At 38.7% G+C, this 57,671-nt stretch carries 47 protein-coding genes (2 of these 47 only partly in view); 23 read left to right on the top strand and 24 right to left on the bottom strand.

Annotated features, from left to right (window positions below):
• Together DFQ12_RS11165 and DFQ12_RS11160 are read right to left on the bottom strand one after the other, a co-directional pair.
• On the bottom strand, positions 1-515 hold the 5' portion of the coding sequence (locus DFQ12_RS11165; protein ID WP_120258994.1) for a GNAT family N-acetyltransferase. The gene continues 25 nt to the left of window position 1, outside the view; only the first 515 of its 540 coding nucleotides appear in the window; the start codon lies at positions 513-515; the stop codon falls past the left edge of the window.
• An 18-nt stretch (positions 516-533) separates the two neighbouring features.
• Positions 534-1,145 carry an FMN-binding negative transcriptional regulator gene (locus DFQ12_RS11160; RefSeq protein ID WP_120258993.1) on the bottom strand — a complete coding sequence of 204 codons (612 nt, stop codon included), beginning with the start codon at positions 1,143-1,145 and terminating at the stop codon, positions 534-536.
• A 153-nt stretch (positions 1,146-1,298) separates the two neighbouring features.
• Here DFQ12_RS11160 and DFQ12_RS11155 point away from each other — a divergent pair, with 153 nt between their 5' ends.
• Positions 1,299-1,799 carry a GNAT family N-acetyltransferase gene (locus tag DFQ12_RS11155; protein WP_120258992.1) on the top strand — a complete coding sequence of 167 codons (501 nt, stop codon included), beginning with the start codon at positions 1,299-1,301 and terminating at the stop codon, positions 1,797-1,799.
• A 37-nt stretch (positions 1,800-1,836) separates the two neighbouring features.
• Here the strand turns inward: DFQ12_RS11155 and DFQ12_RS11150 are convergent, their stop codons facing one another.
• Positions 1,837-2,718, bottom strand: coding sequence for a DMT family transporter (locus DFQ12_RS11150; RefSeq protein ID WP_120258991.1), 882 nt, complete (start codon positions 2,716-2,718; stop codon positions 1,837-1,839).
• Positions 2,719-2,817: 99 nt separating this feature from the next.
• On the opposite strand from DFQ12_RS11150, the gene DFQ12_RS11145 reads away from it, so the two are divergent.
• Positions 2,818-4,272 (top strand): aminotransferase-like domain-containing protein, encoded by a 1,455-nt coding sequence (locus DFQ12_RS11145; protein WP_120258990.1) that lies wholly within the window; start codon positions 2,818-2,820, stop codon positions 4,270-4,272.
• A 2-nt stretch (positions 4,273-4,274) separates the two neighbouring features.
• Here DFQ12_RS11145 and DFQ12_RS11140 read toward each other — a convergent pair whose 3' ends face one another.
• Positions 4,275-6,077, bottom strand: a complete 1,803-nt coding sequence (locus tag DFQ12_RS11140) for a mechanosensitive ion channel family protein (protein ID WP_120258989.1) — start codon at positions 6,075-6,077, stop codon at positions 4,275-4,277.
• 351 nt (positions 6,078-6,428) lie between these two features.
• Between DFQ12_RS11140 and DFQ12_RS11135 the strand changes: the two genes are divergently transcribed.
• The 3 genes from DFQ12_RS11135 to DFQ12_RS11120 all read left to right on the top strand — a co-directional run bounded on the left by DFQ12_RS11135 (position 6,429) and on the right by DFQ12_RS11120 (position 13,738).
• A complete protein-coding gene (locus DFQ12_RS11135) occupies positions 6,429-8,894 on the top strand; it encodes a glutaminase family protein (RefSeq protein ID WP_120259315.1) in 2,466 nt (821 codons plus the stop codon).
• 394 nt (positions 8,895-9,288) lie between these two features.
• Complete coding sequence (locus tag DFQ12_RS11125) at positions 9,289-12,399, top strand: DUF6493 family protein (RefSeq protein WP_120258987.1); 3,111 nt, start codon at positions 9,289-9,291, stop codon at positions 12,397-12,399.
• Between the two features lies 1 nt (position 12,400).
• Entirely contained in the window at positions 12,401-13,738 is a 1,338-nt protein-coding gene (locus tag DFQ12_RS11120; protein ID WP_120258986.1) for an SWIM zinc finger family protein, read from the top strand.
• Between the two features lie 228 nt (positions 13,739-13,966).
• Here DFQ12_RS11120 and DFQ12_RS11115 read toward each other — a convergent pair whose 3' ends face one another.
• The 7 genes from DFQ12_RS11115 to DFQ12_RS11080 form a co-directional block, all read right to left on the bottom strand.
• Positions 13,967-14,593: a DUF1062 domain-containing protein gene (locus tag DFQ12_RS11115; protein ID WP_120258985.1), complete on the bottom strand. Its 627-nt coding sequence runs from the start codon at positions 14,591-14,593 to the stop codon at positions 13,967-13,969.
• 289 nt (positions 14,594-14,882) lie between these two features.
• Complete coding sequence (locus DFQ12_RS11110) at positions 14,883-17,330, bottom strand: ABC transporter permease (RefSeq protein ID WP_120258984.1); 2,448 nt, start codon at positions 17,328-17,330, stop codon at positions 14,883-14,885.
• Between the two features lie 157 nt (positions 17,331-17,487).
• Positions 17,488-18,126: a hypothetical protein gene (locus DFQ12_RS11105; RefSeq protein WP_120258983.1), complete on the bottom strand. Its 639-nt coding sequence runs from the start codon at positions 18,124-18,126 to the stop codon at positions 17,488-17,490.
• Between the two features lie 51 nt (positions 18,127-18,177).
• Positions 18,178-18,426 (bottom strand): hypothetical protein, encoded by a 249-nt coding sequence (locus tag DFQ12_RS11100; protein ID WP_120258982.1) that lies wholly within the window; start codon positions 18,424-18,426, stop codon positions 18,178-18,180.
• The gene (locus tag DFQ12_RS11095; RefSeq protein ID WP_120258981.1) at positions 18,423-19,391 is read right to left on the bottom strand and encodes a preprotein translocase subunit SecD; all 969 of its coding nucleotides are present in this window, start codon (positions 19,389-19,391) and stop codon (positions 18,423-18,425) included. Before DFQ12_RS11095 ends, DFQ12_RS11100 begins: the two co-directional genes overlap by 4 nt.
• A 681-nt stretch (positions 19,392-20,072) precedes the next feature.
• Positions 20,073-21,992: a histidine kinase gene (locus tag DFQ12_RS11085; protein ID WP_120258979.1), complete on the bottom strand. Its 1,920-nt coding sequence runs from the start codon at positions 21,990-21,992 to the stop codon at positions 20,073-20,075.
• Positions 21,989-22,732 (bottom strand): LytR/AlgR family response regulator transcription factor, encoded by a 744-nt coding sequence (locus DFQ12_RS11080; RefSeq protein WP_120258978.1) that lies wholly within the window; start codon positions 22,730-22,732, stop codon positions 21,989-21,991. The genes DFQ12_RS11085 and DFQ12_RS11080 overlap by 4 nt, the downstream gene beginning before the upstream one ends.
• A 215-nt stretch (positions 22,733-22,947) precedes the next feature.
• Here DFQ12_RS11080 and DFQ12_RS11075 point away from each other — a divergent pair, with 215 nt between their 5' ends.
• The 3 genes from DFQ12_RS11075 to DFQ12_RS11065 all read left to right on the top strand — a co-directional run bounded on the left by DFQ12_RS11075 (position 22,948) and on the right by DFQ12_RS11065 (position 25,235).
• Positions 22,948-23,655 (top strand): hypothetical protein, encoded by a 708-nt coding sequence (locus DFQ12_RS11075; protein ID WP_120258977.1) that lies wholly within the window; start codon positions 22,948-22,950, stop codon positions 23,653-23,655.
• Between the two features lie 10 nt (positions 23,656-23,665).
• Positions 23,666-24,511 carry a DUF6882 domain-containing protein gene (locus DFQ12_RS11070; RefSeq protein ID WP_120258976.1) on the top strand — a complete coding sequence of 282 codons (846 nt, stop codon included), beginning with the start codon at positions 23,666-23,668 and terminating at the stop codon, positions 24,509-24,511.
• Between the two features lie 271 nt (positions 24,512-24,782).
• Positions 24,783-25,235 (top strand): hypothetical protein, encoded by a 453-nt coding sequence (locus DFQ12_RS11065; protein ID WP_147420388.1) that lies wholly within the window; start codon positions 24,783-24,785, stop codon positions 25,233-25,235.
• A gap of 11 nt (positions 25,236-25,246) precedes the next feature.
• Here the strand turns inward: DFQ12_RS11065 and DFQ12_RS11060 are convergent, their stop codons facing one another.
• Positions 25,247-25,630, bottom strand: a complete 384-nt coding sequence (locus DFQ12_RS11060; RefSeq protein WP_120258974.1) for a hypothetical protein — start codon at positions 25,628-25,630, stop codon at positions 25,247-25,249.
• 178 nt (positions 25,631-25,808) lie between these two features.
• Between DFQ12_RS11060 and DFQ12_RS11055 the strand changes: the two genes are divergently transcribed.
• The 3 genes from DFQ12_RS11055 to DFQ12_RS11045 all read left to right on the top strand — a co-directional run bounded on the left by DFQ12_RS11055 (position 25,809) and on the right by DFQ12_RS11045 (position 29,437).
• The gene (locus DFQ12_RS11055) at positions 25,809-26,231 is read left to right on the top strand and encodes a hypothetical protein (RefSeq protein WP_147420387.1); all 423 of its coding nucleotides are present in this window, start codon (positions 25,809-25,811) and stop codon (positions 26,229-26,231) included.
• Between the two features lie 118 nt (positions 26,232-26,349).
• Positions 26,350-26,754, top strand: a complete 405-nt coding sequence (locus DFQ12_RS11050) for a VOC family protein (protein WP_120258972.1) — start codon at positions 26,350-26,352, stop codon at positions 26,752-26,754.
• A 241-nt stretch (positions 26,755-26,995) separates the two neighbouring features.
• On the top strand, positions 26,996-29,437 hold the full coding sequence (locus DFQ12_RS11045; protein WP_120258971.1) for a TonB-dependent receptor: 2,442 nt from the start codon (positions 26,996-26,998) through the stop codon (positions 29,435-29,437).
• A gap of 70 nt (positions 29,438-29,507) precedes the next feature.
• Here the strand turns inward: DFQ12_RS11045 and DFQ12_RS11040 are convergent, their stop codons facing one another.
• Both DFQ12_RS11040 and DFQ12_RS11035 read right to left on the bottom strand, forming a co-directional pair.
• On the bottom strand, positions 29,508-30,125 hold the full coding sequence (locus DFQ12_RS11040; protein ID WP_120258970.1) for an HPP family protein: 618 nt from the start codon (positions 30,123-30,125) through the stop codon (positions 29,508-29,510).
• 209 nt (positions 30,126-30,334) lie between these two features.
• Complete coding sequence (locus DFQ12_RS11035) at positions 30,335-30,904, bottom strand: GNAT family N-acetyltransferase (RefSeq protein WP_120258969.1); 570 nt, start codon at positions 30,902-30,904, stop codon at positions 30,335-30,337.
• A gap of 264 nt (positions 30,905-31,168) precedes the next feature.
• Here DFQ12_RS11035 and DFQ12_RS11030 point away from each other — a divergent pair, with 264 nt between their 5' ends.
• Positions 31,169-32,698, top strand: a complete 1,530-nt coding sequence (locus tag DFQ12_RS11030) for a DUF2931 family protein (RefSeq protein ID WP_120258968.1) — start codon at positions 31,169-31,171, stop codon at positions 32,696-32,698.
• Between the two features lie 22 nt (positions 32,699-32,720).
• Here DFQ12_RS11030 and DFQ12_RS11025 read toward each other — a convergent pair whose 3' ends face one another.
• Positions 32,721-33,188 (bottom strand): GNAT family N-acetyltransferase, encoded by a 468-nt coding sequence (locus tag DFQ12_RS11025; protein WP_244211716.1) that lies wholly within the window; start codon positions 33,186-33,188, stop codon positions 32,721-32,723.
• Between the two features lie 344 nt (positions 33,189-33,532).
• Between DFQ12_RS11025 and DFQ12_RS11020 the strand changes: the two genes are divergently transcribed.
• Positions 33,533-35,257 (top strand): tetratricopeptide repeat protein, encoded by a 1,725-nt coding sequence (locus tag DFQ12_RS11020; protein WP_147420386.1) that lies wholly within the window; start codon positions 33,533-33,535, stop codon positions 35,255-35,257.
• 169 nt (positions 35,258-35,426) lie between these two features.
• On the opposite strand, the gene DFQ12_RS11015 is transcribed toward DFQ12_RS11020, so the two are convergent.
• Positions 35,427-36,110: a YceI family protein gene (locus DFQ12_RS11015; protein WP_120258966.1), complete on the bottom strand. Its 684-nt coding sequence runs from the start codon at positions 36,108-36,110 to the stop codon at positions 35,427-35,429.
• A 210-nt stretch (positions 36,111-36,320) separates the two neighbouring features.
• Here DFQ12_RS11015 and DFQ12_RS11010 point away from each other — a divergent pair, with 210 nt between their 5' ends.
• Positions 36,321-36,704 (top strand): winged helix-turn-helix transcriptional regulator, encoded by a 384-nt coding sequence (locus DFQ12_RS11010; protein ID WP_120258965.1) that lies wholly within the window; start codon positions 36,321-36,323, stop codon positions 36,702-36,704.
• 87 nt (positions 36,705-36,791) lie between these two features.
• Here the strand turns inward: DFQ12_RS11010 and DFQ12_RS11005 are convergent, their stop codons facing one another.
• Positions 36,792-37,304, bottom strand: coding sequence for a GNAT family N-acetyltransferase (locus tag DFQ12_RS11005; protein ID WP_120258964.1), 513 nt, complete (start codon positions 37,302-37,304; stop codon positions 36,792-36,794).
• Positions 37,305-37,330: 26 nt separating this feature from the next.
• Positions 37,331-37,888, bottom strand: coding sequence for a hypothetical protein (locus tag DFQ12_RS11000; protein ID WP_120258963.1), 558 nt, complete (start codon positions 37,886-37,888; stop codon positions 37,331-37,333).
• A gap of 361 nt (positions 37,889-38,249) precedes the next feature.
• On the opposite strand from DFQ12_RS11000, the gene DFQ12_RS10995 reads away from it, so the two are divergent.
• Positions 38,250-38,918, top strand: a complete 669-nt coding sequence (locus DFQ12_RS10995) for a class I SAM-dependent methyltransferase (protein WP_120258962.1) — start codon at positions 38,250-38,252, stop codon at positions 38,916-38,918.
• A 132-nt stretch (positions 38,919-39,050) separates the two neighbouring features.
• Here DFQ12_RS10995 and DFQ12_RS10990 read toward each other — a convergent pair whose 3' ends face one another.
• The 5 genes from DFQ12_RS10990 to DFQ12_RS10970 all read right to left on the bottom strand — a co-directional run bounded on the left by DFQ12_RS10990 (position 39,051) and on the right by DFQ12_RS10970 (position 45,362).
• Positions 39,051-41,339, bottom strand: coding sequence for a family 20 glycosylhydrolase (locus DFQ12_RS10990; protein ID WP_120258961.1), 2,289 nt, complete (start codon positions 41,337-41,339; stop codon positions 39,051-39,053).
• 264 nt (positions 41,340-41,603) lie between these two features.
• A complete protein-coding gene (locus tag DFQ12_RS10985) occupies positions 41,604-42,155 on the bottom strand; it encodes a putative glycolipid-binding domain-containing protein (RefSeq protein WP_120258960.1) in 552 nt (183 codons plus the stop codon).
• A 20-nt stretch (positions 42,156-42,175) separates the two neighbouring features.
• Positions 42,176-43,711 (bottom strand): ArnT family glycosyltransferase, encoded by a 1,536-nt coding sequence (locus DFQ12_RS10980; protein WP_120258959.1) that lies wholly within the window; start codon positions 43,709-43,711, stop codon positions 42,176-42,178.
• Between the two features lie 31 nt (positions 43,712-43,742).
• Entirely contained in the window at positions 43,743-44,360 is a 618-nt protein-coding gene (locus tag DFQ12_RS10975) for a zinc ribbon domain-containing protein (protein WP_120258958.1), read from the bottom strand.
• A gap of 504 nt (positions 44,361-44,864) precedes the next feature.
• On the bottom strand, positions 44,865-45,362 hold the full coding sequence (locus DFQ12_RS10970) for a DinB family protein (RefSeq protein WP_120258957.1): 498 nt from the start codon (positions 45,360-45,362) through the stop codon (positions 44,865-44,867).
• Positions 45,363-45,991: 629 nt separating this feature from the next.
• On the opposite strand from DFQ12_RS10970, the gene DFQ12_RS10965 reads away from it, so the two are divergent.
• The 6 genes from DFQ12_RS10965 (at position 45,992) to DFQ12_RS10940 (ending at position 54,740) form a co-directional block, all read left to right on the top strand.
• Positions 45,992-46,441 (top strand): protein-disulfide reductase DsbD N-terminal domain-containing protein, encoded by a 450-nt coding sequence (locus DFQ12_RS10965; RefSeq protein ID WP_120258956.1) that lies wholly within the window; start codon positions 45,992-45,994, stop codon positions 46,439-46,441.
• Between the two features lie 539 nt (positions 46,442-46,980).
• A complete protein-coding gene (locus DFQ12_RS10960; protein WP_120258955.1) occupies positions 46,981-50,073 on the top strand; it encodes a SusC/RagA family TonB-linked outer membrane protein in 3,093 nt (1,030 codons plus the stop codon).
• Between the two features lie 9 nt (positions 50,074-50,082).
• Positions 50,083-51,456, top strand: a complete 1,374-nt coding sequence (locus DFQ12_RS10955) for a RagB/SusD family nutrient uptake outer membrane protein (RefSeq protein WP_120258954.1) — start codon at positions 50,083-50,085, stop codon at positions 51,454-51,456.
• 4 nt (positions 51,457-51,460) lie between these two features.
• A complete protein-coding gene (locus DFQ12_RS10950) occupies positions 51,461-52,039 on the top strand; it encodes a fasciclin domain-containing protein (protein WP_244211715.1) in 579 nt (192 codons plus the stop codon).
• A gap of 185 nt (positions 52,040-52,224) precedes the next feature.
• Positions 52,225-53,586, top strand: a complete 1,362-nt coding sequence (locus tag DFQ12_RS10945; protein WP_120258952.1) for a Gfo/Idh/MocA family protein — start codon at positions 52,225-52,227, stop codon at positions 53,584-53,586.
• 191 nt (positions 53,587-53,777) lie between these two features.
• On the top strand, positions 53,778-54,740 hold the full coding sequence (locus tag DFQ12_RS10940) for a hypothetical protein (protein WP_120258951.1): 963 nt from the start codon (positions 53,778-53,780) through the stop codon (positions 54,738-54,740).
• Positions 54,741-54,899: 159 nt separating this feature from the next.
• Here the strand turns inward: DFQ12_RS10940 and DFQ12_RS10935 are convergent, their stop codons facing one another.
• Positions 54,900-55,373, bottom strand: coding sequence for a hypothetical protein (locus DFQ12_RS10935; protein ID WP_120258950.1), 474 nt, complete (start codon positions 55,371-55,373; stop codon positions 54,900-54,902).
• A gap of 508 nt (positions 55,374-55,881) precedes the next feature.
• Here DFQ12_RS10935 and DFQ12_RS10930 point away from each other — a divergent pair.
• Together DFQ12_RS10930 and DFQ12_RS10925 are read left to right on the top strand one after the other, a co-directional pair.
• Positions 55,882-56,481: an RNA polymerase sigma factor gene (locus DFQ12_RS10930; protein WP_167457240.1), complete on the top strand. Its 600-nt coding sequence runs from the start codon at positions 55,882-55,884 to the stop codon at positions 56,479-56,481.
• A 185-nt stretch (positions 56,482-56,666) separates the two neighbouring features.
• Positions 56,667-57,671, top strand: the 5' portion of a protein-coding gene (locus tag DFQ12_RS10925) for a FecR family protein (protein ID WP_147420385.1). 171 nt of this gene lie beyond the right edge of the window; only the first 1,005 of its 1,176 coding nucleotides appear in the window; its start codon is at positions 56,667-56,669; its stop codon lies off the right edge, out of view.

Here is a 57,671-nt window from a genome sequence, read left to right as displayed (position 1 = left end):
ATCATAATATCGGTTTGTTCATCATCACCTAATCTGAAAATATGTTTATCGAAGGCGACAAAACCATTTTTGTTATAGAAACTAATCGCACGATGATTTTCCTCCCATACACCCAGCCAGATAAACCTAACATTTTTTAACCTAGCGATATCCAATGCTTTTTCATAAAGAAGCTGCCCTACTTTTTTTCCATGAAATTCTTGTAATACATAGATACGTTCTATTTCCAGTGCATGCTCATCTTGTAATTCTGTTTGCGCTTGTTCACTGTTTATTTTGAGGTAGCCAATGATCCTATTACCGAGTTGTGCAAAATAAAACTCCGACCCTCGATTGCTCAATTCAGCCAATAATGTTTCATTCGAGAATTTTTCCGCCATGTATTTCGTCATATTTTCTGCTGTATTGGTTTCGGAAAATGCCTCGATAAAGGTCTGCTGACTTATACTTTGCAATAGATCAATATCGGTCATTTTCACTTTGAGGATTTTTATGTTTATTGAATTTTTGTCCATGTGACCGTGTATAATAAATTAAGACTGTAAGTTTCTGATAGATTTAGCGATGCTCTTTTCGATCGGATTGTCTCCTTTTTCTAAATATGTCGCAATACGTTCCCTTTCGATAACAGTCTTGTTCTGACTGATCTTTTTTTGTCCCTGTAAATCCGTTACTTCCAATTCGAAGGCGACGATGCCGCGCATCATGCCCTTTTTAAAACGATCCGAAAGCTCTCGCCATTGGTTTAAATAAGCACTGTCATAGGTTTTGATCATCTGTTCAAGCACTTCTGTTTTTTCGTCCTCATTATTTATAATCCGTGCTGTTCCGTAGGCATGTACAGCGATATAGTCCCAGGTGGGGACGCTTTCCTCTTTGTCATAATGCATAGGGGATATGTAGGCATGTGGTTCAGAGAAAATAACCAATGAAGTGTTTTCTACGATAGAGTTGGCTTGCTCATTTGCAACAGCAAAATGCGAACTTAAAAATAGCTTATCTGCATGTTCCTTGATCTGAAAGGGAAGTTGTGTTGCTATAGGGATATTGTCTTTTATGGATACAATTGTTGCAAAACTATATTGTTTCATAAATGCGATCTGTTCGGTATAGTCTTTAAATTGAAAATGTTTGGGTACGTACATACAATGGGTATTTTTTTGATCATATCAAAAATAGAGCTAAAGTGATGGGAATAAATGGTCCAAATTCAATAAAGCGGATAGTCCAGTGACAATTTTCATGGGTTTAATCGAGATTGTTGGTTATATTTATCTTTGGTGATAGTAAAAGAAGAAATGAAGAAAGAAAATTACGTATTGCAGCGCTTGGCTCCAGCACAATGGGAAGATTACAAGAAGGTTAGGCTGGAAGCGTTACATACAGATCCCGGGGTATTTGGAAGTAATTATCAACGAGAGGCGGCTTACAGCCAGCGGGATTGGGTGGCACTACTTGAGAATCAAAATTGTGCGATGTTTGGACTATATGATCAAGAGGATATCATTGGATTAACGGGCGTGGTCGTGGACCGTGATGACGCTTCAAATGCTATTCTGATTGCTTCTTTTGTTCGTGAACCTCATCGCGGAAAAGGACTGTCAAGATTATTTTATCAGGCACGTATTGCATGGGCCCGCGAAAAAGGATGTACACAGATCACCGTATCGCATCGCGCGGGGAATGAATCGTCAAAGGCAGCAAATCAAGCCTTTAATTTTACCTATACGCATTCCCGTGAGGTTGAATGGCCTGATGGTACTGTCGCAGCTGAACTGATGTATGTGTTGGTTTTATAATTGTTAGCGGACAAGGTCTGTTGCGCTTCATGTCTTTTTATTTGGCAAATTTTTTAGCGCCACCCACACAGAGTATGACACCAATGGTAACGAATAACATCCCGATATTTACTTCTTCGTGAAGTAGGCTAGCGGCTAAGATTAGACCAAAGAAGGGTTGAAGGAGCTGTAGCTGTCCAATAGAGGCTATACCGCCTTGAGCTAATCCTTTATACCAAAAGATAAAACCGATAAACATGCTAAAGAGGGAAACGTAAGCAAGACTTGTCCAGGCTCCGATGCTTACATGGGCTACCGTGGTTGGAAGAAAAATATAAGTCAAGGGCAGCACTACTGGTAATGAAAATACCAATGCCCAGGAAATTACCTGCCAGCCCCCCAATGTCTTTGAAAGCTTGCCCCCTTCGGCATAGCCCAGTCCACAAAGGATTACAGATAATAGCATGAGTATATCGCCAATAGGAGAGGAAGATATACCTTGCTTAAGGGCATATCCAACTACCAAAAGACTGCCCAATATCGAAAAGATCCAAAATACCGGACGAGGGCGCTCGCCGCCACGAATGATACCAAAAACAGCAGTTGATACGGGAAGTATACCTACAAAAACAATGGAATGCGCGGAAGTCACATAACGTAGGGCCAAGGCACTCAATAAGGGAAAACCAATGACTACGCCCAACGCCACAATACCAAGGGATAAAAACTGTGTCTTTTGAGGGAATTTTTCCTTGTTGATCAATAATACGATAAGGGCGAGTATATCTGCGATAGTAGCGCGGGCTACAGTCACAAAGAATGGATCTAAATCTAGGACTGCAATCCGTGTTGCAGGCAATGATCCACTAAATATAATGACGCCAAGTAAACCGTTTAGCCAGCCATTTGATGATTCCGTTGCTTCTGTATTGATGCTCATTGTTAGATTATCTAAATTTTGATACAAATCTCGCGAATAGTTAAGATTGAGTACAGTTACAGTTTTTGTTTAATTGATGGATACAGTTATATTTACAGGATGGGAAAAGACTTTCTATACAGTGTTTTGGCTCAAAATATAGCGAGTAAAATAAAAAATGGTGTTCTCAGACCCAATGAACGGTTACCATCGGTGCGCGTGTTGAGTAAAGAACATGGTATCAGTATGAATACAGCTAAGCGGGTATTCCTCGCGTTGGAAGCGCAATCACTAATTTATTCGATACCGCAGTCGGGATATTTTGTTAACGCATTGAATCAACATAAGTTACAACTTCCGGAAACAGGTCAAATACAGCTGATAGCGGATAGTGTTGAGCCCAATGAGCTGATCAGTAGCGTCTACGCGAATATGGGCCGTAAAGACCTAACCTTGTTTTCCATCGGTGTTCCTTCAGGAGATTTACTGCCTTTGGCTAAATTAAAAAAGGAAATCGTACTTGCAACCCGGGAATTAGATGCCGGCGGCGCTGAATATGAACCTTTACAGGGGAATCTGAAATTGCGTAGGATGGTAGCGGCCCGTTCCCTGGGCTGGGATGGTCGATTGACAGCGGATGATGTCATCACAACAAATGGTTGTATGCATGCTTTGTCACTCTGTCTGATGGCATTGACCAAGCCGGGAGATACCATTGCATTGGAGAGTCCCTGCTACCCCGGTATTTTGCAATTGGTTCTGAGTTTGGGATTAAAGGTTATTGAATTGACCTGCGATCCAATGTCGGGGATTGATATCCATTCGCTTGAACGCTTATTGCCCGAGATCAATGTTTGTCTACTTGTGCCCAATTTCAATACCCCATTAGGCTATTGTATGCCCGATAAAAATAAAATGGAAGTGGTCAGGTTACTTGCTAAGCACGCTGTTCCACTGATTGAGGATGATACTTATGGCGATATCTATTTTGGGAGTGAACGACCCAAATGTTGTAAAACCTTTGACGAAGAGGGCAATGTGTTATGGTGTGGCTCGGTATCAAAAACATTGGCCCCCGGTTACCGGGTGGGCTGGGTCGCTGCAGGGAAATACAAGGATCAGATTCTCCGCTTGAAATTAATCCATGCCTTGTCGTCCACAACATTAATTCACGAGGCAGTGGGTAATTTCTTAATGACCGGAAGATATGATCATCATCTCTATGATCTTCGGAAAACATTGCAAGAAAACTATCAACGATTTGCCAATGTAATCGCGGAATCTTTTCCGGAAGGGACGCGGCTCAGTAGACCCCAAGGAGGGTTAGCACTTTGGGTCGAGTTGCCAAAAAGCATAGACACGACAAAGCTTTACAACTACGGATTAAAAAAGAAAATGAGTATTGCTCCGGGGAGAATGTTCACTCTGCAAAATCAATTTCAAAATTGTATGCGCCTCTGCTTAGGACTACCCTGGACGGATGAACTACGTTTTGCACTGGTACAGTTGGGAAATCTAGCCAAAATGATGCTACATGCCAATAAAACTGATCCAGAAATAGATCACAGACCTTAATACTATTTATCTGTGTTTTTAGGCTGGTATTGTGGTACATGATCCAATTTTGCAAATAGGTGCGGGCCATTCATTTCAATACCTGCAGCTAGGAAGTCATTGAGAATATGTTGATAAATCTCGGATTTGGCCAGCTCAATTTCCCCAGATTTGGAAATATAAACATTCAGCTCGTAGAGGACATAAAAGTCATCTAGTTTTTTTTGTAATACAAATGGTGCCGGAAGTTGATTGACACGTGCTATACGTGTGGGAATATTTAAGAGCAATTCGTGTATACGTTGCCAAGGTTCTTCATAGCCCACTGTGAGTTCAACCTGAAAACATATTCCTTCTTCTGAAAAGGTAGAATAGTTAACCGTATTGCCCGATAGGATGGATGAATTTGGAATGGTGATTTCCTCATTTTTAATTGTCCTTAGCCGGGTTACCAAGGGCGATTTTTCAATGACAACACCTGTCTTATCCGCAATTGTGATCCGGTCACCAATGCGGAAAGGGCGCATATAGGTAATGACAAGACCCGCAATAATATTGGAAATAGCGGAGGATGATCCCAAAGAGAATAGTACTCCGATAAAAACAGATATTCCTTTGAAGATGTCCGAATTGGCCCCCGGAAGATAAGGGAATACAAGTACCAATGTAAAGGCGTGTAATAGAAACCGGACAATGGTAAATGTAGGCATAGCAAACTCCCGGTGAAAGCCATTGACCTCCAATTTACCTTTATCAATCTCGTTAAAAATATATTTCACAAACCGTACCGCATAACGCATGACAAATAGAATGACAAAAACGGTGATCAGATTTGGAATATAATCCCAAATGGCGAAGACCGCTTTTTTCAGGGGTTTGGTAAAAAGTCCGATCAGATTGGAGGCCCAGCTTTGCGTAAAGGGAAAGACGCTGAAAACAATGGGAAGCATGATGAAAGCGATCAATACAATCAGTCCCCAACGTGCAATATTGATTGTGTTAATGAAAATACGGGTTTTCTGAACGGAGGTAAGGAACACATAATTTTTGATTTTAACATCTTTGATCCGCTCTGTACGTTCGGCCAATAGACGATTCGTGCCATATCTTTTTAGTCTATTGATAAAATACACCAAAATCGAAAAGACCACAAGGATAAGGAGGACAAGTCCTGTACGGATCAGCACTTTGGTAATGCTATTGTCCGCTCTTTCCTTACTGATGGCCTGTTGGATACGCTTGAGGTATTGTGTGGCAATCTCTTCTTTGTTTTTCCCTTCCAGTAGGGCGTCAAGTTCTGTGATGGAAGTAATGACCAGATCTTTGTAAACAATATCGGCGCTGATTTCGTTGTTTTCAATTTTGAAAGAATCTACTTTTACAAAATCATCTTCATAGAGATTCTCAATTCTGTTGACCACATTGTAGGCGCGATCTTTGGCCAGGGATGAACCTAATTTGTTATAGATATAAAAAAGGGTGTCATTAAATGGTGCGACGGCATAACGCTTGGTGTTTTTTTTGATCGAGTCAACTTTGATTTTTAACTGTTGCTTGCGCAGGTTGTTTTCTTCGTCAAAATTATTGAGCTGCTGTTTTAGATTTTCTTTCTTGGGACTATTCTGACTTTTGAGACTGGCGATTTCATGCTGTAGTTTCTGACGTTCGAGTGAATCGTTGATCTGTTGTTGTCGGATATCATTTAATAAGGTGCTTAAACCAAGTTCTTTTTTATTGATTGAATCGTTTTCCTGTGCATAAAGCCCAACGATTGTTGAACAAAAACATAGTATAATTGTAAAGAAAAAAAAGTAAAATCTTCTCATATTCTCCAAGGTAAAATTGATTCCAATCTATCAGCCTGACCAATCTGATCCTGATCGGATAGCCAAAGATAATAATGTTTTTTGTTGAACCCAGTTATCGGATGTTCTAATCTTTTTTCGATTATCTTTTTTATCCGCTAATCTGTGGGGGGACTTGCTGCAATATGATATAAATTGCATATAAAATGATACGAAGAGGCTGCTGAATGTCAGTTATTCCAACGTTATTTGTTGTGAAGCTTATATTTTTCTTTAGGCATTTTTAATGATTCTTTTTTATGCCTGAAAACAGCTAGGTCGCTAATTTTATCAAAATATATGATTAAACCTTTTAAAAAACCTATTTTTAAGATGAACAAACTCGGAAAAGTGAGTATTTGTTGCTTGTTAGCTTGTATATCGAGCTTTTTTGATGCACAGGCGCAACAAAGAAAAGCTCCAGCTTACCCATTGATTACCCACAATCCAAACTTTAGTATCTGGTCAATGACGGATCAGTTGAATGCATCAACCACCAAACATTGGACCGAAGCAGATCATTCGCTCTTGGGACTGATTAATGTCGACGGCAATATTTATCGTTTTCTTGGTAAGGAGGAACCCAATTATAAAACGATTCTTCCCACTGCGGAAGATCAGTCTTTTACTGTACAATATACCGAGTCTAAACCCGAAGGGGATTGGCAGTCCTCTTCTTATAAAGCCAGTGGCTGGAAATCAGGTGCTGCTCCTCTGGGAGATGATCAAAAACATGTCAAGACTTTGTGGAAATCGGATGATATCTGGGTACGTCGTGCCTTTAATGTGACCGACCCGCAAGGCATCAACGAACTCTTCTTAAAATTAAACCATGATGATAATGTTGTGGTGTTTTTAAATGGGAAAAAGGTTTATGAAAAGGCGGGGTGGACAAACAGCTTCCAGTATTTGCCGATAAATAAGTCGGACCTAAAGGCGGGTCAAAATCAGATCGCTATTCATCTGCGCAATACTGCCGGAGGCCGTTTTCTTGACTTTGGACTAGTAGATAGGCTCAAAGAGGGGGGACCTAAAATACAAACTGCCGTACAGAAAGATGTGGAGATAACAGCCACACGTACCATATATAATTTCCAGGCAGGCAAAGTCGATCTGAAGCTCACATTTACATCGCCGCTATTGATGGATGATCTTAATCTATTGGCTCGTCCTGTATCTTATATTACCTATCAGGTAAAAGCAAATGATGGAAAACAACATGCTGTAAAAGTCTTTTTAAGTGCGGCATCCAACATTGCGGTTTATAAACCATCACAGGAGGTCGTTGCTGAAAAATATGAGACTGACAAATTAGCTATTTTGAAAACAGGAACAGTCGAACAACCTATGTTGCAAAAAGGAGCCGATGATATGCGTATTGACTGGGGCTATTTTTATGTTGCCGCACCCAAAAAAGATCAGTCGCAGCAGTTTGTAAGTCCAATGGCAACGGCTGTGGATGACTTTAGAAAAGGAAATACAAAGTCGACAAGTACAAAGGGAACAGCATTGTCCTTGAATACAATCATTCCTTTTGGGACGGTGGGCAATAAGGAAGTCGAACGTTTTGTTGAACTTGGCTATGATGAGATTTATGCTATCCAATATTTCAAAAAAGATCTGCGGCCTTGGTGGAATAATTCTGGTAAAGAAACCATTGAAAATCAGCTTACCTTAGCGGCCAATGAATATCGCTCAGTAATGGATAGATGTGTTGCTTTCGATAAACAGGTTTACACAGATGCGTTAAAGTCTGGCGGAAAGGAATATGCCCATTTAACAACACTGGCTTATCGCCAGAGTATTGCTGCGCACACCTTGGTGAAAAGTCCACAGGACGAATTGCTCTGGTTATCCAAAGAGAACAACAGTGGTGGTTTTATTAATACGGTCGATGTCACTTATCCATCGGCACCTCTATACCTGATCTATAATCCGGAATTGTTGAAAGGCATGTTGACGGGTATCTTTTACTTTAGTGAAAGTGGCAAATATCCTCACCCTTGGGCAGCACATGATCTAGGTACATATCCATTGGCCAATGGACAGACTTATGGCGAGCCAATGCCGGTCGAAGAGTCTGGAAATATGATTATTTTGACCGCTGCGATTTCAAAAGTACAGGGGGATGTAAGCTATGCACGCAAGCACTGGAAGACGCTCACCACTTGGGTAGACTATCTTGTAAAGGATGGTTTCGACCCTAAAACGCAATTATGTACAGATGATTTTGCGGGCCATCTCGCCCGTAATGTAAACTTATCGGTAAAGGCTATTGTGGGGATTGCCTGTTATGCGCAAATGGCTGAAGCGATCGGCGAAACTGAGACGGCGAAGAAATATCGTGCCATTGCGGAGGAGATGGTGCCAAAATGGATGGAAATGGCAGATGCCGGAGACCATTACGCGCTGACATTTGACGATAAAAATACCTGGAGCCAAAAATATAATCTGATTTGGGACAAGGTGCTGGGACTAAATCTGTTTCCACAGAAAGTCTATAACACGGAGATCAAGTATTACCTGACCAAACAAAGTAGATTTGGAATTCCATTGGATAGCCGAAAAGCATATACCAAAAACGACTGGATTTTGTGGACTGCTACATTTGCACCAACACGGGATGAATTCGAAGCTTTGGTGCATCCGGTTTACAACCATGCGATCCAAACAGAATCTCGTGTTCCACTAAATGATTTTTACGACGCGAATACAGGGATACGTGAGAATTTTAAGGCACGTAGTGTTGTAGGTGGTTTTTATATGAAGATGCTATCGGATAAACTTCAGCAAAAATAAGCAGCGAAAATATCCATACTTTAAACGAAGTACAAAAAATGGATTGATTCCAAAATCATTGGACGGATAAACAAAATTACCTTTTTTTATAGCAGAGCCCGGTATCCCGCCGGGCTCTTTTCTGTTTGGCTTTTTTTTTAATCTGGTATTTGCGTTCTCCACCAAGCTCCTATCAACTATTCAACTTTTGGAAGGTTCGCTTTCACTTGATAGACGACTTCTTTATTTTTTTGCGGTAGACTATAAATTTTTAAAAATCACTGATTTCCGTTATCTTGTAGATACATTGAAAATGTATCTTTGAGTGAGTCACCTGCTGCGTAAAAACCAATTTGCCATTTGATAGTGAGTTGTGTTGTGACAGGATTGTCAGCTTTAATAAATCGGAATCATTATGTTTAGACACTTAAAATTAATTGACGGATCATCGGATAAATTTTGGCAAATAGAAACCAAGGGAAATAGTCATACGGTAACTTACGGACGAAACGGTACCGACGGACAATCGAAGACAAAAGCCTTTGATTCAGATGAAACTTGTTTGAAAGATGCTGAGAAATTGATTGCCGAGAAAATAAAAAAAGGTTATTCGGATGATGGTTTGTCGATCGTCGCTCCCACAGAGAAAAAAGGAGCTGCCCAATCCAAGCAAGCTATTGCCGATGAATACCTTGAACTTATTCGTCAGACAAATATTGATGGTCTGATTCCATTTCTTGACCGACATTTAAAAGGGAATGTCGAGTTTATCAAAAAAGAAATCCGAAAAGCAAAGAAATATTGGTTATCATGGACGGATCTTTCCAAAGAACCGGAATTTAAAAAACACGCCAATTACAATTGGGGGCAACGTGCGGATCAGGCGCAACAACGACTGATTGCATTGAGTGCATTGGCGACTTTTTCATTGAGTGATACTACGACCTGGACTGAATTGATAGATCCTTTAAACTCACTGAATATCCCCTCGGTAAAAAAGGTACTGGATTGGGCAAAACCAAGTTGGTTGGCAGACTATGCCGCCGAACAAATAGTTAAAAATGAATGGATGGCGATTACCTATGACAACATCCGTTTATTGGAAGAGTGGGGCTACTTTGAGTTTAAACCTGAAGTCTACGCACGTTCATTGGGCAACGCCCCAAATCTGGGTTATAATGAACCGGAGAAGAAAGCCTATTTGGATAGATTGATTGAAGACGAGAAGGCTTATACACGCGATGTACCTTTGTTGCTTGCCTACGAAACGAATCTGCAAAACAACTATTTGCGTTATGATTATCAGACGCAGGAATCGGAGCTGGTATGGGACTATATTTTCCCGAGATTATTGGAACAAGGAAAATTGGATACCGATCTTCTTATACAACAACTCTTTGAAACGCAGACAAAAGATTGGAATATTAATCTCAAAAGCTTTTTTCGAAAGCTTCTGATGAAGTTGAATATTAATGATGCGGTGATTTTGCAACATCAAAACCATCTTTTCCCCTTGTTACATCATGAGCAGGCTGCGGTCGTTAATTTTGCCATTGATCGACTGAAGCCTCTGATCGGAAGCTCGGAATTGGACAGCAATGAGCTTTTATCTTGGTTGGAACCTGTTTTTATGCGTAATGATTTGAAAGGAGGTATCAAGACGCTTCTGATCCAATTTGACAAATGGCTGAAACAGGAAAAAGAACCTGCGTCGGCTGTATGTTCGGCGATTACTCCCATCTTTATGTTATCTGATCTTTCGCTACAGGAACGCGCGGCAAAATTGATTGCCAAATATGCTGCTGTGGAGGATGAGGAGATTAAAATGAGGTTGACGATGTATGCCACGCAACTCATGGGGGATGTCAGTAGTCAACTAAAGCCTTGGCTGGAAGAGGCTCCGTTGAGTGAAGCAGAAGTATTGTCCCCATTGCGGGGAATGGATGGAGTGTATGAATATGAAGCCCCAAAAGGGAATGATATACAACTCGATCAACCAATCACTTATCTCGCCAATTGGAGTGATATCTTATTTCATTGGGGAAAGATAATCAAGGGAGGGGATCCTTTGGATATGGAATTGCTTATCCATGCCTGGTTAACCAAGCGGGATGAATTTCCAGCGGATTATGTCAGACAACTGGATCCTTACCTCAAACAGTTAAAGAGCGGTTATAATGAGGCTTCTTACGCCAGTTTATTTGGTAACGTGCTGCTGAATATTATTTATCAACCTAAGACGATATATCGATATAAGAGCCGTTATAACAGTGAATTCAGATCGATTTCGATTTTGGATCATTTACTGGCTATATTTCAAGGTCGTTTACAGCAAAATGTTGCTGTTTCATTGCTCAGTACGCCAAGTCATGCGCCTTATTGGGTATCACCCGAGGTCTTAATCGATCGGATTATTGCGCATGAGCAACAAGGGGTTGCCATAGATCCTGTCGATATAGCTATTGCAATCAGTAGGATGCCACGTATAGATGGCGAAGATAACAAGGCACAATTACAGCATATCCAAGCGGAGGAATTACGTGAGTTGCTCGCATTCGCCTTGGGATATACTGACAATATCAAGGTTGGGGAAGGGAAAAACTGGCTTCAACGTCTATTCAAAAAAGAAGGCGATGAAAAGGAGTGGCAGGCCGTATGGGCAACGGCTGCGCGAACACGGCAGCCGAACGGAAAGTTTCCTGCATTCGAGACCGGAGCCTTAGCCAGTTTTCCTTTTGTGATCGAACCCTATCGTCCCAGCTATCAGATTAAACCAAATTACAATACGAGCTACGATTATAAGACAAAACAGAATGAGCAATATTTGATCGGTCAGGAATTAGCTATTCCAATGCCTACTTATCAGGAAACACCGACACCATTATTGTATGCAATGGATGTTTATGCTACCCGGAAAAACGAATATTTTTATTATGTGAGCGAGGCTGATATCCGCTATTTTTTTAGCTTGACTCCCCAGGTGGCTGAACCGCTAAGTCTCGTGTTAAATTGTCGTTTCAATTCCTATGCATTGGAGACTTCGAAGACCATACCAGCGCTGTTGACAGCCTTGTTGGATTATCATGGCGCTACGGATCCAAGTACACAGTTGTTTATCGCCTGTAGCTTATTGACGAAAGAAAAGAATACACGTACTTTGGCAGCGGAATTGGTCATGCAATGGGTGGAGAAAGGAATGCTGGATGTTCAGACACTGGGTGATTATCTGGGTGATTTAATAGGTAAAGCTTACGCTCCTATAAACCGTTTTCTGGATTTGTTTGAAGTAGTCCGCGACATCAGCCCGATTCACAACGATGCATTATATCAACTGTTAAAAAGCCTGCTGTTGCGTGTCAGCTGGGAAACAAAAATGCCAGCTAATTTTAAAAAGCTGATCGAGCAAACGTACGACCTTGCGCTTCGTCTGGGCAAAAAAGAGGATAAACAATTGAAGGAAAAAATCGCGGAATGGGAAAAAGTTGCAGCGTTAAAACCCATTGTATTAAAATTTAATAAACTGTAAAATGGCATTAAAAGATTTAGAAGTAAGCTTTGCACGACCATCGATGCTGGCCGAACGAAATGGAATACAACAGCTCGTACTTGCTCATCAAGCAGAGTTGCAAGATGTCAATGAAGTGCCCTGTTTTTTCTGGGGCAAATTGGTTGATCCTTTATTGAGTTCAAAATGTTTATTGACGTTATCTAAGGTCGTTCGGTCGAGTTTTGGCCCTGTACCACCGAGTTTAAGAGATCCAATTGTTTCTGCTGGAACCGAACAGCTTCGCTTTGAAGGTTTCTCCTCCTGTAACGGTGTGTATGCACGACTGGATCTTTTGGAAGAGGCGATAGATGGAGAATTTTTGGCTGCTGGTACAACAAATGTTGATTTTAATGAACCGATGTTAAATGCATTGAATAGCATCAAAAAGTCAGAATCAATGGTGATGGGAGTCGGCGAAAAGGAAGTTTCACTGCACAGTGATGGGGGGACTGTCGTAGAAAGAAAGGTCACGCTACCTTTGCGATGGGTCAAAGGATTGACCAGTGTACAGTGGTATCTTGCCGAAATGGAAGAAGTTTTTGTCTTACAGAAATTGCAGGTCGTCCAGTTATTTCAAAGTATACCACGAGGTTCGGTCAAGGGGAACTATTACTTGAGCAAAAGGGGGAATAAATTCTTGTTTTCACCATTGAAGAGTGCCGATGCAGTACAAATTGGTGGTATCCAACGTCTGCGATTATTGGAATCATTGTTGCCTTATGTTGACCTGATGCGTGTATATCAGGCTGCAGGTGGCGAATGTGTCTGTGTGGTGGCTGATTTTGGAAAAATGCGCATGACTCTGGCGCTCTCTCCGGACAATTATCGCGGGTTTTCAGGTGAAGGGAATGTACTGGAGAATATGGTGCAGGAGGTTCCGCAGGAATGGATTTACGGACTTAATAGCCTGCTGAAATCTAATGAACTATTCAACCCGACCCTACTGTCGATAGAGCATGATATCGCCTTTGATACCATGGATAGTTTAACTGCCTCATTATCGTCCATCGGATTATTGGGGTATGACATGCATGAGGCAAAACACTATTATCGACGGCTGCCATTTAAAACAGAACGCATATTGTCGCTTAATCCCCGTTTAAAGAATGCGAAAAAATTATTGCAAACTGATAGCGTACAGATTATACGGCGGGAAGGACGGATATTGGAGGCTCGGGTAGAGGGCTCGGGTGTGCAGCATACCGTTTTGATTGAAGGGGAACAGGCGCGATGTACCTGCAATTGGTATACAAATCATCAGGGAAAACGCGGTGTATGTAAGCATGTCTTGGCGGTGAAAATGCAGTTGAAAGATTAAATTGTCAACTATTCAAATCGTAGGAGGATGCTTTTATTCTTTGGGCTGTTTTTTTTGAATTATTCGCAGGATTAAGGAGCATATAAAAAGGTGAATTTTGATAAATGATACCAAATAATATTTTGGATCTTCAGTCTGATAAAAAAATAGGGTTTAAATTCATCAAGAACTTAAACCCTATTTTTTGTTATTCATTGAATTTAAGGGAAACCCAAATTAACCAATCCGTTACTGTATACTTTGGATCTTGTTACACAGTATGCTTTTTAGTTTTTTACAATCAATTTCAATGCGATCTTTGTCTTTTAGCTTATGCTTTTTCTGTAGGTGTTTTCCCGCTACCGTAATTGCTTCTTGCATGATTAGTTGATCGAGCTGCCTTGAGGAAAGGTTGAGACAGGTACGAATGAGGGTTGATAACCTAAGTTGGAAGTCAAAGGGATAGTCAACCTCGAATGTTATGATCCTTTCATTCAAAGACAGCAATTCATCGCTTGAAATCTCGTCATATTGCAAAGCATAGGTTACTGTAGCTAAATCGGCTTCCACCTTATTCTTTCTTCTCATTTCTTCGGAAAACGCATATTTCCAAGCCAGTTCTGTATCGTTATTTTGAAATTTGTTGAACAATATACTGTCTATTGCAGTCGGTCGGGTACGTGAAAATATAGTCAAATTGTATGTGCTATCGCATTTAACACATCGATAAATCAACCATATGTCAACGTTTTTTTTCTGTGCATTTATTCTGAATTTTTCACTGCAATAAAATTGTTTACTATCGCAATGGCTACATGATTTCTTTAGTAACGGTGTATTGTTTGGACTCACAGTCCATGAATATTCCTTTTGCATTATTTATAGTCGTGCTTAATATTCTTTATTAATTTTTTTGATATTATTCACGATGTTTCTGCTATTGCAACACGAGGGTATGGATAGCTTGCATAGCAAAAAAGAAATATTTGCTATAACAGTAGGGTGAATAATAAAATCAAATGAAAACCTGTTTGGATAGGATTATCCAAATAAAAGAATGATTAGCCTGTGGTTTGTGAGGCTAACTAAGCAACTATAAATTTAAGAATTGTGTTCAAAACGTAATCGTTTGGTCTATATGCTAAGTTAAGTAATTTGGTTGAAATTATTCATCTTTTAAACTATTGACTGGATTTATTCGTCCTATTTTTAACGCATGGTAAAAGATGGTTCCAAAAGCAATCAACATGCTGGTAATTCCTGCAAGTATAAATATCCAAGCCTGAATACTGATTCTGTAATTGAAGTCCTGTAACCAGGTGTTCATTGCCCACCAGCCAATAGGGCAGGCGATTAGAATGGCTATGAAAATAAGTTTTATAAAATCAGTAGATAGCAATTTTATAATTCCGAGCAAACTGGCTCCAAGAACCTTCCGGATGCCGATCTCTTTTGTTCGTTGCTGGGTCACAAATGCGGCAAGGCCAAATAAGCCCAGACAGGCAATAAATATCGCTAATCCTGCAAAGGTTGACACAATAACCTGAGTACGTTGTACATCTGCATATAACATGGCGAATCCTTCATCCAAGAAAGTGTATTGGATCTTTTGATTTGGAGAGAATTTGTTCCAAACGTTCGTGATTTCCTGAATACTTTGTTCCATTTTGTCTGATTTAAGTTTGATGGACATCATATTCGGACTACCACCAATAACCAATGCCAGCGGTTTAACATCCTCATTGCGCATGTTTCCAAAGATAAAATCTTCGACTACAGCAATGATTGTATAAGTTGCATAATTTCGAATTTTTGCACCGATCGGATTTTTGATGTTCAATTCTTTTACCATCTTCTGATTGACTATTATCGCTGCGGAATCGGTTGGCATGTTCATGTTGAAATTACGTCCTTCGAGGATTTTGATCCCAAAGGTGGCGATATAATCATCATCAACAATCCAGTTCTGACCACCCACACCCACATCTTGATTTTGTCTACCATCGTTCCAAAATGAATTTCCATTACGCTTTACGCCATCCATTGTAACTGGTAGGTAATCACCAATAGAGACAGAAGCCACACTGGACAATTCCTTTAATTCGTTTTTTAGTAATCTTTGCTTTCCATCCAAAGTGCCTGTTCCTCTTAATATGAGCACCTGCTCTTTATTGAAACCTAGGTCTCTATTTAAAATATATTTTATTTGTTGGTTGATGACCAAGGTGCCAATGATCAGGATGATAGATGTTGCGAACTGGAAGATAACAAGTCCATTTCGAAACCAGTTGCGGCTAGATTTTAGATTTAGGTTTCCTTTTAATACAGCAATCGGTTTAAATTTAGAAAGATACATTGCAGGATAAATTCCAGATATTACAGCTATCAATAAACCGAAGACGACAAGGGCGGGGATGAAATACCAGGTTGTCCAAGGAAAAGCCAAGGATTTGCCAGCAATCTGATTAAAAAAGGGAAGTAGAAGCACTGCGAAAAATAAGGCAAATGCAATAGAGATTCCACTGTATAAAAAGGACTCCGTCATAAACTGTATAATGAGGGCCTTTCGACCGGAACCGATTGTTTTTCGGACACCAACTTCTTTTGCACGTGTAGTAGCATTGGCAGTAGAAAGATTGATAAAGTTGATCATTGCGATAATCAATATGAATAGCGCTATTCCACCAAAAATATAGACCAATCGAATATCCCCACGATTTTGGCTTTCAATCTTATGAGTTTGCACATCATTGGAATATAGATGAATCTTTTCCAAGGGCTGTAAGGTCATTCTTGCAGTATTCCAAACCTCTTCATTGACCGTCATACCTGCTTTAATCATAGCGGGTTTATAATGATCCTGAATGTAAGATTTTGTTATTTTCTTTTCTAATTGTTGTATATCGGTCCCTTCTCTGACTTTAAAATAGGTTGTATAGTTGGAGGCCAGCCAATTTAACTTTTCACCTTCATAAGGCTCATGACCACTTAAAGTCATAAAGAAATCATATCCATATAGATTGGAGTTTGTGGGAATGTCATCGATGACTGCCGTAATGGAATACTCGTTTGACTTATCATTATTTAGATAGATGCGTTTTCCGATCGGATTTCCGTTAAACAGTTTCGCTGCTTTCCGCTTGGTGATTACAATGGTCTTAGGATTGTCAAGCGCATGGCTTAACGAACCGAAGATTGTCTTGGTTGGGAAGAAATCCATGATCGTTTGATCCGCAAAACAGAAGCCTTCTTCGGAAAATAGTTCAGCATTGCCAGTTGTGGCGACTTGATTGGTTCCAGCACCAAAAAGTGGATTTGTTAATAATCTTCCGGAGGCAATAATTTCTGGAAATTCTTCTTTTAAAGTAGCACCCGCTGGAGCGGGTAGCGATAATCCTTTTAGAACAGTATTGTCTTTATTGATTACCCCTACTACCCTGAAAAGTAGGTTAGCATCTTTGTAGAATTTATCATAGCTCAACTCATGCTTTACATATAAAACAATAAGCATACAGATCGCTATGCTAAAGGCAAAACCACCTATTTTTATTAATGAGAAGAAGCGTTGATTTTTTAAGCTTCTCCAAGCAGTTTTTATGTAGTTTTTTAACATAGCGGTATCAATTATAAATAGATGACTATTTCATGTGAAAATAGAATTACAATTGATTTGCCATTATTTTAGTATGTTGATTTTTAGCTACTTGAAGATTTCTGTTGCGAAGGGAGACTGTTCATATTCGAACATATTTTTGTTCAGATGCGGACAATTATACACTGCAGTCAGCGCTGGCAAAATCTATCATTGTCAGCCACCATTGTCCGTCAATTTTGGTGACATAAAAAATAAAAGTGCCTGTGTCGCTGTTGACAATAATCCGTCGACTCTGGTTTTCAATACGCTTTACCTTGCTATAGAGATGGTCTAGTTCTTGCGCTTTATCTGACGTAATTTCTTCACCGATAATGCCTGAATAGTGTGTTTTATAAAAATTAATAGATTCGGATAAGGTATGGTATTTACCTTTATTGGCGACAAATATGCCTTTTTTATAGATTGTTTCACACTCGAAAAAAGGTCGATTGCTATAGGTTATATTTTTTTGGTTTGTGTTTGAAATCTGATCCTGCGCGAGAAAGTCTTGGTAAGGGTCGTTGATCGAACAATCTGTATGGTGATTAAAGGACATTTTTGATGTATATGTCCAACGATTATTGACTCCCAAAGTTGTTATAAAATAGAGACCAACGTCTTTGTTAAGAAGTGCATTAAAAGTGATGCTGTCTTTATTGTTATAGGAATGAATCACTTGATCTACGATCTGCTGGACCGTACGATGCTGTCCATAAGCAACGATATGGATGAAACATGATATAACTAATATAATAATTCGTCTCAGGATACGCATGGTCGATCACTGTTTTTTATTCATTACGCTAAGCAAACTTGATACCATTGCTTATTTCCACTCACTTGCGACTTTTAGTAAATGTACCTTGCGTAGGATAAATGCATTGCCTGAATCTATTTTATCCATTTGCGTGTATGACTGCAAAGTATGGTCATTGTCCCAAATAGTGTCCTGACGATGATTATTGATAGAAATAATCAAATCACTTTGCAAAATCGCTTTTCGCAAATTCAACTGTGCATAACTACTTGTAGCGAGGAATAGCAATAGGATGAGGTATAAACTTTGTTTGATCATTTAGTTATTTCTTTTCTTCTTTTAATGTGATTATACGATTCGTCAGGTTTGTTACAGCTGGCAAAAAATAGACTTGCGGTAGCGGCAGTTTTGCTGTCAAACTTACCTTGCTTGGGTACTAATGGTTGTTTGGTATATTGACGCAGATAGCGATCACCCTGATCACGCTCTTGGTCATTATCCTCCGCGGACTTGCTGATGTATTGATTTGTTGCTTTGTCAAAATTATATTCCGCTAGGTCGGGATAAGAAATGTTATACTCCGCATTGGAAAATATTGCCGTCAGCTCAATGCTTCCCGCACTTTCATATTCTTTTTTCATTGTTAGTATTTCAAGCCAGCGCTTTTGTGTTGGGTCTACTGGGGTTTCTCTTAAAAAGCCCTTTCTGCCGCCATAATTAGAAAGGCTTATAGCAAGCTTTTTATCTTCAGTTAAATACAGGTAGGCGCCGAAATTCGCCCGTGCTCGCTGTGGTTTATTATTGATTGCGATGAAGTCATTGAAGCGCTGGTCATTTTGATGGTGAAATGTTTGGTATGCAGAGCCAGCATCAAAACCTTCATTTTGTACAGTGAATTTCAACTGTGGCATCGGGTGCGATTGCTCATAGATATAGGGGAAATCGAAGCAATTGGCTCCATCGTTGAAAACTGGTTGCATGCTGTCATCTCCAAACTGTACAAAAGCCTTTCCCTCTTCGAAGCCTCTAAAATTGACAGATACTTCATCTCCTAAAGTGGGGTTATGGCATGCATATAGCTGAAATTGTGGTAACTGGTCTGGATAGAAAAGAAGGTAATCTTTTTCAAAGACATAGGATCCAAAGACCATGGTAGCATAGCCATATAACATGAATTTGCCGTCTTCAAAGAGACAGATGCCACTGAGGTCACCGTACTGTCCACTGATCGTTTTGGATCTGTCTTTACCGGTCGCGATATAATGATTGACTTCTTGTGCCATAATATTTCTGGTTATAACAATAAGGATAGCGAAACTTATGATTCGTCTAATGCATGCGATATTGAAGAATGTATTTTTCATGTACATACCATTACTGATTTATCAAAACTAAGAAAGGAATGCTGGCCACAGCAGTGGTATTTACAAATCGTAAATAGTTTTTACGATTCGCACATATCAATCTTACGGATTTGATATGTGGTTTATACGCTCGTTTGTCGAAATAAATGCATTGTATCAACTTTCGTTGCAAAAAAGAGCAAGGCAATGAGCAGGCATATTTCAATAACAAATAGTAGCCTGATTTTACCTACAGAAGAATAGCTTACTTGTAGCTTTTGATGAATTTTGGAAGAAAAAACAAGCAGTAGAAAGCTAATAATTGCTGTGCTGTAATAGGCTAGAATAAAACTCAGGTTAATATTGGCAAACTTGCCTAATAAACTAAAATAGAGAAGACATAGTGTTGGAATAATAAGACAAGCAAAGGCCATCGTTTTTAATGATAATAGACTCCCTCCTAAAGGAGACTTTACAATGGTATTCCTAGGTAAGCGAGTTTTATCTTTTTGGTAAAACAGGAAAATTGCAATACGGGCCGAATCCAATGCAATAATAGTGGCAAGTATAAAGAGTCCGAATTGAAATATAAAGAATAACCAAATCATTGTCTTAAAAAATTCAGGATGTAACAGGTATTTGCAATTTGACAAGTGTACCTCCTTCAGGATTTTTTGTGATTTTTATGCTTGCTTTCCTACCCAAGAGTTGCATCCGTTCGTGACTGATTGTTCCAGAGAGTGAGCGATGTGGAGTTTCTTGGATATTTGGTTCAGATTTACCGCTATCAAGGATGTCCACTGATAAAATATCTCCATCCAATTGAAAATGAATGTCGATATTGCCTTTACAGGTTTCGAGATCAATGCCATGTAGTAGGGCATTCTCTACATAAGGCTGTATCAACATCGGAGGTAACATGATGGCACTCAGATCCTGTTCGTCCGGCTGTGTAATATGATAGGTAAAAGCATCTTCAAAGCGCATTTGTTGTAAGGTCAGATAATTTTCCAGTGTTTCGATCTCTTCATTTAAAGGCACCAGATTCTCTCGACTTAACTCCAGATTGCTCCGCAACAGACGACTAAAGCGATTGAGATATTTGATGGCACTTTCTTTCTTATCTAATCGCACAAAACTCTGAACCGCTGCTAAGGTGTTGAAAATAAAATGTGGTTCCATCTGTGTGCGCAGTAGTTGTTGTTGCAGCAGGACTTTTTCTTTCTCCTGGCTTAGGCGTCGCTGACGGAAACTATAGTATAGAAAGAATAATATAATAATCAATAAGATAAGACCCAAAGAAGATATGACCAGCCACAGACGATTTTGCTGTAATTGTAGTTTATTGATCTTAATGCTTTCATTCAATGTGCGAATGGACTGATCTTTGGCCTGTAGTTGATACAATGCATTCATTTCGGCAATAGCTTGTGTGTTTTCCGAATGATAGACATTTTTCTGTAATTGAACGATATTATCTAGGACGGCTATTGCTTCTTCCTTTTTGCCTTGTAAGCGGTACAGTTCGGCTAGGCTTTTTTGAAAGAGTATTTCATTATGCGGAAAGATCAATTTGGTGAACTGTGTTCTAAGATGTTTGGCTTTTGTAATATATTGAGCTGCTTGCACAGGCTTCTTGAATAACACATAAATTACTGCAACATTACAGTAGTTTACAAATAGATTATTCATCAACACAGAGGACTCCTTGATATTGCTCAGTCGCTCATCAATTTCTATTTTCAGTAGTTGGTAATGTAGCAAGGAATCTTGCTGTTGTGTTGTTTCAAAGTACTGTATTTTCGAATCGTATAAAAAACTGATATTATACTTATCTGGAAATAAATGATGTAGATCCTCCAGTTTATGGAGATAGGGAAGTATTTCTTTAGAAGGCCTCTGCAAGGCATTTAGCGTCTGAATCATTTGTACGAATACACGCTGGCGATTGATATGCTCCTTTGGAAGTGAATCTGAGAGATTGAGGGCCGCTCGATTCATTTTTTCAGCGAGATTGTATTGAAACGAACTTAGGTTATTTTGTGCCGCAGAGAGCAATATAGCCGATTTCGCTTCGGCAGAAAGTCCTGCGGTGCTGTCCGAGAGAACGATCGCAGCTGCTTTGTTGTAGTAATAGCCTGCTTCGCGTTCTTTTGCTTCGGCACTACGGATATTGCCAATACCATTGTAGATAAGTGCTTTGTACTTTAGATTACCAGTGGTAGGTTCGATTAATTCAAGTGCCTGCTCTACAAAAAAGCCTGCGGAATCTTGCTGGAGCATGGCATATAGCCTAGCGGTATTGTATTTAACTTTTGCAAAGAATACGGTGTCATTTTTTACATTAGGATTTTCACCGAGTTGTCGCCAGGCTCTCTTGAGTGAGTCGCCGTTCGTAGGTGTCAACCTTATGTCTTCGAGCTCCTTTATCTCTGCTAAAACAGCATCATGGTCTCGAGAAGAAAAAGTCGGTTTTTTGTCGCAAGCTACAATATGTAAAATAAGCAGCAAAAAGAAAATACTTCGTAACAGATATCTCATTTCTCTGGGAAAAGCTGGGTTAAAATTATGTTTTTCCGTCGTGACGAAATAGGTATTTCTTCTTTGTTTTTCAATACGATATACTCTGAACGGTTAACACCGGTTATATACTTACGGTTTACCAGATAGGACTGATGGGTACGTAGGAAATAGGGGGCGGGTAACAATTCCTCATAATATTTCAGCGGTTTGGATATGAGTTCTTTGGAACCATCACTCAGAAAGAAAAAAGTATATGGACCATCACCTTTACAGTAGACGATGTCATGAACAGCAACGATACGCACATTATGAATGGATGTCAAAGCAATACTTTCGGGTAAATCGCCATGGTGCATTGCACTTTGTGCCATATTTAGCTGTTGCATCCATTGTGGATTATTATCGCTACGACGACGGTAGCGTTCTAATGCTTCTTTTAATTCAGTTTGGTCAACAGGTTTTAGCAAGTAGTCCAGGGCACCATACTTGATCGCTTTGATGGCAAAATGATTATATGCGGTGATGAATATGACGTTTTGTGGAATAACATTGAGTTTTTTTAGAAGATCGAAAGCTGTACCATCCTTTAGTTGAATATCCATTAGGATCACATCCGGTTTCTTTTCTTCAATTAGTTTTACAGCAGTTCTGACACTGTCGCTCCAACCAATTAGTGCTGTGTCGGTTTCCTCTTGTATGAGGTAACTGATCTCCTTACGAACAGCGGGTTCATCTTCTATTATCGCTACTGTTATCATTTTTTAAACTTTTCTGTTCGGTAAAAATAATAATTGTGAGTAAAAAAATCTTATTCATTTAATATTTGTGCTGTTTTTTTCAATATATGATACAAATCGCCAGTCGATATATTCAGTAATTTCACGAATCATAAACGATTTTGACGGATTGTAAATGCATAATTGGGTTGGTTATTGCATTCAGTATATTTGAGTTAAGCATAAAAATAGGTACTATGGAATTAGCGATTGAGATCAATAGCGCGAAAGATTTGGATGTTCTCAAAGATCAACCGATCGACCAGATTGAGAAATTGGAACTGTTTTTTTATACGAGCATTTCACTAAAATTTATTGAAAAAATAAGGAATTTGCGCAATTTATTAATTACGGGAAGTGTTAAGGATTTATCCCCAATAGCCAATTGTAAGTCACTTAAGCAATTGTATATAAGTAATCGGGGAGCTGTGAATACATTGGATTTTGTACAGGGATTGGAGCTAGAGTCGCTGCGACTGGAAAGTTTTACTTCTAAAAGTGATCATTTAATCATTCCGCATCTACCTTCATTACGGAATCTCGAAATTTCCTCGGTATCAAAGATGGCTGATTTATCTTTTTTGCATGATTTTTCGGGATTGAAACGTATTGCTTTGTTTGAACTCAATTCAAAAAAATTAGTTGATTTTGCTAAATTGGATCAATTAGGTGAATTGAGGTTAACTAATATGTTTCAGTTGAAAGGTCTGGCTGAGCTAAAGACAATTCCGAAATTGAATACGCTTTATATTCATGAATTTTTTATCAATAAGAAAATCAAAATAGATAGAAAAAATGAATTGCTTAAAATAATAGCTGATTTAAAACAGATCGATGAAATCATACTGACAATTAACGGGGAGAGCTATAGAAGGGCTGAATTACTGGCTGAATTGAAAAATTAGAGAAACAATTATGGGATTTTTAAACAAACTTTTTGGAAAGGGTACTAAAACAGGACAGGGTACCGAATCAGAACAAGGAGCTAACGTAGAGCAAGACACTAAAGTAGAACAAGGAGCAAAAGTAGATCAAGTTACTACAGGAGCGGAACCCGGAGCTAAAGTGGGGCAGGTTACGTCTACAAAGGAGCCGGAAGATAACTTGATCTATCGCACAGAACAGGAACTGATTGAAAGATTTGGTGGAATTGCCTTTGATAAGCAGTATGATTTTGCCACGGTCATCGGTAATAATAATTGGAATATAGATATGACCAAAGAGGAGATTAGTTTTGGACCGAACCTTGATTTTCCGATCCAGGTCTTAGGGACTTTTTCGCATTCGTCCGAAACTTGGCTTTGGGCATGGGCAAATACCAAATCTGGTCTTTCTGAACATATTACGCAGCAAGCTCTTCAACTAAAAAAATATGGTGAAGAGCAAGAGATTGATCTTTTCAGCAATAGCAGCTTCGATTTTTCCAAAGATGAGTTGCACCGCATCGGTTTGATCGCTTCCGGAATGTTTGATGCCAGCGCTTATTATATTGCTGATTATGGACAGGGGGCAATGCTGGTGACGATCAAAAGTGATCTTGTAGACCGTCAACGTCAAGATGATCATCTTCGGATACTGTCTGTCTTCCCGCAGGTAATTTCCCAATTTGAAATGAACCATAAGATTGCTTTGCAGTGGTATCTGGATGAAAAAGGTTATAAAATATCGGAACAGGGCGCCCAGCTAATAGCAACAAAAGGCGGAGAAACGATCACCGCAGAGTTTGATGAGCTATCGCGTCTTACCAATCTCAAGGGGTAGAAACGCTAACAGTTGAAACTGCTTAATGGAAAAATAAAAAAACTCTTGCGCTTAAACTATTGTTATATGAACTAGAATAAGACTGAGTATGGTTTGAGGATGAATTTTATATGAACGTAACAATCTGTTTGGTTAATATGATGATATATTTTATGTTTAAATTCATCTGGATAATGCATGATTTTATTTAATTGAATTTGGGATGGTAGTACGATTTTTTGTTTGTTTCTCTTTTATATTAAGCACAATTTGTTGTTTTGGTCAAATAAATGTGGACAAAATGCGAGCCGATTATGCCGCTGCAGTCAAAGATAAAAAACTCTGTGAGGCCAATTTGAAAACGTTAGAGGCAGCCGCAAATACGGCGACAGAAAAAGGCTATCTTGCCGCTTATGAGATCCTTTGGGCAAAGCATATGGGAAATCCCTTTTCGAAGCTGGGCCAGTTTAAAAAAGGTAAAAAATTATTGGAATCGGTTATCATCAAATATCCTGATAATATTGATTTACGTTTTATCCGTTGGAGTGTACAGACACATGCACCATCTTTTTTGAGTTACAGTAAAGACCGATTGCGGGATAAAGAGTTTTTAGTACATAACCTATACAAGTTGCCTAATCCCGAAGCCAGAAAAATAATTTATGTCTACCTGAAAGAAGCAAATAGCTATCTCAAAGGGGAACATATATTCTCCCAGGCAGACCTTGCCGAACTTTCCAAATAAGCTGATATAAGTTAACGAACGTGTTTGGTGCGAAAGGCTATGATGCCAAAGATGATCATGATGATGCTTATAATGGAAAAGACTGCATATATAACAGTAAAACCATCACTTATACCGATACCTTCCTTGTAATATATTTCCATATGAGCAGGTACTTCTTTGGGGTTAATGCTACTTAAATCATTCACCAGACAAACTTGTTTTTGCTTATACTTGAATTGGAGGATCGGATAATGTACGTATCCAAAGCGCTTGCTTTTTACACTGTCTATCCCAATGACATCGGCTTTAATTTTACTGCCAAAGAGCATCAGTCTGCTGTCTTTGGATAGTCCGTATGCGAGAAATAAACCTAGCAAGAGCAAAATAACACCGAAAGTTCTTATGATGATCATGTTTAATAATTAAATTATACTTAACACTTAGACAAATATAACTTTGTAGCTTCTCTCTGCCAACTGATAGAGGATTTTGATCAGGGACGAATTTTATTGTCTTATGCCAAGAGTCTATAACGATGTTAAGATTATTTTTGTATCAATAGTGTGTCTTAAAGACCCAAATTATATGACAATGAATAAAATTAAAGATAGCAATTATCATAAATTTATTGGTAAATGGAGAACCTCGGGAGAAGTGCGGGTTGGTGCAAAAAAACTGCCTTTAGTCGGTGTTGATTCTTATGAGTTTATACTCAATGACAACTGTATTTTGCATAAGGCGGATGTCCACATAGGGGGAGAACATAGTGAAACATTTGAAATGATCACCATGCTGCCGGGAGATAAAGTGAAGATGCAATATGCCAATTCGAGGGGGGAAAGTGGACTAATGACAGGAAATTTAATCAATAATATGTTTACTATTGAGGGGGATGGAATAAAGTTTAATGGGCAGATGAATAATGACTACTCGGTGCTTGTTGGGCATTGGTATTTGCTTTCGGAAAACGGTGATTGGGAACAATTTATTACACTTAAATTAGAAAAATATTAAAGCAAAGATTCAAAGCGGAACATATTCACAGGATCTTTAAATCTTGGCTTATGCCAAGATTTTTGTAAACCATAATGCGCAATTTTGTGTTATCAATAGCAATTAAAAATTTAAGAAGATGAAACAGGTATTTATTAATCTCGCTGTGGCGGATGTAAACAAATCAATGGATTTTTATACTCAATTGGGTTTTGAAGTAAATCTACAATTTTGTGATGACGATGCTAAATGTATGGTCTGGAGTGAACATATTTTTGTCATGATCATGACACATGATAAATTTAAATCCTTTACGAATAAGCCAATAGCCGATACAAAAAGTCATATCGCTGGACTATTTGCGCTCTCCGTGGAGAGTCTGGATCGGGTAAATGAAATTGTTGACAAAGGGCTGGCAGCAGGAGGAATAGAGCCAATGCCAATGATGGATCATGGTTTTATGCAGTTAAGAAAGGTGGAAGACTATGATGGCCACACTTGGGAGATATTTTATATGGATATGAGTAAATTTCCAGGAGCTTAATATTTACATACGAAAGCAATTTTTTTCGACCAGCCATCGTTCATCCATATTATCTGATCAATTAGTCAATTGTATGGCTGATGGACGATGGCAATTATTAAATCTCTACCCAAGAGAGAATGACCAAAGCTACTAATTTGATGATGAAGGTCGTTTGGCCTTTTATTCGCCTTATTCCTCATTAAAATTTTTTAAAAAGAACATAGTCTTATTGTTTTGTATTGTATTTAATCCAAACAATATGTTCCGTGTTTTGAAGCATTTCCCAATTGCTATTCTTTTTGTGTCTATCCTATATTTACCTTCTTTATATGCTCAGCATCAAGTTGGGAAAAATGCCGTTTATGAAATTAAAGGAAAAGTTGTCGATGCGAGCAATGCCCTTCCGATCGAACATGCAACAGTCTCTCTGATTTCTGCGGGAAAAGTTTTACAGACAGTCACTACCGATTTGAGAGGCGGATTTAAGCTCGTTATGCCGCAGACTGAGAGTCCAAGTATTTTGGTGACTTATGTGGGATATGAAAGTCAGCTGTCTAAGTCGATAACTTCATCAAAGGTATTGGAGGTCAGACTTGTCAGTCAGTATCAATCCTTGGAAGAAATTGTTGTGAAAGGGAAGCGAAAGCCGATACGCTTTAAAAGTGATAAGCTGATCTATGATGCGGGCTCTGATATCAGTAATAAAGCCGGTTCGGCTGTAGATCTATTGCGGAAAGTTCCTCTGCTAACAGTAGGGAGTAATGGGGAATTGCGGATGCGCGGGAATACGAATATTAAAGTTCTGCTCAATGGTATCCCCTCAGGAATAATGGCTAAGAACTTGAAAGATGCCTTAAAAATGATTCCTGCAAGTTCTATTAAATCTGTTGAAGTAATTACTTCGCCATCTGCAAAATATGAAGCTGAAGGAGCTGCTGGTATTATTAATATTATCACAAAAAAATCCATCCAGGGAACACATGGAAGTTTGGATGTTAGTTTAGGTAACTTGGATCAATCTGGAAGTGGCTCTTGGGCTATGACTACTGAAAAGTTTGATTTCAATTTTAACGCAACGATGAATGCTGAACGAGAACGAAACAGGTCGACCCTGCAAAGAACCTCCTTATCCAATGGGGTATCGGTCGGAGAACTTTTACAGCACAATGATGCAACTGAAAAGGATAGGGGGGCGTCTGCAAGTCTAGGATTTGTGTACCGCCCGGACAGCTCGCAAAAAATTGGCGCAGACCTGTCCTATTGGTATGGCAGTTGGCCTGCGCATAGTTCACTTTACAACTTGTTTCAGGATGGAAATACCTATGCTGAATATAATCAGTTTAGTCAGCAGCAGAATTCGGTAAAGTATTATGAACTCTCGCTGAATTATCTCAAAAAATTTAGACACAAGTCACAGGAGTTGCAGATCATTGGGCTGGCCGCCCGATCAAACGATAGATCGGAATACATAACCAGTCAAAAAGAAATGTCCGGAGTAAGCTCTTTTAAGGAGAAAGGACCAAATAAAGGTGACTCCTGGGACTTTGATTTTCAGGCAGACTATACGCACCCGATAGATGCGACCGGGAAAAATGTCATTGAAACGGGAATGAAATTGAAGCGAAGTAATTCCAGTAGTCTTTATACCGTTTTCAATAATGAACATGCTCCGGGAAGTGAAGAGTTGGTCGAAATCCTATCCCGGTCGGATAAAATGGATTACTACAGTACGATATTGGCGGGCTATATGAGTTTAAAAATCGAAACCGATGATCAGTGGACAATTAGGCCCGGAATTCGTTTTGAAACAACAGTATTGGGGGCTCATTTCAGGAATTCCACACCTTCATTTAAATCTAAATTCGGCAACTGGGTGCCTACTCTGTTAGTCGCTAAAAAGGTAAATGACCATCACGAACTCAAATTCGCTTATACAGAGCGGATACGTAGACCGTGGATATGGGATCTCAATCCTTATGTCAACGCCAGTGACCCGCGAAATCTGCTGTCGGGAAATCCGCTATTGCGACCTGAACGGATTCGCGTAGTGGAATTGGGACACAATTACAGTGCAGCATCTGGTTTTAATCTGAATAGTAGTGTCTATTATAGTACCAACAATAATTCGATAGAGCAGCTTACTGTCGTCGACAGTCTCGGAATTTCACGTACTACACCCAGTAATATTGCGACAAATAAACGTTTGGGTGCACAGGTCAATCTATCCATGGAACTGCAATCGAATTGGATGCTCAATGGTGGACTGGAACTCTATTATGTCTGGTTTAGGAGCCCAGCGTTACAGGTAAGGAATAGCAATGGGTTTTATGCTGCTAATCTCAGCAGTTCATATGGTCTGTCTAAAGGTTACAGTCTTCAGATTTCAGGAGACTATAGCAATGGTTATGTGACTTTGCAGGGACGAAATACGGCCGAATGGTCTTATCGATTTTCTGCTCAAAAGGAACTTTGGAATGATAGAGCCAGTATTGTGTTGACAGTAAGTAATCCGTTTCAACGAGCTATGAAACAAAGGAATATGGCGGTGTCGCCTTCATTCAGAAGTACAACATCCAACAATTATTACAACAGATCGGTAAGTCTTTCTTTTAGTTGGAAATTCGGTGCCGGCAGACAAAAAGAAGGAACAGCGGAAAAGAGTCCACGAGAAATGGAACATATCCCACATCGACGTAAATAAGAATGTCTACGAATTAGCAAGATGGATATGCGTACTGTGGGAATAGTACGATAGAGTTAGCTAATTCAGATTAGGTTGATGTACCTTTGGTTCGTTCAAATCGTGATTTTAGATGTTGTCGCCGTGAACGCCGTAAACGTGATCTTTTAACAGGATAGTGCCGATTTTTGGTGATATTATTAAAAATAAGTGCTACTATAAATAAAATCAGGCAGCCGGAGAGTACGGGACTCAATACATACCAATACCCTAAGGAAGAAATTTTGGTTCCGCTACTTACGGCGATTAGCGCTGTCGCTCCTCCCGGAGGGTGCAATGTGCGGGTATGTTGCATGCATACGATAGACAGGGCTACAGCAAAGGGGGCAGTGAGCCAGATGATATCGGGGAGTAGCTGTGCTACAGTAACTCCAGCTATCGCTGAAACCACATGACCACCGATTAAATTTCGAGGTTGTGCAAGTGGGCTTTGTATAGCTCCATAAACCAGAACAGAGGAGGCCCCAAATGATCCGATCAGGAAAACATTCTCCAGTGGTGGGAAATGAAGTGATTGAATAAAAGCGATGATAAATATGCCTACGAATGCACCGATAAAAGACCAGAAATGTTCCCAGGGATCTATTAACGTTTCCCGATAGATAACATATCTGTAAATACGGAGTTGCCGATGAAGTTGATTTTTCATGTTAATCTGTGCAAAAATAGGGAATTTTAAGAATTCCTTTTTAGATCTTTTATATTAATCTTTGTGGTATTTATAAATAAGATAGGCTATAAATTGTTCTTCCTCTATTTTGCCCCATTTGTTGAGTTGACACTTTTGGTATTTTGGAAGAAACCAATATTTGATTAATAATGTTGATGTTTTTCAGGAACTGGATGTTGTAGATTATCCTAAACAAATTGAATATACATATGATAGTATTCCCCACCGACGAAAGGCATTTTGTTTCCTAATGTGAAACCAAGGCGTTCATAAAGCTTCTTGGCATTCGGATTATCTAAATCAACCAATAAGCCTATTTGTTTGAAACCTTGATTTTTAGCATGTTTTATCGCATGTTTCAATAGCTCAGTTCCTAGACCCTGACCTCTGGCAGCAGTGGATACAGCAACAGAATCTATGTAAAATTCCTGTCCAGTTGTTTCTGGTTCAGGGATTAGGTCGTTTGAGTATTGTTTTTGGATGAGTTCCAGGATTGGTTGTCGTAGCGCAATAAAATGATCCCCATTATATCCCGTCAATGATCCCATGACATTGCCTTCGGGATCTACAGCAACAAAAGTATTTTCATGGCTATATAGATTTCCGGTCTGTTGAAAAAGATCTGTTAAAAAACGAATTGCTTCTTTTTTGTCTTCTTTTTGTATAAAACGAAAGATGATATCTTCCATCGCCTGTAACATGATTTCAGGTACAACTGCGGCATCATCTTGTTGTGCGGGTCTAATCGTCAAATGCATAACTCGTATTTTCTATTCATTGGCTAAGATAGTAAAATGATCTGTTTTCTTTTTAAGCATTGCGAGCATCGGGTTCTTAAGGGGTATGAAAAAATAGAACGAATATGCATTGGTTTGCTTTGAATATGAATTGTTGTGTATTTATAATTTCATTTCTTATTACTTTTGAGTAAAGTTGTTCTTGTTTTTCAAATTGTAAATTTGAAGCAAAATGTAGACAGGATACCGCTATATATTATGATCAATAAATAATAAAATCTATACATGGTTCTTAAAGCTACAATTTCAGCCTTTGTTGTGACACTTTTGGGATTATTGGCAATGTTGTTAACACAAGATGCCGATATGAACTTGGTTTATGGGGCATTCTGTGTTTCTCCCTATTTTCTTGTAATTACCCTTATTTATTTTCATTTCAATAAGCTTCGAAAAAAATTAAAGGTATTTGAAAATCCCAGTATTGTCTTTGAGGGGATTTATAGTTTTTTATATTACTTTATATTTTCCACCTTGTTACCGGTATTGCTTTTTGTCAGTACACTAGGCGACGAATATGAACACAAGATTTATGCTGATCTGGGAGGAGTAATTTCTGAAATGTTCCCTTTGATTTTAATTTTGAGTATTTTTTTGAGTTTATTCAGTAGCATTACGTTCGTTTGGGGCTTAAGATCGTGGACAGCGTTGATACTAACATTTTTGGGCTATATTTTAATCAGTGTGCTTGTGTCTATTTTTTCGACTGTTGGCCGTGAGGTTCGGAAAGCTGAACGGGAGCGGCGGGATCAGGTAGATAATTTAAAAGAAGGTCGATTTGAATGGGCTGGTGCAATGAGTAATCCCGCAGGTTATCCGGTACAACTCTACAAAGGGATATTTATCTTCCCGAATGATAAGGATTATGAGTTTACATTTAGTGAGGGAAATACAGTGAATTATCATGCAAAATGGGGGGAGGCGGGGGCCGAAACCTATAAAAGTATGATGTCATTGCCCAAAGCAATTGATGTTACTTGGTATTCGTTTTCAGAGAATGCATTCTACCGATTCCATGATACAATAGATTACAACAAATTGCTTACACTTTTTAAACAGCCTTATGTAGAAAGAAGGGCAACTAGTGATGTTGAGGAGCATTATAACAAGATTATTTTCGGGTTTGCACCCGCTGGAGGACTGGTGATATGGGCTGGAGGATCCGGATATCGTCAGGTCCAAATAGGTCAGTATCAGGCGAAGAAAATCGATATTGACCAGAAGGTTTCTGATAATAAGGAGATGGTTTATGGTGATTTATTTAATCAGGAGTGGCGCAATAAGGTCCTGACAGATACAATGATCGTTCCTTTGGCAATACAAATGGCAAAAAAAAATCAACCTGTTCCTGATGATTATTGGAATAAACTGGGCGCAGCTTATACCTGGAACCCGAAGTTTGTGATCGCTCCAGAAATAAAAACCTATGATGCTATTTTTCGGTATTTTAATGCTGAGCGTTTTGTTTTCGATGAAAGAACACAAAATATAACAGTTGAAAAAAGGGGAATTCCACAGAATATATACATCAAATGGTATGATAAAAATCAAAACCGTTGTGCTGTAGATTTTGAATTTGATGAAACGGATATTTTTAAAAAATTCAATGCTTTTTTTGATCGCGATAAAAATATACAGGCTGAAATGGAAATTACCATAGATACCCAAAATGGTCGGGGAACCGCACGATTAAAAGATGCTGAACATCAGCTTTTGCTTATGGAAACCAAAATCATAGCATATGGTGAGAAGTTTTGATCTTTAGCTAGACCAGTCGATGTTAAAAAGTCTTTTGCATTTTGTAATTGACAATTTCAACGGCTGACCGAACTTGCACCTGTCTGGCAATTGTTGTAAAACCATTACGTTCAAAAAAAGGTTTTGCGGTTTTACTGACATCTGCTGTTAGCGACTCCATATTTGAATATTTAGATTTATGTTCCAAGTGGTCATATAGCCGTTGTGCAATGCCTTGCCGTTGAAAATCTTTGTGTACGTATAACATATCGATATAGTTGCCATGATCCAATGAAGCAAAACCAACGATTTCTTTGTCTATTTCTGCGACAATAAAATACTGGTTTTTGATTAAATTATTCCAGCGTTCAGTGTTACTGATCGAAGATTTCCATGCCTCGAGTTGTTCTGCATTATAATCGGTCTGACATACTGAAGTGATTGTTCCCGCAAATAGTTCTTTTATTTGGGGCAATTCACTTAATATTCCCTTTCGTATTGATATCTCCATATACAAAGATAAACACATTTGGATAATGGTATAAAAATAGATAGATATACCACCAATCCTAAAAATAGGCGTAATGTGCTAACAGTTTTTTAACAAAAAGAGATTGATCTCTTACGTGGATAAATTGTATATTTACGACAGTGAATCGGGGGCCTATACCCTCGCTTTATGAGTCTATATTAACCATTTTGCTAAATAATTAAAAAGTCATTCCGATAACTGTTGGCGCACCCAGCTGTATTTTGGTAATGTCAGATTTTAATAGGGTTGATCTGGAAATTAAATCTATTACGAGTTGGCCTGTTACCGTTAGCCATTTTAATAAAAATTTGACCTTTTCAAAAATGAAAATTTATTTATTTTGTATGTTGTTCCTAGCTATTCTGACGATAAAAAGTACGAATATAGCCATTGGACAATCTATAGAAAAAATAGCGCATATTGAAGACCCTGTTCTTCAGTTGGAAGCTGTCCTCCAATTTCCAGTTAACTTTGGGAAGGATACTGTTGCATTGAAAAATACGCTGGCTCCTGTTTTAACACTCGCCGATAGGAAACATAATAATATACTGAAATGGGGATACTATATGCGTATGGCAGATGGGTATTCGATTGCGTTTGATCGGACTAATCCTGTTTCTGATCAATACTATCGCCTTGCGGAGCAATTGCTACAAAAGCATCCTAATATTGAATTGGAAATGATAGGCAATACGCGACAGGGCTACTATAACTATGTCTATCGGAAAGTAAAGGAAGCATTCCCATTCTTCTTGCGCGCAAATGATTTAAAATCCAAAATTGATATCAAAAAAATACCATTGGTAGTTAAGCATTACCAATTCATCGCGAATTTTTATAGTTATATTGGAGATCATAGTATTGCGGTTGATTACTTACAGGAAGCATTGCCTTTTTCAAAAGCAGCATCAAGAGAGCGTGTGGATCTAATCAATGCTATTGCGGTGTATCTATCAAATGATTCGCTTAATCACCAAGCTGTTACTTATTTCAATCGAGCGATGTCGGAAGCGAAATTGGCTAAGGATTCGGTATGGATTGGCATTATTTCCGGTAATTTAGCCGATCAAGCCTGGAAAGCGGGTGATCGGCAAAAAGCAATTGCTTTAGTTCAGAAGAACATCGATCTTTCTATGCGATTTGACGAACGCAAGGATGCCATGCGGGCAAATCTCAATTTGGCAAATTGGTATATTGTCCTTCAGGAATGGAAACTAGCCAAGCAACATGTGCTAAGCGGCATAAGCCTGATGGAGGAAAAACCCTATTTCCTGAAATATAAGATGGAGGCCTCAAAATTATTGTCTGATATTGCTCGTGGTTTAAATCAAAAAGAGGAAGAACTCAAACAATTGCATGTCTATCTGATCTTAAAAGATTCGTTAGAAAAAAGAATAAATGATAAAGAGATACAAAGGTTTCTTTGGCAAAGGGAAACGGAGCGATATAATCGAGCGATTCAATCTGCCGAGGAAAAAAGGCTTCACACCAAACGGATTTATCAATTTATTGGACTCTGTTTGATTTTAGTGTTTGCCATTGTATTGCTCTTAATCAACAGATCAAAGGCAAAAATTAAAATAAGAAATACCCTTCTTGAAAAAGACCGACTCAAGCTTGGTTACGAGAGGCAGTTACTCGATCAGGAGCTTTTGATTTTAAAAGATTCCCTTGGTGAATTTACCGATACGATCAAACAAAATGACACCACTATTCAACAGCTCCGACAGGAGATTGTGAAGGTGTCGGCGCAAAATCCTGCTTACATGGCTCAGGTCTCCGACAGCTTAAATGCAATGTTGCAGACACATATCATGACCGATGAACGATGGCTAAAATTTAAGCATGTTTTTGACAAGGTCCATCCGGGTTATTTAGCACAAATGAAACAAAACTATTCAAAAATAACCGATAACGATCTGCGTATACTCGCTCTACAAAAATTGGATCTAAACAACAGTAGCATGAGTGAACTACTCTGTGTATCTACCGAAGCAATCAAAAAAGCAAAACAGCGTCTAAAGAAGAAAATGGAGTTGCGAGATTAGAAGATGAATCCACATGAATTTAATGCTGTGTACCTAATCAGGATGGGTAATAATACGGATTTGGTAGGTTAAGGACGCGAATAGGGTAAAGAGTAATCAAGTTGGCTTACAGAAGAGCCAACTTGATTATAGCCAGAATTCTAGAAGGCTGTATCAGCCATTAGAAATCTTATTTTGCGTTTTTCGCTGTAACATTAAGTTCAATGTCAACATTTTGTGCGATCATCCAATCTTGAGGATTACCTTCGGTACCATAAGTAAGTCCCCAATCTTGTCTTTGGATCGTAAATTTAGAGTAGAAAGTAACTTCTTCACCATTGAAAGTAATTTTGGCAGGAAATGTTACGTTTACTGTTTTGTCTTTGATTGTCAAGTTACCACTGACAGTGTTTGTAGCATCAGCAACAACGCTTTTTCCTTGAGCAGCATCAAATGGAGCGACTTTGGTGATTTCAAATTTAGCTGTAGGGTATTTCGCTGTATCAAAGAAATCCGCACTTTTCAAGTGTGCATCCAAATCTGTTGATTTTTTACCACCTGCAGTAGTAGGATCTACGGAAGCGCTGTCTGTTACAATTGAATTGACGTCAATGGTGAAAGATCCACCAGTGATAGCATTGTTTTCAGCTGAAAGTGTACCATCACTTTTTAAGACACCATATCTTGGATTCAAACCACCTTTGTGGTAACCTGTCCATTTTAATGTACTTTTGTCAGCCTCTACAGTATAAGTCTGTCCTTTTTGTTCAGTCACTTCTTGCGCTGATGTTGTTTTAGCTTTGTCTCCAGTTGCATTTTGACATGAAGCGAATAACAAAATAAGGGCTAAACCCGAGATTAATTGTTTTTTCATTTTTTAATCGTTTTATTTTTTAATAAGATGTTTGTATTGTTCTGTATCGTCGGCATCAATCATGCCATTTTAATTTATGAATACAAAGGTAGATGATAGATAGTTTATTTTTGGTATTAGTTTCCTTAAAGAAACTACTTTCCAAAAAGATAGTGCACTGTGACGCTGTAATTCAGTATTTTTGTAAATAATAGAAGGAGATCAAGTAAAATGAAAAAGGAAGCACTATCAAGTTCCTCCACCGGCTGTAAAACGCGGATATTGGCGATAAATGATAGCATGGAGATTTTGGCAGGTAAATGGAAATTCCACATTATAGGAACATTAATGTTGTTTGAAAAGCTACGTTTTATGGAATTGTTGCGGGAAGTTGATGGGATTGGGGCAAAGATGCTGTCCAAAGAACTGCAAGATCTGGAAATGAACCATCTTATCAGAAGAACCGTCTTGAATACCAAACCGCTTACTGTGGAGTATGAACTTACTGATTGTGGTAAAACATTGGGGCCCATTATTGATGAAATAGCTAAATGGGGTATCACTTACAGAAGCACACTTTATCAAAAAGACGGGACTAGCTCAGCTGCTATATAGGAGGTTTGTTCTTTATATTCGCAATCGGTTTTCAATCGAGTGAAATGATTATTGTGAGCTTATTTCCGAAATCAGATCAGATTTGTGTTAAAGTTCTAAGCGATAGTACAATGAGTATCCCGTTGTGCCGTCCAGCCAATGCACAAGTTCCCGGTGGCTATATTCGAAACCTGCATGTTGGATCGCTTTTTTTGAAATCGTGTTGATTTCCCGATGACTGATGATGAGCCGTTTGATCTGCTGTGTATTGACCCAGGCCATTCTAATTTTGTACAAGAGGCTTGAAAGCCCTTGTCCGCGATGTTCAGGGCGAATAAAAGATTGCCCAAAATATGCTTCAGTATCGTTTAATAATAACATACTGGTCATCCCGATCAGGTCGTCTTTTTTGAAAAGTCCAAAGACAATCCGGGGATATTTTATACGCTCTTGCCAGTCCAAATCGGAGAGATCGCTTTCTGCCGGATTGCTCCATCGAAATAAGGTGGGCTCCGTTTGAATTGCTTCCAGACGAATTGATTTATAATATTCGAATTCGCTTTCCGATAACTGACGAATAGAATAGGGGTCAGACTCAAGTGTTAAAGGCTGAATAGACATGTATTAATTTCTAAATTTTCGAAAAGCTAGTTATTTGTCAACACATTAATGATGTTTTTTCGATATTCCTGATCTTTTTCCCTTAATTCAAGAATTCTATTTTTTAGGTCGATATTCACATACCATTCTGCATAACTATCCTTTTCGTTTGTATCGTCAAAGAAAATTTTGGTTTTTATATACTCTTCGTCAAAATACTCCGGTTGGCCGCTAAGTACAAATGCTGTGGAGCCTATAGTGTCAAGCATCTTGAAAGAGCTAGCTTCAGTTTTGAACAAGGTACTTAAAGCCCTAGCGAAATTGTCACTCAATTCCCCGATGGAATAGAAATTGACCCCTTCCCGATAAAATCTTTTCTTGTCTACTTCTGTGTTGACGATACCTAATTTCATATCGCGTCGAAATGAAACTTCTATACCGACTGTTTCTTTCCCCCAAAGACCCTTTGCCTGGATAATATGATTTAGGTTTTCATCATTCCAGTTTTTGGTTATCGTTAGTTGCAGATCAACAAAGTCCTGGTCTTCACTGACATCAATCTGCTTTAATTTATGTTGTCCTTTTAAGAAATTTAAAAAGCTCATATAGTCTTGTTAATATATTTTTGAGCTGATCTTAACAAATTATCTTGGTTGCATCTGGTTCAACCAGATGGCTTTTTATTCGTCATTATCACAACTCTGGCTAAGTAAAATAAAGATAACAAAAGTTTTGAATCTATAGATGGCAGAATAGAAGAGAATATATTTTTCAAGAAGAATTACCAGCTTTTGTTGGGGGATGTATTTCCAATAAATATGGCTAGTGGGTTATTGGTCAAAATGTTGGGACAATATAATTTTTTCAATCGAAAAGGACTAATTAAAAGAGATACTGATACAATTGAGCTATCTTTATAGCTTAACACTTGATCTGTCTGATATCAAGATTGCATTATTAAAAAATATGAGCAAAGTAGAATTATTCGCGAATGAAAGAGCGAGCGGCTATGATCAATTTGTAGAAGCCTGGATTCCCAATTATCACTATTTTTTGGATTGTCTGCCTAAGCTGTTGACGGATACGGATCCCAAAGAACTGCTGGTCGTCGGCTGTGGAACTGGTAATGAAATACAGAAACTCGTTACAAAAGGGAAAACATGGAATATAACAGGTATAGATCCTTCCCCTGAAATGATTCAACAGGCTCGGCAGAAACTTGAGGGATACCCTAACATTGTACTTGCTGAAGCCCTGATCCAAGATTTGAAAAACGACAAAAAATATGATGCCGCCACACTATTGTTGGTTCTTCATTTTCTTGAAGATAACGGGAGTAAGCTGGAATTGCTGAAAGAGATCGGAAAAAGACTGGTTTTAGGAGCGCCACTTGTGATGCTGGATATCACAGGAGATAGCAGCATGATTAAAGAAAATCTGAAAATTCTAAGACTTCTATTGTCCGATGACATACCCGAAGAGCAGATCAGTCTTCGATTGAATAGGATAGAGAACGAACTTTTTCATGTGTCTGAAGATCGGCTTGCAGCGTTATGTGTTGAAGCGGGGTTCGAGGTTCCGGTACGTTTTTTTCAATCAATGATTTATATGGGCTGGATGACAAAGAAAAGATAAGTTTTCAAAGTGTAAACAGTAAAGAAGCTTTCCAAAAATAAGTCTTTGGGAATTGAATATTTGAAAAGAGACTATAGGGGTAGGAGTAAAGTAAAAAAATAGGGATGTCCGTTTCGGACACCACTTTTAACCTTAGTTTTTATGAAAGAGATGATCGTCTGGTATGTTGGAAATTTTGGAACCGTTAACACGATATTGAAGTTTCAAGGTAAAACCACCTCCCGCTTCGATAAAATCGATGCTAATCGGATGATATCCTTTTTCTAAAGCGATCTGTCCACTTTTCATAATTGGGGCATGTTGTCCGTCGTTGTCTACGACCACCTGATCATGTATGCGCAAAACTCCACCGTCATCGCAAGTGAAATAGAAATTATAGATCCCCTTTTCTTTCACGTATAGATAGCCCTTAATTTTCGCACCAAAAGAAGGCATTTTAATCGTATCGCTCAAATGGATATTCTTGATAATCTCCTGGCGTACCGCTTTGCCTGTTATTGCAGCTGTGTTTGCAAATGTTCCATTAAATAGCGTTGCGGTCAATCCTGCACGCATATTCTTTACATCTTCGGTAACACCTTTTTTCCAGGTATCTTTCTTGAAATTCACTTGGTACAATTCGCTCTTCGCTCCTGAAGAGGATATCGTTGCGAAACGTATGGCACCTTCGTTTTTGACAATAAGTGAATCGCTTAATACTGGGCTTTTCTGAGTTGGTAGACTGCCATCAGTGGTATAATGTATCGCATTTTCCGGGAGTTCATTTTCAATTTTCAGCGTGGATCGTCCATCAACGATGACCTGGTTATCGGCAAAGCCATTTAAATCTGGCATACGGTAACGTAGCCCCATTTTGTTCCAGAGCCCAAAATGAGCGATTAATCTATTTCTATAGCTTTCATATAGCGATTTGTTAGTCCAGACCCGCTCTGCCAATGCGCTCAATCTTGGCAGAATCATAAATTCTAACCGAGCTGTCGATGGGATCATTTCTGTCCATATATTTGCCTGCGCGCCCTGAACTAAATTTGATTTATCGCTGGGGATATCGGATGGCACCACAGACATATTATACACCGCATCCAAGCTGCTACTATTGGGTAAGTAGTCAAAATACAAAGGGTTTGTAGGTGTCATGATAAGACGGTGACCACGATTGACTGCTTCACGAGGTGCATTTTTTACCCATCCCCGCCAATACATAACTGTCATCGATGTATCCGAAACACCATCAAGTATTTCATCCCAGCCGATGCTGCGTTTGTTTTTCGAACGTATGAAGTTATTAACGCGTTTTACAAAATAACTTTGTAGGTCATGTAAATTGGCTATGCCTTTCTCCTTCATAAATGCTGTGGCCATAGCTGAATTTGACCAGGAATCTTTTTCCACTTCGTCAGCACCAATATGAATATAAGTGGACGGAAAAAGCTCGATGACCTCACTAAGTACATTTTCTATGAATGTATAACTACTTTCTTTCCATGGACTGATTGGTACTGAGAACTGTTTTCCCCAGCCTGCAGTCTCACTGTCCAGGAGTAGCTCGGGATAGGCTTTGGTCGCGATCATCATGTGTCCGGGCATATCTATCTCAGGTATAATCTCGATATGTCTGCTCGATGCATAGGTGACGATATCTCTGATATCCTGTTGTGTGTAAAATCCACCATACTCTTCTCGTCCATTATTGATACGTTTGTGCTCGCTGGGTAGATTGAAATCGGGGTTATCTTTTGCTTTGGCCAAACATGCTGAATCTTGGTTATTATACGTTCTCCAAGCACCTTGTGAAGTAAGTTTTGGGTATTTTTTTATCTCGATACGCCAACCTTGATCATCTGTGAGATGCAAGTGAAGCTTGTTGAATTTATAGGACGACAAAAGATCGATAAACTTGTATAAATAATCTTTTGAGAAGAAGTGCCGTGCCACATCTAATTCCACACCACGCCACTGAAACGCTGGCTGATCCTTAATTGATAGATAGGGCAAATGAATACTGCCATTGGGTTTTGCTAAAAGATACAGCTGTTGTATTGTTTGTAGTCCGTAAAATAGCCCTTGATCCGAAGATGCAGAAATCTGTATTCCTTTTTTATCAATCGTTAACTCGTAACCTTCACTAGAAAGACCATTTTTTTTTATCAATCGTAGTGTTGCATCAGCATGTGTCACCTTCTTTTTAGGAATCTTCCCGAATAACGATTGACGTACCCATTGGTCTAGAGAGTTTGAGGAGATGTCGGAATCAATCGTATAGGAGAGTTCTCCCTTGGCTATTTGAAAGAAACCCGTAGATGATTCCAGTTGTTCGGGAAAAGGGATCAGCTGGGGGATATGATTTTTTTCTTGCGCATAACTTGTACCGGGCCAATAGAAAGCAGACAATAGCAGGAGCAGTGAAATAGCTTTATACATAAAGTTTTTTTGTTATTTCTTAATAATTATGTGTTTAGGAGCTTGCCAAATAGAATTTGTCGGTTTAGCATGAAAAACTCGGAACCAATATAGAAATATTTTATGTAAACGGAGGTAATAAAAAAATGTATGCTAGTGGCACTGTTATCTAGTAGCACAGCTATAAAGCCTATACACATACCGATTTGTTTTTTTGATCAGAAGGTATCGTTAGAACAAGGTTGAGGGAAGGCTTGTGTTGATTTTATTTCGGGATGATTGAAACTAGTTCCCAGCTATCTTTTTAAATAAACCGGGATAGTTTAGGACCAGCCCGTTCTCATCCACCTGAATACGAGCTGTAAAATCACTGACGATATTTTCATACAGATATTCGTGTAAATCTGTCCTTGTATAACGTTGCCGGACAGGTGTGATGTCGTTGTTTATTAGGTCGATATAGATGATATCTATTTCTTTTGAATTACCAATTTTAAGCTGTAGATTGTTTATTGGTAGCGTGTTTGTAAAGGGAGTTAAAGAGATATCAATATATTGAAAACCCATAAAGTCCGGATTGTCAAAATGATTGATTTCCCAGTTGGTAGTTGTTTTTTTTCCGGTTAGGGTGTTTTTGGTCATATTGACCTCGGAATCAATAAGAAATTCCTCGACCTCCCACTGTTTGTTTATCATCAGTTGATAGGAGACCGAATAAATTTTTTTCCGATAGGAACCTATAATTTTTGATACTACAACATAATGGTCATTATTTTCCTGTATATTGAAATACTCTAGGGAATGGAAAGCGACTCCCTGCCATAATACTGTTTTCATCTGATCGCTATATTAAGTAATTATTTAACCGGCAATAGATGTCGTCGTTGTTCTTGTTCGACTTCATTTTTGACTCGTTGGTTGATATTGATTTTTGCATTGATGAAGGTGAAAATCACAGCTCCATATTCTCTTGCATACTTGTTGGTAATGGAATCTGAGCGTATAGATTGTACAAAATATGGAGCTGTTTCGTTCATTTCAGATTGGTTTTCCCATGAATTCTTTATACGGATCAAGTTGCGGAACTCATGACTGAAATCAAACCAGTTGATATAGTCAGCGTTGAAGGTGACTGCACGGATTCCAAGTTTGGAATAATAATTTATAGCGCCCGCCTGACCATAGTTATCACAAAGGACGAGTGTATTTTGTGGATTGGGAATTTTGCCATAAATGTCATCTACCTTTTGGGCGAGCTCCCGCCAGCCCAGCATATCCGCAAAATCTTGTGGAAGTTGATGATCCTTGCCATCTTCCCAGGTCAACATACCAATTTTGCGGTATTTTTCGGGATGGTTCGCAATATATTGTGGGCTCCTATTGGGGAATGTCAGCAAATAAACAGGAATAAAGAAAACAAGGGGTAGTGCAATTAAAAGAGGTTTTAGAATTCTTCCAGCCTTGTTTTCTAAAAGTGTTGAAATATAGACTGCACCAAAAGCAAAATAAATGGGATAGACACCGATTGCGTAATAATCTTTAGCTTTTAAAAATAGAAAAACACCAATTGTAATAAAAAAAGAGAACAAGAATAGCCGATATTTTCGAAATGCGGGATAACATAATAAAGCATATAATCCAAAGCCAATAACAGGAAAAGTTCCGAAAAAAAATAGAAATTGAGACCGGATAAAGCTCCATCTGTTGACATTGATGAGCTGGGTTTCCGCAAGTTCTTTGAAATGATATAAAACAGGGAAATTATTCAAGTATTGCCAGATTAAATTAGGTAGAATGATTAAAAAAGCAATTAGAATACTAGAATAAAATTTGTTATTGAATAGTACTTTACGTTCTGGAACAGCTATAATGGCCGGTATAAGCCCTAGGATCAAAAAAGCGATATTATATTTGTTTAAAAATCCCAAAGCAAAGGTGACTGCAATAAAGTATAGCCATTTATGATGTCCTCGGTTGAGATATTTTATGATAAAATAATAAATCAATGTCCATGACAGAACATCAAAAGAATTGGGTTGATACAGCGTGTTTAAACGAAATAAGACCGAAAAAATAACACAACTTGTACCAAATATCAACGCAAAAAGACCTCCTTTGAGTTCTTCAATGGTTTTCCAGACGACAAGAATGGTTAGCGCTCCGAACAGTGCAGGGAAGAATTTGATCCAGAATACGGAGTTTCCTAAAATCTTGATGAGGTAGGAAAGCCAAGAGGTCAACGGCGGAACGGACAAATATCCCCAAGCCAAGTGATTGGCCTGATCTAAATGTAAGAACTCATCCCGATGTAAATCATATATCGGACTTATCAATTGATATTGAATGATAAATTTCAGCAGGATAAGGCTTACTAGTATAAGGTGTTTTTTCATGTAAGAACGGATTTGTCCGTAAGCTCCAGTTCTATTTTCTTTCTATCGTTGATATCTGATTGTCAGCTTTCATTTTGGCCACTTCTGCACGGGCTAAAGTAATCTTTTCTGAGTAACTGTTGCCGCTTTGTTCCCTCAATTTGCGAAGACCTTTTGTTCCCTCTGCCTCGTAGTCGTTGACGTCGAAAGTAATGGAATCCGTTGTTACATTGGCAACGCGGTATAAGGTGTACATGGACTTCCCATTTTCTTTCCGTTTGATTTCATATACATCACCAGCAACCGGACTTTCCATGTATTTTTTTGTTTTAATGGATCCGGATATTCCCGCTGCGGCCGCAGATCCGAAGAAAAGACCGATGAGTATTAATCCAGAAAAATATCCAACGGGTGTCTTCGGCATACCGCTTGAACGGATTGTTGCAAGGGTTTGGGGATCAATCTCACGTTGGTAATTTACTTTTTTACAATGATCACATACACTAATAATCTCTGTACTGTATGGAAAAATGGGGATCCAGAAGATGTGGAAGTATTTTACCTGTTTGGAGGCATATAAGGATCCGGCTGTGTTGCAATAATTGCAAGTTCCAACAGCTGCATTGGAGCTGTTTTGTAGTAACTTTGTTCTTGTTCCGAAAATAATCATATTCAAGGTTTAAATATACTGTTCCTATATTTTGGCTTATGGGTTTTTTGCCCATTTTGCATACCATTTAATTGGTTTGTCGATAATTTTTTTCAAAAATTATGCCATTATATTCACCCTTCGTGGGCTTGATGAATGTAGGAAGGTTTTCACATCGAAAAACTGCGTTTCCAGCAAGTGAGTCCGAGTATTTGGCCTATTTTCGGTAACTGTTCGAGGGCCATTCCGGCCTGAATTGAGCTTTAAACATACCTGAGAGCAGATGTTAGGGTAGTCTGACCATCATGTGAATGTGGTTTTAGCGAGTATAACACGGACTCACCACGGACTCACTACGGAAATATCATGGATTCATCCTGACGCTGTCCCGACTGAGGTACGCCGCAGGTTGGGATAGGGTGCATAGCGAAATTGCATAAAAGCAGTCTTAAATCATAAACGAAGGTCGATCGCGGACTGTTTTTATGCAATCTTGTTCAAAAAACAATAGTTATTTGGACCATACTAAAAATTCTGTGAATCGGCAGAAGGTCCGTAACTAGACGGTAAGGGGATATTATTCAGCCTATAGTAAACACCTAATTGTGCCCTGTGATGTGTGATCTGATTTAATGAATGACGGATTGCTTCATATTTTGTCCAGCTCGCGAGTTTTTGTCCAGCACTTTTGATGGTCCAAACAGGATTTAAATCATCTTCGGCAGCATTTTCTAAGGCTATTTTTCCTGCTTCATAATCTTGGTCTAGTTTCTGGAGTAAGTCTTCCCGAGTTGATAGAATAGTGGGTTTGTAGCCACCATCGGCAAAATCCAGTTCAGACGTTTTCAAAATTGTACTTGGCCATTCAAATACCTCTACGAGATGGGTCGCAAGGGGCATGATTTTCATGCTTTTTTCATGTGGGGCATAGTCATTTTTGCCTTCTGGAAAAAGTTCGATAAAATTTTTCGTGATCTGGTACTCATTTTCAAGTTCAGATTTTAGTTGTTGAAGTGTGTTCATCTTGTTTTGGAATATATTAGTTTAATATTTTTATACAATGCCCTTGTTTTTATACCCATCCTTTTGAACAAATGATAGGTCGTTCTGTTTTTTTGTATCCTACGTCAAAGATAAGTTTGGATATTGACAGCTCTGTGTCAGTATGGATTTGAATATGGAGATTTATTATAAAAAAACCGCTTGAAGCGGGGAACTTCAAGCGGTCTAACCTAACCAATTATTAACCTAAATTATGAGTTTTATATTATGCGATTTCTGTGCCAAAGATGATTTTTGACAGGTACTGCAACGTAACAAATCTGTTGTTTCTGATTTTAAATAAATAATAACAGATTTTGGGTGGTATAGCCAGTATGATATAGTGATTGTTTTCAATTTTTAGGACACAAAAAAAATAAGGCGAGAATATTGAAAAACGTGTTGTATAAATGTAAATCGTATTGTTTTTTATATTGTTTTCAATAAAATTTATTGTTTTGCCAACCTGTTGTTGTGTTTTATATTGTTTATAGCGAATATTGTTGTAGCGTTTTTTGTCTTTCTATATCGTCATATTTACATATAGAAGAAAATGGATATGAAGGTAGGAGAATGGACATCGTGTAATAAACCAAAATAAATATAAAAAAATGAAAAAATTAGTATTGTTAATGACTGCAGTTATTTTTATGATAACTGGCGCTTTTGCTCAGATTCACAAACCGGTAAAATGGACTGTAGCTAGCAAAAGGCTGAACAGCAAAGAGGCAGTCGTCTATGTAAAAGCTACCATTCAAAATGGCTGGCATATTTATTCGCAAAATGTAAAGGATGGCGGACCTATTCCGACTTCTTTCACATTTGCTAATGCGACTGATTATGTATTGGCAGGAAAAACTGCCGAGCCAAAACCGAAAGTAAAACACGAGGAGGTTTTTAAAATGGATGTAGGATATTTTACAAATGAGGTGATCTTCCAACAAAAGGTGACTTTGAAAAAAGGAACAGCAACTGTGAAAGGTAGTGTGGAATGGCAAGCGTGTGATGCATCACAATGTCTTCCTCCAGATGAATATGCTTTTGCAGTAACGATCAAATAAAAAAATCTTATTTTGGATCGTATGAAAAATCCCATTTATAGCGCTATAAATGGGATTTTTTTATAATTATTAATTTTTTTCAATATAGCACAAAATAAGTTGCCACAATAATGCGTTAATAATGCAAATACTTTTCATAAAATAGGTTAATATATGGCTAAGACCCTAGAGTTCCCCGCTCTAGGGCTTTTTTATGTCCTGCTTTATGCCTTCTATTTGAGATTATGATAACCTCCGCAAGCAAGACAGTTGACGGTTTGGAGTTTATCCAATTTCCGAAGAGCCCATTTGGAATTTTTATTGAGTTGGTTGGGAAAGAAAACAGTATTTATGAAATAGTTAGTGGGACAATATAATGTTTCTTGAAAGTGGTTTCGTCACATAAATGTTACTAAAGTTGACGCTGCGCATACTATTGTTTTTTTTCAAACGTTAATTATTTGATAATGCTTAACTTTTTAATGTAAATGTTTTCATTAAAATATTTTTTATTAATCGTTATTGATAGTTAATAGGTGATATAAACTTAAAGTCTTCATATGAAATCTAGTGCTAACCAGCGTAACCTTAAAGGACCGTATTATGTTCTATCCTTATTTTTTTTGTGCAGCATTTTAATTTTTCCTGGTATTGTGGTCGCTCAGCAAAAGACGGTTACTGGTAATGTGATTGACGCGACCACAAAGTCGCCTTTACTTGGAGTTACCGTAAAGCTTAGCGACACAAAAAACGTTACAGTGAGTACGGATAAAAGAGGGGGCTTTGTATTAGATGACGTCGCAATAGGGCAATCCATTACTTTTTCATTTGTAGGCTATTCAAGTCAGACGATAAAAATAGATTCACGGGCAAGCTATACGATCGCACTAGTTGCTGTTTCCAATTTGATGGAAGAGACTGTTGTGGTCGGATATGGGCGTCAGAAAAAACGAAACCTCACGGGATCTATTGTTTCCGTAGGTGCTTCAGAAATTGCCAAGACAACCTTACAGGATCCCATTTCAATTTTACAGGGACGGGCTGCAGGGGTGCAGGTTTCGTCTAATTCTGGAGCGCCCGGTGGTGAGATGAGCATACGTGTTCGGGGGAGCTCCTCATTGAACTCGGGTAACAATCCGCTTTTTGTTATAGACGGTATTCCACTGGAGTCCAATTCCATTTCTTCGTTAAACGGTACTGAAAATTCTGGACTGAACCCGATGACGGATATCAATCCGAACGATATCGCTTCGATCGAGATTCTGAAAGATGCTGCGTCTACAGCGATTTATGGCTCTAGGGCTGCCAATGGAGTCGTGATGATTACGACGAAACGAGGTGCTGAAGGTAGGCCTGAAGTGATATTAAATGCAACTGCGGGAGTGAGCTCTCTGACCCGCAAACTAGGTGTTTTGAACGCAAGGCAATATCGAGAGGCAGTTTTGGATTCCTATCGGGGTATGGCCAAGCCCGAGGAACCATTCTATACTATTATAGATTCGCTCAACCCCATGAACAGTGGTGACGTGGACTGGCAGGATGAGCTAATGCGTTCAGCAAAGCAATATAAGTTGGACCTCTCTGTACGGGGAGGTAATCAAGGAACAAAATATGCCTGGAGTTCATCTTATTTGGATCAGGATGGTGTGATCTTGAATTCCAATTACAAGCGATTTACCTCCCGATTGAATGTCGACTTTACGATTTCCGATCGGATCAGGATAGGCCAGAGTATTTCCTATACAAATGCAGTAAACAATCGGACAAATGCTGCGGGCTCAGGGAATCTGAGTATTATCCGGAGCTTATTGATACGGCCACCTATTATGTCGATGTATCTACCTAATGGGTCACTGAATGGTTATATGATTGGACAGCGGAATCCCGTTGGGATGGCTTTGTTTGCAACCAACCTGAACAAGAGTAATCGCATCGTTGGAAGCCAATACCTGGAAATTGATCTTTATAAAGATCTTAAATTCCGAAGCAATGTAAACCTAGATTATATTTCAATGAAAGAAGATGAATTTATGCCATCCATATTGGATTACCGCCAAGGATATAATAAAGGTGCTGTACGATCTTCTGGAAATCTTACCTGGGGCAATGAAAGTTATTTTACCTATGCAAAAAGTGTAGCTAATGCACACAATATTGGGGCGGTATTGGGAATAAGTTTTCAGAAATGGCGTTATGACCGGACAGGTCTCGATGGAGAATACTTTCCAAGTGATGATATCCGTACATTGAATGGTGCATCTGTTATTTCAAACCAAGGTGTAAATATCGCTTCCGAACATGCCATGCTTTCTTATTTTGGTCGGGTAACCTATGACTATCTCGGAAAATATTTGTTGGAATTCAACCTTCGTACAGACGGCTCTTCCCGTTTTGGCCGTAACCGACGGTTTGGATTTTTTCCCTCTGCGTCGGCGGGCTGGCGTTTTGTCGAAGAAAAAGGGATCAAGAATTTGGGTTGGCTTAGCGATGGTAAGCTTCGATTTAGCCTTGGAAGTACTGGAAACGAGGCCATAGGTGATTATGCCGCGAGAGGAGAGTTTACTTTAGGAACGAATTATTTGGATTTTTCGGGAGCGGCACCAACGGTGATGCCCAACGCGAGCCTCACTTGGGAAACAACGCGTCAATATAACCTTGGTCTAGAACTTGGCTTTTTAAAAAACAGAATCCTGTTTTCTACAGATGCTTACTTGAAAAAAACGAAAGACCTGCTTTATAATGTGCCCATGCCCGGGACTACGGGATTTGAATTTATTACACAAAATATAGGATCTATTGAGAATCGAGGATTAGAGTTTAGCCTACAGACCCGTAATCTGGAGGGAGCTTTTAGTTGGAACACCAATATTAACGTTAGCTTAAATAGAAATAAAGTTACATCGTTGCCTAAGAATCTTCTGACTGGCGGTCATATTCAAAATGGGGCTTTCCATATTCTACAGGAAGGCCTGCCTATCGGTGTATTTTATGGATGGCGTTATCTTGGTGTGTATGCGCGAGACGAAGACAATACAACCGGGTTAACAAATGGTGCGAATGGACCTGTATTTGCCGGTGGTGATCCTATTTGGAAGGATGTGAACAATGATAATATGATCGATCAAAATGACCGCGAGATTATTGGTTATGCTGAACCGAAGTATTTCGGCGGGATCTCCAATGATTTCAGCTATAAGAATTTTCATTTGAATGTGTTTTTTCAGTATTCGGTCGGTAATCAGATTTATAGTGAGCTGAATCATCAGCGCAATTCAATTGTTCGTTATAATAATCTATCTACTGACGCCCTTAACCGGTGGCGGGAACAGGGAGATCAAACAGATTTTCCCCGATTGATTCGGGATGATCCAAAACAGTCTGATAGTCGGGTGCAAAGTAGATGGGTGGAAGATGGTTCTTATCTAAAGTTAAAAAACATCAATTTGAGGTATTCTTTTGACCCCGCTTGGAGCAAACGTATCGGCTTGCGTAAGCTCGATGCTTTTGTTACGGCTACAAATCTGATTACCTGGACAAAGTATACCGGTTTTGATCCCGATGTTAATTCCTATTCTGGTCTTCGTGTAGGATTGGATGAGGGCTCTTATCCACAGAGCCGCACATTTATGTTTGGTTTAATCCTTGGTCTTTAATAAATCGTGATGAAAAAATTGTTAAAATATACATTTTGTTCTCTTCTATTTTTATCCGTTAGCGGTTGTTCGAATTCGTTGTTGGATAAGGAGCCTATTAGCAATGTTTCTGGAGAGGGGTACTATAAAAAGCCCAGTGATGCGCAGGCTGGTGTCAATGGCATCTATAATGGTCTGCAATCTCTTTTTCGTCAGAATTTTGCTTACTGGGGCGAGGGGCGGGCTGATAATATTGTGACCCGCCATGCCGGTGATCCTGCTGCGCTACAACAGAATACACTGACTCCGGTTATCAATTCGGCACGTTGGGATAATTTTTATACGGTTATATCCCGTGCGAACTATGCGATCAAATATATTCCACAGGCATTTGGAACGGAAGATAGCGAACTTAAAAGGCAGTTACTTGGGCAGGCCCATGCTTTAAGGGCACTGGCTTATTTTTACTTGGTTCGGATATGGGGGCAGGTCCCATTGGTTACGGAACCCTATGAGGGATTGGATCAGGACCTGTTTGTCAAGAAGAACACTGAGGCGGAGGTATTGGCTAAGGTGGAAGCAGATTTAATCTTAGCAACAGAGAATTGTGCTTCAAATTATTCGGGTGCCAGAAACCGCGTGATGATTACCAAAGGGGCGGCTTATGCTTTTCTGACGCAGCTCTATATGTGGCAAAAAAAGTATGCACAAGCAATAGAAATGGCTGAAAAAGTAATCGCGGACCCGCAATATGCCTTGGTACCAATTGAGGATTGGAATAACATTTTTGTAAAAGGAAGCAGTACCGAAAGTATTTTTGAAGTCGGATATAATGAAGTGCAACCCAATAACCTCCGTGTGTGGTATGCCAATGGATCGGATAGTGATTATGTACCTAGTGCGGGTTTTATAGCATCAATCGAACCTGACGATCTTCGCAAACCTCGTATTTACGATGTGTCTCAAGTTCAGCCCCGTAAGATATGGAAGTTTTTTGGGGAAGGATTTAATGACGAGAGTCCAGAACCTTCCGCAGGCAATATTGTATTAACGCGATTGGCTGATATCCTCCTACTAAAGGCTGAAGCACATGCCAGTCTAAATCAGCCCGTTGAAGCATTGGACCTACTGAACCGTATCCGTATTCGTGCGGGACTTCCGGTTTTGGATCAAAATAAGGCGCAAAGCCAATTCGGAAGTTTAGTTGGCAGTATTTTGCATGAACGATCTGTAGAACTTTGTTTTGAGGGACACCGTTGGTTTGATCTCCTGCGAAATGAAACGGCTATTTCGACAATGAAACCGATCAATGGTCTCTCCGATAAACGAAATTTGCTGTGGCCAATACATGAAGGGGAACTTCTTAAAAATCCAAATTTGCAACAAAATGAATTTTATAGATAATCTTATGAAGAAGATAAAATATATCGTTATTTTTTTTCTATGTGGTTTTGCTACACTGTCATTGTTTTCTAGTTGCGAAATACAGGAAAACTTTGAATATGACTACGCGGAAGACAATAGTAAACTGAATATGTCAGCATGGACATATATTCAGGGGAAGGATTCATTATCCTTACTGAAACAAGCTATCTTGCAATGTAAGGATGAAGCATTGTATGAACGTAAGGAAAAAGCGACCTTTATTCTGCCCACGAATCAAGCTTTTACGGCATATCTAAAAGAAAATAAATACGACAATATTGCCGCTATTCCGGTACCAATATTAAAGGATATTTTGCGTTACCATATTGTAAAGGCGGTCGTGAATTTTAGCGATCCTGCCTTGGCTCCGAGTAACAAGCCAATTGCTTATACGACTGAAAAAGGTCAAACGATGTACTTGTCCCATACCAGTACCTATGTGGGGCTGATCAATGAAGGGACCAACAACCAATGGCAAATCCGCACATCTAATTTAGTTCCGGATAATGGTGTCATCCATGTCGTTGATCACATCGTATTTTTATCCGAGAAGACGAAATAGGTATATTGATGATCTTTTTTCTGAACAATGTCTTGTGTATAAAGTATAAGGAAAAAATGGAAATACAAATAGCTTATAAAGTGCTATGACGATAATGGATGCAATTGAAAAATGATAGCTCAATAAACATTATCTTCAGTTTATTGTTTTGTCTTATAACAAACTAAACAATAAGCCAGTAAATTATGGTTGATTATACGCTGAACCGAAGAAACTTCATTCTGGGTGCAAGTGCTTTTGTTACTTTATCCGCTTTAGAAGCTAAAGGATTATCCTTTGAACGTCTATCTAAAAATATCAAGGTCGGACTGATCGGGGCAGGTTGGTATGGAAAAAGCGATCTATTTAGGCTGATGCAAGTTTGCGATGTCAATGTGGTTGCGATTTGCGATGTTGATAGCCGGCATTTGCAGGAGGCAGGACGATTGGTCGGAGAACGCCAACACTCGGGGCAGATTCCAAAGCTCTACAAAGATTACCGGAAAATGCTTGCGGATCATCAATTCGATCTCATTCTGATCGGTACGCCTGATCATTGGCATGCACGGCAGGCCATAGATGCGATACGTTCGGGAGCACATATCTATTTGCAAAAACCTGTTAGTGTTGATGTGTTAGAGGGCGAAGCAATACTCCGATATGCACGAAAATATAATAGAAAAGTACAGGTAGGAACACAACGACGGAGTACAGCACATCTGATTGATGCAAAAAAGCAGATTATAGACCAAGGTTTACTCGGTAAGATATCGCACGTGGAAATGTGCTGTTACTATCATATGAGAAAGAACGGTAATCCGGCACTGGAGCAAGTTCCGGACTTTCTTGATTATGAACTATGGACTGGTCCTGCTCCTCTACGCCCTTACGACGGTTTACCTCATGGCGGTTGGTGGCGAACTTTTATGGAATATGGGAATGGGATCACAGGTGATATGGGGATGCATATGTTTGATACTGTTCGTTGGCTATTGCAACTCAAATGGCCAAAGAAAATTAGTGCAACAGGGGGAATCTATGTGCAAAAGGAGGGAAAGTCGACTATTGCCGATACACAAACAGCAGTATTTGAATATGATGAGCTTAATTGTGTATGGCAACATCGCACTTGGGGCAATCCTGTGGATCCCGAATATCCTTGGGCGTTTATTATCTATGGAGATAAAGGAACATTAAAAGGAAGTGTGATGAAATATGAGTTTATTCCAGTTGGTAAAGGTACCCCCATTAAAAAAGATGTGGTTTATGAAAGAGATAAATTTCCTGCTGATCTGGAAGAGCCTAGAATTGAATTGCACACAGCTCCTGCCACACGGCAACATCTATTGGATCTATTGTCTGCAATAGAACATGACCGATTACCTGTAGCTGACATCGAAGAGGGCTATATATCCACAGCCTGTTGTATACTGGCCAATATTTCTATGCAATTAAATAGACCATTGAAATATGATCCATTGAAAAAAATATGCATCGATGACCCCGAAGCAACCCAATTATTAAAAAGACCTTATCGAATGCCTTGGCAACATCCTTATATGTCCTAGTATAAATTATAATGATGGTTTAGTATATCGTTTTCATCTGATCTTTATTGACCATTTTGGTTTATGCGCTGGAAATTGGGCGAATCAAATATTGGAGAATGGCCTTCAAAAATTTATTCTCCTACCATTTAATTTTTAATAGCCAATTTATCTTTTGGCATTTTTACGATATTTAACTAAATATTGAAGCTATGCAATTGAAATTTAATAAACTACTTGTGCTGTTATTGACATTATGCGTTAATCTTGTCTGTGCACAACAAAGCGAACAACATATTGATGGGGTATATAAATCTTCGGGTGCTGCTTTTGTTATAAACAAAAACAAGACATTTTTGATAATAGCTTACGGAACATTAATAAAAGGTAGCTGGAAGATCGAAAATGATCTTATTTATCTACAGCCTAAAAATCCTGACGCTCAATTTTATGTCTATGCGCGGAAAAATCCGACTATCAAAAGTGGAATGCGTGTTTGTTTCATGGGGGATCGTCTGAGTAGTGCGATTTTGGTCGGAAAGTTCCCGGATAAGATGCAGCCACTTTTTAATGAGGATGCGAATTGTAAGGACTTTCCCAGTGTTCATCTGTTTAATGAAAAGATGGATACGATTACCTTATTGGAGCGAGAAAACCAGGACAATGATCGTGGTATTGAGATCCCAAAATTGATGTATCATTTTGCCAGTGACGATTTTAATGATTTTATTGTGCAGCATATGCAAAGTAGCTTGTACCACAATGACTTTGTTCTCAAAATAGGCAAAGAAGGGTTATATGCAGTCAGTGATCAGTCGGATGAGCCTATTCGCAAATCTACTAAAGAAGAAGAATTTTCTATGCTCGAAGAACTGAAATTTTTAGACCAATCTTTTGATAGAGCCTTTGATGCGGATTTCAAGTTGGTAAATAATGGGTACAATACCCATGATGATATGGATCAGGAAATAGAGTTGGCAGCTTACAGCTATGATGCCGGCAAAAATCTATATCTCAATCGGGCAATACCTGCAAAAGAACTGGACTATAAAAGCACAGACTACCATTACGATGGTATATTAATGAAGTTTGACCAGATTAAGGGAACGTCAGAACCCCAGACAGCCGTAAAGATATTGCCGAATCCCATATTCATTGCGAATTGTGATAACTAATCTAATTGGGAACATTTTTTCTTAAAATATATAGATGATGGCAAGAAATCGTTTATATTTTCATTCACCAAGTTGAATCTTGTGGTGGAGGTGTTATCTATTTAAACAAGGGGAAATTTGCCTGGATACAGCAGGAATAACGAATGTGCTATATCCTATTTATTTACATCTCAATACAGTTTTTGTTGCACCGCTCGATTTTGTAGATACACTCTCGGCTGGTTCTGAAAGAATATAATCGATTGAAATAACATTTACTTTCGCATTTTGTTTCGGTCCAATTTCCTTACTTTCCTCTCCCTTCGCTGGTGTATTATCTCCGTAATAGTAGTATTCAAATGTTAAATTCCGATCCGATTTATTCAAGATATAGGTCGCTCTTCCATAGTTAATTTTAAAGCCATCTTTCGTTGTTGGGAACAACACAACCTCTTTTGTGTAATTACTGCAGTCTGTAATTGTCAGAATCGTTGGTGTAAACCAATTGATCGGAATAGTTAGCAGAAGCAGTAACAATATCGCATCATTTTTACTTTCCTCTTTTTTGATAAATCGGGTATATAAGGGTTTGATAACTATTAAAAGACAAAATATCCCAATAATAATTAAATAAGTATTTAATGATACGATCATAGGTTTTAGATTACTTTACGACTAAAAATGACTTTATTGTTTTTTAAGTATTTGATTAATTATGTTTGGTCAAATGATATCGAATTTCGTGCCAGTTTTGAACTTTTTACCTTCGATATTTCTACGCGACAGGTTCATTAGCTCAGTTACTTGCATGATACTGCTCCTGAAGTGAAATAGTTTATTGTCGGAGAAAAGTAGCTCACTCATTTAGTAATGTAAGTACCGATTTGACACTTCCTTTTAAAAAAGAGAAATGCATTGGTTTATCGTAATATTTTACATGTTTTTGCGTGTTTTATACATCTCTGATTTAATTTATATTATTTCTTTTGTTTAAAGATCAATTGTCAGGCGACTGTCAGGTGGCCTAACGAAATTTTGCTGCTATTTTTCAACTCGTCAAGTACCTAGAAAAGCACATGTGCAGAAAGTATGAATTATTTTCCCGCACATCGTAATGCAATTGAAAAACCATGGATTATTGAACTTCGATAGAAATAGAATTATGAGTCTAGAGGACAACGCGATATTGCTCGTACAATTGGCTGAGGGGAATCAAAAGGCATTCGAAAAGCTCTATTATAACTATAGAGCACAGATCTTCGGCCGGATATTAAAGCAGGTAAGATCAGTGGAGTTTGCACAGGATATCACTCAGGACGTATTTGTAAAGGTCTGGCAGAATAGAGCGCAGATTGATGTTTCAAAAAATTTTAAATCCTATCTCTATACAATTGCACAAAGCACAGTCTACGATTATTTTCGAAAAATTGCTTCGGATCAAGTTAAGAGTGAACAGCTGATGATTCTATCGAAGGGAAAATGCGCAAATGATATTGAAGCGGAGGTTTCTTATAAAGAAATGGAGAAATACCTCAATGATATCTTGGATATTATTCCCGAACGATGTCGGGAAGTATATGTACTCTGTAAGCTCGAAGGTAGAAGCTATGATGAGGTGTCCAAACTTTTGAATATTTCTACAGCCACAATCAATAATCATATTGTTAAAGCTACGGGTATTATTAAATCGCATTGGAATTGGAACTACTCTTGTTTTCTTATGATGTTATTTGCAGAATACCACCCTATATTTCTCAGCTAGAAACTGAAACTACTCATCTGCTCCAGCACCATCCTGCTACAAATCGTCATATATTAAAACCCTTGGGCATCTCTGCGACTGCAAGACCTGGGACATATTCGTAAGTATTTTAATTTTTTTTGATTTGGCATAGTTGTTATTTTTTTGGCTTACGTATATAGAGTTAAAGTAAGACCAATTATACTGTGGAACAAACCAAATTAATAAACTTATATAGAAGATATCTTGCTAAACAGTGCACGGATGAAGAGATCCATCTGTTAATGCATTACATGCGACAAAAGGAGTATGCAAAACTTTTCAAGGAATTGATCTTGGAAGATTTGCAGCTTGAAGAGGAAATTGAGTTAGATGATCAGGCTAGAATGGCTATTCAGCAGCTTGATGAATATTTCGACCGTGAGTATTTTTATCAAAACCGAAAAAAGAACAATAAGAAACTATTCGCATGGATTTCTATTGCCGCTGCAGCTTCAATAATCTGTGCAATTTCGGTATTATGGTACATAGGTGAGGGCGAAGAATCGGGTGGCATAGGAATAGCAGACAACCGAAGTACATTGATAACAAGTAATGGAAAAGAGATAAAGCTGGATGGTACTTCCAATGTTGAATTATTGCGGGAAAATGGAACCGTGATTCTACAGGATAGTCTGGGGGATATTCATGTTAAGGTACTAGATAGTCTGCCTAATCTTAAGCCTCAGATCATTTATCAAACAATCCGGACAGCCAAAGGCCGACAATCACGTATTTACCTTACCGATGGTAGTGCTGTGGTTCTAAATTCTGATTCCCAACTTAAATTTCCACTTTTCTATGCAGAAGGTCAACGGGAGGTCGAACTTCAGGGGGAAGGATTTTTTGATGTAGAAACCAATAAGCAGAAGCCTTTTATCGTTAAAACACACGACCAACGGATTAAGGTATACGGAACCAAGTTTAATGTCAACAATTATGAAAATGAACAAACGACTAAAACCACGTTGTTTCATGGTAAAGTGTCTGTACAAAATCTGATCGGATCATCTCCGCAAAAGGAGTATATCCTAAAACCGGGTGAACAGATTGTCCTCGATAAAAAATCCAAAGCTTTAAAACAGGATAAGACTGAAAACGAGGAGCAGGTATTGGGTTGGAAGAATGGTGTATTTGTTTATGATAATGCAACATTAAAGGAAATTATGAAG

The organism is Sphingobacterium detergens, assembly GCF_003610355.1.
Taxonomy (GTDB): Bacteria; Bacteroidota; Bacteroidia; order Sphingobacteriales; family Sphingobacteriaceae; genus Sphingobacterium; species Sphingobacterium detergens.
The sequence above is the reverse complement of the archived record's forward strand: the minus strand, read 5'-3'. Positions and strand labels throughout refer to the sequence as shown.

Coding starts and splice junctions, on each gene's coding strand:
- DFQ12_RS11160 (WP_120258993.1), bottom strand. CDS start 1,145: ATGTACGTACCCAAACATTTTCAATTTAAAGACTATACCGAACAGATC.
- DFQ12_RS11155 (WP_120258992.1), top strand. CDS start 1,299: ATGAAGAAAGAAAATTACGTATTGCAGCGCTTGGCTCCAGCACAATGG.
- DFQ12_RS11150 (WP_120258991.1), bottom strand. CDS start 2,718: ATGAGCATCAATACAGAAGCAACGGAATCATCAAATGGCTGGCTAAAC.
- DFQ12_RS11145 (WP_120258990.1), top strand. CDS start 2,818: ATGGGAAAAGACTTTCTATACAGTGTTTTGGCTCAAAATATAGCGAGT.
- DFQ12_RS11140 (WP_120258989.1), bottom strand. CDS start 6,077: ATGAGAAGATTTTACTTTTTTTTCTTTACAATTATACTATGTTTTTGT.
- DFQ12_RS11135 (WP_120259315.1), top strand. CDS start 6,429: ATGAACAAACTCGGAAAAGTGAGTATTTGTTGCTTGTTAGCTTGTATA.
- DFQ12_RS11125 (WP_120258987.1), top strand. CDS start 9,289: ATGTTTAGACACTTAAAATTAATTGACGGATCATCGGATAAATTTTGG.
- DFQ12_RS11120 (WP_120258986.1), top strand. CDS start 12,401: ATGGCATTAAAAGATTTAGAAGTAAGCTTTGCACGACCATCGATGCTG.
- DFQ12_RS11115 (WP_120258985.1), bottom strand. CDS start 14,593: ATGCAAAAGGAATATTCATGGACTGTGAGTCCAAACAATACACCGTTA.
- DFQ12_RS11110 (WP_120258984.1), bottom strand. CDS start 17,330: ATGTTAAAAAACTACATAAAAACTGCTTGGAGAAGCTTAAAAAATCAA.
- DFQ12_RS11105 (WP_120258983.1), bottom strand. CDS start 18,126: ATGCGTATCCTGAGACGAATTATTATATTAGTTATATCATGTTTCATC.
- DFQ12_RS11100 (WP_120258982.1), bottom strand. CDS start 18,426: ATGATCAAACAAAGTTTATACCTCATCCTATTGCTATTCCTCGCTACA.
- DFQ12_RS11095 (WP_120258981.1), bottom strand. CDS start 19,391: ATGGCACAAGAAGTCAATCATTATATCGCGACCGGTAAAGACAGATCC.
- DFQ12_RS11085 (WP_120258979.1), bottom strand. CDS start 21,992: ATGAGATATCTGTTACGAAGTATTTTCTTTTTGCTGCTTATTTTACAT.
- DFQ12_RS11080 (WP_120258978.1), bottom strand. CDS start 22,732: ATGATAACAGTAGCGATAATAGAAGATGAACCCGCTGTTCGTAAGGAG.
- DFQ12_RS11075 (WP_120258977.1), top strand. CDS start 22,948: ATGGAATTAGCGATTGAGATCAATAGCGCGAAAGATTTGGATGTTCTC.
- DFQ12_RS11070 (WP_120258976.1), top strand. CDS start 23,666: ATGGGATTTTTAAACAAACTTTTTGGAAAGGGTACTAAAACAGGACAG.
- DFQ12_RS11060 (WP_120258974.1), bottom strand. CDS start 25,630: ATGATCATCATAAGAACTTTCGGTGTTATTTTGCTCTTGCTAGGTTTA.
- DFQ12_RS11055 (WP_147420387.1), top strand. CDS start 25,809: ATGAATAAAATTAAAGATAGCAATTATCATAAATTTATTGGTAAATGG.
- DFQ12_RS11050 (WP_120258972.1), top strand. CDS start 26,350: ATGAAACAGGTATTTATTAATCTCGCTGTGGCGGATGTAAACAAATCA.
- DFQ12_RS11045 (WP_120258971.1), top strand. CDS start 26,996: ATGTTCCGTGTTTTGAAGCATTTCCCAATTGCTATTCTTTTTGTGTCT.
- DFQ12_RS11040 (WP_120258970.1), bottom strand. CDS start 30,125: ATGAAAAATCAACTTCATCGGCAACTCCGTATTTACAGATATGTTATC.
- DFQ12_RS11035 (WP_120258969.1), bottom strand. CDS start 30,904: ATGCATTTGACGATTAGACCCGCACAACAAGATGATGCCGCAGTTGTA.
- DFQ12_RS11030 (WP_120258968.1), top strand. CDS start 31,169: ATGGTTCTTAAAGCTACAATTTCAGCCTTTGTTGTGACACTTTTGGGA.
- DFQ12_RS11025 (WP_244211716.1), bottom strand. CDS start 33,188: ATGGAGATATCAATACGAAAGGGAATATTAAGTGAATTGCCCCAAATA.
- DFQ12_RS11020 (WP_147420386.1), top strand. CDS start 33,533: ATGAAAATTTATTTATTTTGTATGTTGTTCCTAGCTATTCTGACGATA.
- DFQ12_RS11015 (WP_120258966.1), bottom strand. CDS start 36,110: ATGAAAAAACAATTAATCTCGGGTTTAGCCCTTATTTTGTTATTCGCT.
- DFQ12_RS11010 (WP_120258965.1), top strand. CDS start 36,321: ATGAAAAAGGAAGCACTATCAAGTTCCTCCACCGGCTGTAAAACGCGG.
- DFQ12_RS11005 (WP_120258964.1), bottom strand. CDS start 37,304: ATGTCTATTCAGCCTTTAACACTTGAGTCTGACCCCTATTCTATTCGT.
- DFQ12_RS11000 (WP_120258963.1), bottom strand. CDS start 37,888: ATGAGCTTTTTAAATTTCTTAAAAGGACAACATAAATTAAAGCAGATT.
- DFQ12_RS10995 (WP_120258962.1), top strand. CDS start 38,250: ATGAGCAAAGTAGAATTATTCGCGAATGAAAGAGCGAGCGGCTATGAT.
- DFQ12_RS10990 (WP_120258961.1), bottom strand. CDS start 41,339: ATGTATAAAGCTATTTCACTGCTCCTGCTATTGTCTGCTTTCTATTGG.
- DFQ12_RS10985 (WP_120258960.1), bottom strand. CDS start 42,155: ATGAAAACAGTATTATGGCAGGGAGTCGCTTTCCATTCCCTAGAGTAT.
- DFQ12_RS10980 (WP_120258959.1), bottom strand. CDS start 43,711: ATGAAAAAACACCTTATACTAGTAAGCCTTATCCTGCTGAAATTTATC.
- DFQ12_RS10975 (WP_120258958.1), bottom strand. CDS start 44,360: ATGATTATTTTCGGAACAAGAACAAAGTTACTACAAAACAGCTCCAAT.
- DFQ12_RS10970 (WP_120258957.1), bottom strand. CDS start 45,362: ATGAACACACTTCAACAACTAAAATCTGAACTTGAAAATGAGTACCAG.
- DFQ12_RS10965 (WP_120258956.1), top strand. CDS start 45,992: ATGAAAAAATTAGTATTGTTAATGACTGCAGTTATTTTTATGATAACT.
- DFQ12_RS10960 (WP_120258955.1), top strand. CDS start 46,981: ATGAAATCTAGTGCTAACCAGCGTAACCTTAAAGGACCGTATTATGTT.
- DFQ12_RS10955 (WP_120258954.1), top strand. CDS start 50,083: ATGAAAAAATTGTTAAAATATACATTTTGTTCTCTTCTATTTTTATCC.
- DFQ12_RS10950 (WP_244211715.1), top strand. CDS start 51,461: ATGAAGAAGATAAAATATATCGTTATTTTTTTTCTATGTGGTTTTGCT.
- DFQ12_RS10945 (WP_120258952.1), top strand. CDS start 52,225: ATGGTTGATTATACGCTGAACCGAAGAAACTTCATTCTGGGTGCAAGT.
- DFQ12_RS10940 (WP_120258951.1), top strand. CDS start 53,778: ATGCAATTGAAATTTAATAAACTACTTGTGCTGTTATTGACATTATGC.
- DFQ12_RS10935 (WP_120258950.1), bottom strand. CDS start 55,373: ATGATCGTATCATTAAATACTTATTTAATTATTATTGGGATATTTTGT.
- DFQ12_RS10930 (WP_167457240.1), top strand. CDS start 55,882: ATGAGTCTAGAGGACAACGCGATATTGCTCGTACAATTGGCTGAGGGG.